34 protein-coding genes and 1 pseudogene (1 of these 35 cut by a window edge) are annotated in these 57,671 nt (G+C 63.1%); 28 read left to right on the top strand and 7 right to left on the bottom strand.

Translation table 11 applies throughout. The features are described 5' to 3' along the window. Positions 1–46 precede the first annotated feature (46 nt). Together AC1AXT_RS05450 and trxA are read right to left on the bottom strand one after the other, a co-directional pair. The gene (locus AC1AXT_RS05450; RefSeq protein ID WP_476541385.1) at positions 47–1,084 is read right to left on the bottom strand and encodes an aggregation-promoting factor C-terminal-like domain-containing protein; all 1,038 of its coding nucleotides are present in this window, start codon (positions 1,082–1,084) and stop codon (positions 47–49) included. 692 nt (positions 1,085–1,776) lie between these two features. Next, positions 1,777–2,145: a thioredoxin gene (gene trxA, locus AC1AXT_RS05445; RefSeq protein ID WP_476541384.1), complete on the bottom strand. Its 369-nt coding sequence runs from the start codon at positions 2,143–2,145 to the stop codon at positions 1,777–1,779. A 1,149-nt stretch (positions 2,146–3,294) separates the two neighbouring features. Between trxA and AC1AXT_RS05440 the strand changes: the two genes are divergently transcribed. The 5 genes from AC1AXT_RS05440 (at position 3,295) to AC1AXT_RS05420 (ending at position 8,540) form a co-directional block, all read left to right on the top strand. Then, on the top strand, positions 3,295–3,927 hold the full coding sequence (locus AC1AXT_RS05440) for an NUDIX hydrolase family protein (protein ID WP_476541382.1): 633 nt from the start codon (positions 3,295–3,297) through the stop codon (positions 3,925–3,927). Positions 3,928–4,104: 177 nt separating this feature from the next. Continuing rightward, entirely contained in the window at positions 4,105–4,956 is an 852-nt protein-coding gene (locus tag AC1AXT_RS05435; RefSeq protein WP_476541380.1) for an alpha/beta fold hydrolase, read from the top strand. Beyond that, the gene (nudC, locus tag AC1AXT_RS05430; RefSeq protein ID WP_476541379.1) at positions 4,953–6,032 is read left to right on the top strand and encodes an NAD(+) diphosphatase; all 1,080 of its coding nucleotides are present in this window, start codon (positions 4,953–4,955) and stop codon (positions 6,030–6,032) included. Before AC1AXT_RS05435 ends, nudC begins: the two co-directional genes overlap by 4 nt. 413 nt (positions 6,033–6,445) lie before the next feature. Beyond that, entirely contained in the window at positions 6,446–6,847 is a 402-nt protein-coding gene (gene gcvH / locus AC1AXT_RS05425) for a glycine cleavage system protein GcvH (protein WP_476541377.1), read from the top strand. A gap of 37 nt (positions 6,848–6,884) precedes the next feature. Beyond that, entirely contained in the window at positions 6,885–8,540 is a 1,656-nt protein-coding gene (locus tag AC1AXT_RS05420) for an App1 family protein (RefSeq protein ID WP_476541375.1), read from the top strand. 366 nt (positions 8,541–8,906) lie between these two features. Here AC1AXT_RS05420 and AC1AXT_RS05415 read toward each other — a convergent pair whose 3' ends face one another. After that, positions 8,907–11,660, bottom strand: coding sequence for a S9 family peptidase (locus AC1AXT_RS05415; RefSeq protein WP_476541426.1), 2,754 nt, complete (start codon positions 11,658–11,660; stop codon positions 8,907–8,909). A gap of 499 nt (positions 11,661–12,159) precedes the next feature. Here AC1AXT_RS05415 and AC1AXT_RS05410 point away from each other — a divergent pair, with 499 nt between their 5' ends. From AC1AXT_RS05410 to AC1AXT_RS05385, 6 genes are all read left to right on the top strand, one after another. Continuing rightward, complete coding sequence (locus AC1AXT_RS05410; protein ID WP_476541424.1) at positions 12,160–13,191, top strand: 3-isopropylmalate dehydrogenase; 1,032 nt, start codon at positions 12,160–12,162, stop codon at positions 13,189–13,191. Positions 13,192–13,413: 222 nt separating this feature from the next. Further along, the gene (locus tag AC1AXT_RS05405) at positions 13,414–13,566 is read left to right on the top strand and encodes a hypothetical protein (protein WP_476541373.1); all 153 of its coding nucleotides are present in this window, start codon (positions 13,414–13,416) and stop codon (positions 13,564–13,566) included. Between the two features lie 499 nt (positions 13,567–14,065). Then, positions 14,066–14,974 carry a TM2 domain-containing protein gene (locus AC1AXT_RS05400; RefSeq protein ID WP_476541423.1) on the top strand — a complete coding sequence of 303 codons (909 nt, stop codon included), beginning with the start codon at positions 14,066–14,068 and terminating at the stop codon, positions 14,972–14,974. A 2-nt stretch (positions 14,975–14,976) separates the two neighbouring features. Next, on the top strand, positions 14,977–16,203 hold the full coding sequence (locus AC1AXT_RS05395) for a lipoate--protein ligase family protein (protein WP_476541371.1): 1,227 nt from the start codon (positions 14,977–14,979) through the stop codon (positions 16,201–16,203). Positions 16,204–16,231: 28 nt separating this feature from the next. Next, a complete protein-coding gene (locus AC1AXT_RS05390; RefSeq protein ID WP_476562935.1) occupies positions 16,232–16,933 on the top strand; it encodes a Crp/Fnr family transcriptional regulator in 702 nt (233 codons plus the stop codon). A gap of 93 nt (positions 16,934–17,026) precedes the next feature. Further along, complete coding sequence (locus tag AC1AXT_RS05385) at positions 17,027–19,261, top strand: transglycosylase domain-containing protein (protein WP_476541368.1); 2,235 nt, start codon at positions 17,027–17,029, stop codon at positions 19,259–19,261. 62 nt (positions 19,262–19,323) lie between these two features. Here AC1AXT_RS05385 and AC1AXT_RS05380 read toward each other — a convergent pair whose 3' ends face one another. Then, positions 19,324–20,160 (bottom strand): DeoR/GlpR family DNA-binding transcription regulator, encoded by an 837-nt coding sequence (locus tag AC1AXT_RS05380; protein WP_476541366.1) that lies wholly within the window; start codon positions 20,158–20,160, stop codon positions 19,324–19,326. A gap of 613 nt (positions 20,161–20,773) precedes the next feature. Between AC1AXT_RS05380 and AC1AXT_RS05375 the strand changes: the two genes are divergently transcribed. Continuing rightward, a complete protein-coding gene (locus AC1AXT_RS05375) occupies positions 20,774–21,862 on the top strand; it encodes an iron-containing alcohol dehydrogenase family protein (RefSeq protein ID WP_476541364.1) in 1,089 nt (362 codons plus the stop codon). 128 nt (positions 21,863–21,990) lie between these two features. Here the strand turns inward: AC1AXT_RS05375 and AC1AXT_RS05370 are convergent, their stop codons facing one another. Further along, positions 21,991–23,139: a quinone-dependent dihydroorotate dehydrogenase gene (locus AC1AXT_RS05370; protein ID WP_476541362.1), complete on the bottom strand. Its 1,149-nt coding sequence runs from the start codon at positions 23,137–23,139 to the stop codon at positions 21,991–21,993. A 448-nt stretch (positions 23,140–23,587) separates the two neighbouring features. Here AC1AXT_RS05370 and AC1AXT_RS05365 point away from each other — a divergent pair, with 448 nt between their 5' ends. The 16 genes and pseudogenes from AC1AXT_RS05365 to AC1AXT_RS05290 all read left to right on the top strand — a co-directional run. Next, positions 23,588–24,487 carry a polyprenol monophosphomannose synthase gene (locus AC1AXT_RS05365; protein WP_476541360.1) on the top strand — a complete coding sequence of 300 codons (900 nt, stop codon included), beginning with the start codon at positions 23,588–23,590 and terminating at the stop codon, positions 24,485–24,487. A gap of 367 nt (positions 24,488–24,854) precedes the next feature. Continuing rightward, positions 24,855–26,123 carry a HipA family kinase gene (locus AC1AXT_RS05360; protein ID WP_476541358.1) on the top strand — a complete coding sequence of 423 codons (1,269 nt, stop codon included), beginning with the start codon at positions 24,855–24,857 and terminating at the stop codon, positions 26,121–26,123. 210 nt (positions 26,124–26,333) lie between these two features. Then, positions 26,334–27,605, top strand: a complete 1,272-nt coding sequence (gene galT, locus AC1AXT_RS05355; protein WP_476541356.1) for a galactose-1-phosphate uridylyltransferase — start codon at positions 26,334–26,336, stop codon at positions 27,603–27,605. 132 nt (positions 27,606–27,737) lie between these two features. Then, positions 27,738–28,997: a galactokinase gene (gene galK / locus AC1AXT_RS05350; RefSeq protein ID WP_476541354.1), complete on the top strand. Its 1,260-nt coding sequence runs from the start codon at positions 27,738–27,740 to the stop codon at positions 28,995–28,997. 1,251 nt (positions 28,998–30,248) lie between these two features. Next, the gene (locus tag AC1AXT_RS05345) at positions 30,249–35,051 is read left to right on the top strand and encodes a SpaA isopeptide-forming pilin-related protein (RefSeq protein ID WP_476541353.1); all 4,803 of its coding nucleotides are present in this window, start codon (positions 30,249–30,251) and stop codon (positions 35,049–35,051) included. A gap of 751 nt (positions 35,052–35,802) precedes the next feature. Continuing rightward, positions 35,803–37,128, top strand: a complete 1,326-nt coding sequence (locus AC1AXT_RS05340) for a class C sortase (RefSeq protein WP_476541351.1) — start codon at positions 35,803–35,805, stop codon at positions 37,126–37,128. 198 nt (positions 37,129–37,326) lie between these two features. Then, positions 37,327–37,599, top strand: a complete 273-nt coding sequence (locus AC1AXT_RS05335) for an ACT domain-containing protein (RefSeq protein WP_476541350.1) — start codon at positions 37,327–37,329, stop codon at positions 37,597–37,599. A 69-nt stretch (positions 37,600–37,668) separates the two neighbouring features. Next, entirely contained in the window at positions 37,669–39,033 is a 1,365-nt protein-coding gene (locus AC1AXT_RS05330) for a DUF711 family protein (RefSeq protein ID WP_476541348.1), read from the top strand. Positions 39,034–39,137: 104 nt separating this feature from the next. Beyond that, entirely contained in the window at positions 39,138–39,806 is a 669-nt protein-coding gene (locus AC1AXT_RS05325; RefSeq protein ID WP_476541422.1) for a tRNA (cytidine(34)-2'-O)-methyltransferase, read from the top strand. A gap of 648 nt (positions 39,807–40,454) precedes the next feature. Continuing rightward, complete coding sequence (locus AC1AXT_RS05320) at positions 40,455–43,640, top strand: glycosyl hydrolase (protein ID WP_476541346.1); 3,186 nt, start codon at positions 40,455–40,457, stop codon at positions 43,638–43,640. Positions 43,641–43,807: 167 nt separating this feature from the next. Further along, positions 43,808–44,104, top strand: coding sequence for a FitA-like ribbon-helix-helix domain-containing protein (locus AC1AXT_RS05315; RefSeq protein ID WP_476541344.1), 297 nt, complete (start codon positions 43,808–43,810; stop codon positions 44,102–44,104). 23 nt (positions 44,105–44,127) lie between these two features. Further along, positions 44,128–44,553 (top strand): PIN domain-containing protein, encoded by a 426-nt coding sequence (locus AC1AXT_RS05310; protein ID WP_476541342.1) that lies wholly within the window; start codon positions 44,128–44,130, stop codon positions 44,551–44,553. Positions 44,554–44,725: 172 nt separating this feature from the next. After that, positions 44,726–45,604, top strand: coding sequence for an HhH-GPD family protein (locus AC1AXT_RS05305; protein ID WP_476541420.1), 879 nt, complete (start codon positions 44,726–44,728; stop codon positions 45,602–45,604). Positions 45,605–45,613: 9 nt separating this feature from the next. Then, on the top strand, positions 45,614–46,327 hold the full coding sequence (locus tag AC1AXT_RS05300; protein ID WP_476541340.1) for a hypothetical protein: 714 nt from the start codon (positions 45,614–45,616) through the stop codon (positions 46,325–46,327). A gap of 501 nt (positions 46,328–46,828) precedes the next feature. Continuing rightward, positions 46,829–50,395, top strand: coding sequence for a DNA-directed RNA polymerase subunit beta (gene rpoB / locus AC1AXT_RS05295; protein WP_476541338.1), 3,567 nt, complete (start codon positions 46,829–46,831; stop codon positions 50,393–50,395). 126 nt (positions 50,396–50,521) lie between these two features. Then, a pseudogene (locus AC1AXT_RS05290) lies at positions 50,522–54,532 on the top strand (DNA-directed RNA polymerase subunit beta'); the annotation flags it as partial. Between the two features lie 1,218 nt (positions 54,533–55,750). On the opposite strand, the gene AC1AXT_RS05285 reads toward AC1AXT_RS05290, so the two are convergent. Further along, entirely contained in the window at positions 55,751–56,812 is a 1,062-nt protein-coding gene (locus tag AC1AXT_RS05285) for a hypothetical protein (RefSeq protein WP_476541337.1), read from the bottom strand. A gap of 710 nt (positions 56,813–57,522) precedes the next feature. After that, positions 57,523–57,671 carry the end of a transglutaminase TgpA family protein gene (locus tag AC1AXT_RS05280; protein WP_476541335.1) on the bottom strand. The gene runs 2,155 nt beyond the window's last position, so only the last 149 of its 2,304 coding nucleotides appear in the window; its start codon lies off the right edge, out of view; the stop codon is at positions 57,523–57,525.

Raw genomic sequence — 57,671 nt, 5'->3', positions numbered from 1 at the left:
TGAGGGACCGTTAGGCGACGGTCCCTCACTTTGCGCTCAATAATCTTTAGTAGCAGTGGTTGGCGAGCCAGTAGTTGTACGCGCCCTGGATGGAGCCGTAGCGGCTGGCGCAGTAGCTCCAGAACCACTTGAGCTGGGTCTGGTAGTTGGTCGCCCAGTCGGCGCCGGCGGAAACCATCTTGCTTCCCGGAAGCGCCTGCGGCAGGCCGTACGCGCCGGAACTCGGGTTCGTCGCCGTGACCGACCAGCCGGATTCGCGGCTGATGATGTAGACGGTGGCCGTGAAGTCCGCTTCGGTGTAGCCGTTGGCGAGCAGGTAGTCGTGCGCCCACTGCTGCATCTCGCCGACGGGCGTCGTCGTGCCGATCGTGCTGGCGGCGGAGTTCGCGCTGGAACCGGAGTTCGAGCTGGAACCCGATGAAGTGGACGGCGCCGTCGCGACCTTCGTGCCGACCAGGATGACCTTGTCGACCGGAGCCGTCTTGACGTACGAAGTCAGCGTGTTCGACGACAGCACGGTGCCGCCGGCGCGCGTAACCAGATTCGTCTTCTCCAGCGTGCCCGCCTTGCCTTCGGTCTCGACCTTCTCGGTGCCCTTGGCGAGGTTCGGATCCTCCTTGCGGATAACGTTGTATGCGATGTCTTCGTCCACGGTTTCGATGACGGCGCCGGCGCGGTTGATCGTGATCGTCGTTGATTCGTCAACGGCCGTCGACAGCGACGGGGTGACGGTGTCGTCAGGTTCGAGCGTGATGTCGGCCGCGTCCAGCACGGACTTCACGTTGGTGAAGTCGGTGCCGAGCACCGTCTGCGACGCGCCGTTGATCACGACCTTGACGGAGGCGGTGTCGCCGCCCAGCGCATCGCGCGCGTTGCCGCGGGAAGCGGCCTGCGGGTCGGTGGCGGAATAGGCGGTCTCGGTGGACGTCGGTTCGGCGGTCGTCGCCGTGGCATAGAAAGAACGCGTTACCACGCAGCCGGTCACCACGAGGGCGACGGCTGCAATCGCGGTGCAGATGCGGATCCACTGACGCTTGCTCAGCGAGCGCAGCGTAGGGGCGCCTACCTTGCGATGGTTAGCCATTCTGCTCCTAAAATCTCGACTACAGTTCCTCGGCTGGTTTGTCGCTGCCGCAACGGGGCCGCAAAACTTTCGCGGAACTTCCCGCGAACTTTCGCGGAGCTCCTTGTGGAACCTCCCGCGAACTGCCGCGGAACGGCGGTTCCGTTTCGTTTTTGCTGGCTACCGAATCCCTTCGGCTCTTCCGTCTGCGGTGCGACGCGCTGGACCCCGCAGGGCCCCTGCCGGAGCGCACTTGCACAAGATTATACTGCCTCGCGCAGTCTTCTTGCCGTATCCAACCGCCAAACGGCCCCTTTTCATTCGCCATTGCTGGTGATTGCGTGGGATTTTCACATTTCCCGCCACATTCTCCTGCATTCCCGCTGCCATCGCTGCGAAGAATTTTCCCCTGCGATTCCGGCGCCGACTTCGGCCGCGTTTCCGGCGCCTTCCCCGTTACGTTCCTGTTGCCTTTCTCGATACATTCCCCTTGATATCCCCGCTGTGTTCCGGGCAAAGAAAAAGCCTCCCGAGGGAGGCTTTGTGAAGGTTTTCCGCTTCGTGCGAAGCGCCGTCTATCTTGACTGGAAAATATCCGGCAACGAACGTATCGGCGCGGCGCTGGAAGTGCTGCCTTGTGGTAGGCCTATTGGGCGAGCCTGCAACGAACATGCCGGCGCGGCGCTCCGGCGCTGGAAGCGGGACGTTACCTGTTACTGCTGGTTCTGCTGGGCGGCGGCTTCGGCGAGCGCGGCGTCGACGTCCAGCTTCTTGGCCTGGTCGATGATGCTGTCGAGGTCGGAAGCGCGCAGCGCGCCAGCCTGCTGGTAGACGATGTGGCCCTTCTTGGCGATCATCAGCGTCGGCACCGCCTGGATGCCGGCCGAGTTCGCGAGGTCCTGGTTCTTGTCGATGTCGACCTTGCCGAAGTAGATGTCCGGGTTCTCGTCGGACGCCTTTTCGAAGATCGGGCCGAACGCGCGGCACGGGCCGCACCAGGTCGCCCAGAAGTCGATGAACACGAGCTCGTTGTCGGCGATGACCTTCTCGAAGTCGGCGGAAGTGATCTCATGAGCTGTCATAATGCGTTGCTCCTTCTTGTCGGAAAGCTTTCAAAGCCTTGCAGAGCCGCCTCGCGAAGTGTCCTCGCGAAGTCTCCTCGTGAAGTCTCCCCGCGAAACCCTGCAAAGTCTTGGCGGAAGCTGCCGGCGGCGGCTTCCCCGGGTTCCTCGCTCGTTGCGTCCTCCTCAAGCGGCGCGGCGCCCTTACGTAACGAACCTACCCGCTTTCGCCGCCGTTTCCTAATCTATATGCCGGCAGGGGAACGGCAGCGTTTTCCCAGCCCCCTTTGCGCAATAACAGGTGGGGGGGGGTAGCGGGTAGTCGCTCGAGTGAGTGACTGGCCGGGTGACCGGGTGACCGGCTGGCTGGGTGGCGGCCTGGCTGGCCATTCGGGTGGTGGCCACTCGGGTGGATGACTGGTTCGTGCTCCTCTCTCTACATTCCAGTCGCTGACGAACCCTGAACGACTGGAACGTGCTGCCCTATCTACGTTCCAGTCGCTGACGGCGCCCAAGCGACTGGAACGTAGATTTCTTGATACTTTCCAGTTGCTGGCGGGGCGTGAGCGACTGGGATGTGGAAATTTCGGAATACCTCGGTCGGTGGCGACGTCACTGACTGGGCTGTGAATCTTTTTCCATTTTCCAGTTGCTGACGGTCGCTAAGCGACTGGGGTGTGGAGGCCTTGATATTTTTCAGTCGCTGGGAGCGCAGGCGACTGAAAAATAAAAATCTCGATATTTTTCAGTCGCTGACGAACCCTGAACGACTGGAAAATATCGTTTGGTCCACATTCCAGTCGCTGGCACCCCGTGGGCGACTGGAAAATATCGTTTGGTCTACATTCCAGTCGATGGCGCTCCGTGGGTGACTGGAATGTATTATTTGGTCTATTTTTCAGTCACTGACGAGGCGTGAGTGACTGGAAAGTAGATTTTTCGGAATGTTCCAGTCGGTGAGGGCTTGTGGGTGACTGGAAAGTAGATTTTTCGGAATGTTCCAGTCGGTGAGGGCTTGTGAGTGACTGGAAAGTAGATTTTTGGGAATGTTCCAGCGGGACAGGGGGAAAGGGGCGGAAGGCAGGGAAAGGGGAAAGGGGCGGAAGGTAGGGGCAGGGGAAAGGGGAGGAAGAGGGTGGTGGGAATGGGTTGGCTGTTTATAATGGGGGGATGCAGGTTCTGAATGACGAAGTGCCGGATGAAGGGGATTTCGACGCGGGGCGGCGCCGCGGCGAGTTCGACAACATCACGCCGGAAGATTTCATTGCCGGCGGCTCGGGCCACGGCAATCCGCCCGGCTGGCTGGGGCCGGACGACATCGAGCGGGCGCGGCGGCAGGTGCCGATGGTCTATGTCGAGGTCGTGCCCGCGCGCATCGACGACATGGGGCGCGTCACGAACGTGGGCACGCTGCTGCGCGTCAGCGAGGAAGGCTCGATCGTGGAACGCACCGTCATCACCGGCCGCGTGCTGTACCACGAGTCGTTGAGGGAAGCGATCGCGCGCAACGTCGCCAAGGATCTGGGCGACCTGGCGCTGCCGATGCTGCCGCAATGCCTGCAGCCGTTCTCGGTCGCCGAGTTCTTCCCGACGCCGGGAGTCAGCGAATACTACGATCCGCGCCAGCATTCCATCGCGCTGTGCTACGTCGTGCCGATCGCCGGAGACTGCGAGCCGCAGGACGAAACGATGGACGTCGAATGGGTGGACCCGCACAGCGACGCCATCGCCGAGCTGGCCGGGCAGATGGTCAACGGCCACGGGCGCATTTTCCGCCAGGCGCTCGCATGGCTTGATCTGTAGCCGATTTGCAGCTGGCGTTCGGACGCCAGATTTCAAGGCTGGCCGGATCCGAACTTGAACGAAGCCTGAGTCCCGCCGGCGCAGCCAGTGCGGAAGGTGGCAACCGGGCGGCGCTTGGGCCGCTGAGGTGCCTATAATTCCAGCAGACGATTCCGGTAGGGCAGAAAGGCGGACTGAATGACGTTTCCGATTGCCAACCATACGTACCGCGACGGCGAGGGGATGCCGCTGATCTTGCTGCATGGCTTCCCGGTCGACCACCGCATGTGGCACCTGTGCGCGACGGCGCTGATGGAACGCACCGACGCGGACGGCTCGCCGGCCTTCCCGATCTGGGCTCCCGATATGCCGGGAGCGGGCGCCGGGGAGCCGGTGCCGGAAACGGAAGTGGGAACGATTGCAGCCGACGGCGCCTATGAAGACGCGATGGACCTGCTTGCCGATGCATACGTTTCCATGCTGCATGACGCCGGCTACGAGCGCGCCGTGTGGGCGGGGCTGTCGATGGGCGGCTACGTCGCGCTCGACATCGCGCGGCGGCACCCCGAAGCGGTGGCCGGCCTCGCGCTGCTCGACACGAAGGGCGACGCCGACAGCCCGGCCAGCCGCGCCAACCGGCTCGCCATCGCCGACGAATGCCTGGAAACGCAATCCACCGCGCCGGTCATGTTCTTCACCGACGTCAACGACGGCGACTCGAGCGTCAAGCGCTCGCAGCGCTACATCGACCAGTTCACGCAGTGGATTGCCGAGCAGAGCCCCGAAGGCATCGCATGGCGCGAGAAGATGGCGGCCGGCCGGCCCGACCTCAACGACGTGCTGCCGGCCGTGCAGGTTCCGGCCGCCGTCGTGTGCGGCCTGAACGACCCGTCCAGTCCGCCGGCCGTCATGGAGCCGATTGCCCGCGCGATGGAGCAAAGCCCGGATGTCGCCGTCACCGAAATCGAGGACTGCGGCCACTTCTCCGCCTGGGAACGCCCCGAGGAAGTCGCCGGCGCGCTGTTCGACCTGATGGAGCGTGCCCGATGAGCCCGTTCACGCTGTCGTTGACCCAGACCCTCCCGTTCCTGCCGCTCGCGCAGGGCGACATCGACTATGAAGTGGAGCGCCGCGCCGAAACCGGCCTGATCGAATCGGTGCTTGCCGAACCGGCCACGTCCGTCATCCTCGTGCGCGACGGTTTGCTCGCCGTGCCGCGCGGCCAGGCGAACATCGTGCGCCATAGCGCCGTCAAGATGCGCCTCGCCACGCTGCCCGGCGCCTACGTCGCGCGCGAGCTGCCGACGCACCCCGGCGCCGTCGCGATGTACCTCGGCTCGTACGGCGGCGCGCGCAACGAACGCGTCGTCGCCGTCGACATCACCGCCGTCGCGCCGGTCGCCGGCGTCGCTGCGGGCCCCGTCGACGCCGAATTCGACGAGACGATGGACGTGCGCGAATCTTCCGGAGCCGACAGCGCCTCGCTGCTCGAGTCCGCCATCGACCGCTTCGACTGGGTCGACCTGCGCGGCTTCGCGCCGCACGCCACGGCCCGCGAAGCCGGCCAGGCGACCACCGCCGTGTGCCTGGGCCGCTGGCACGAAACGCAGCGCCACTGCCCGGCCTGCGGCGCGCCCGTCGTCGCGTCGATGGCCGGCTGGGCCCAGCAGTGCACGAACGAAGCCGATGGCCTGCGCACGCTGTTCCCGCGCATCGAGCCGGCCGTCATCGCCACGATCGTCGACGCCAACGACCGGCTGCTGATCCAGCACAACCGCGAATGGAACGACCCGGCGCTGTATTCCGTTTCCGCCGGTTTCGTCGAGGCCGGGGAGAACCTCGAGCACGCCGTGCGCCGCGAAACGTTCGAGGAAACCGGCGTGCGCGTCGGCGAGGTCAAGTACCTCGGCTCCCAGCCGTGGCCGTACCGCGCGTCGCTGATGATGGCGTTCAAGGGGTGCGCCCGCTCGACCGACATCCGCGTCGACGGCACCGAAACGGTCGCCGCGCGCTGGGTGACGCGCGACGAATACACGGCGGCGCTCGCCGACGGCTCCATCCACGCCCCCGGGAAGGCGACGATTGCCCGCTACATGATCGAGGAATGGCTGGGCCGTCAGCTGTAACCGTTTGCTGCACTGCAACCGTTCGCAACCGGCATCGCCGTGCGAAACGGCTGCCAGCGTTTGCAGTGCGGTCTGGAATATTCCAGCCTGGAAAATATCACAGTCTGAAAGGCGGATTGCACTCTCGGGAGGAAGGATTGCAGTCTGGAAGATATTGCAGGCTGGGAGGATTTACGCCGGAATGTTCCAGACTGGACGGCTTAGCTGGAAGAAGAGTTTGCCCGGCGGACACGTCGCGCCGTTACGCTGGGAAGGGACGGCAAGCAAGAAGGAAATCTTGAATAGGGAACTCAAGAGGAAATCTTGGACAGGGAATCTGGGCAAAAGAACAGGGAACCTGAATAAACAGGGGACGTGAACAAAAGAATATGGGCCCTGAACAAACAGGGAATCTGAAATAAAAGGAGATTGCGATGGCCGATGGCAATGCGCTGGGACTCGACGTCCCGCGGCACCTGTGGTATTCCACCGATCATGTGTGGGTCAACGACGCGTCGGAACCGGCGACGCTCGGCATCACCGAATACGCGGCGGACCAGCTCGGGGAGATCGTGTTCGCCGACCTGCCGGCGGTGGGGACGCATGTCGATGCCGGCGAAGACCTGCTGCAGCTGGAGTCCGCGAAGTCGGTCGAGCCGGTCATTGCGCCGGTCAGCGGAACGGTACGGTACGTCAACCCGGCCGTCGAAGCCGATGCAAGCGTTGTCAACGACGATCCGTACGGCGAGGGCTGGCTGGTGAAGATCGAAATCGACGACGAAGAGCAGGGGCTGCTGGAAGCTGAACAGTACGAGGAGATGATCCGCAAAGGGTGACGTTTGCGGCCCGGCTGGGCGCTGGGAAGGGGGAGCGATGAACGACAGGCACTCCAGGCGGCAATTGCAGAACGCCAAGGAGATTCTCGAGCGCGCGCTGCGTGCGGAAAACAGGAAGGCGGCCGCAGGAGCAGGTGCCGAGAGCGCGGCGGTGACGGACGGTGCCATGGCGAGGACGAAAGGCATCCCGGCGGCGAGGGGCGGTGACGTGACCGGAAAGAACGGTGGCTCGAGGGGAACGAACCGCGGTTCGGCAATGGACCATGCTTCGATGACGGACCGTGCCTCGGTAACGGGAGATTCAACGCCGGGGGCTGGCTTCCCGAAGGTGACGACGGATGGCGACGGCACGATCCTGTCGCTTTCCGAAGAGCTGCTTCCGGACGCGCTGCCGCCGGTTTCGGGTCCGGCCGTCGCGTTGCAGACGACCAGCGCCGCCACCGCCGCCGACGACATGCCGACGGTGCCGCTGCAGCTTTCCCAGAAGGGTCTCGCGAAACGCGCCGGCGCGAGGATTTCGGTGGGTACCGGCGGCATGGCCCGGCTCACTGGAAACGTTGTCAGGAAGCGGTTCGGAAAGCAAACGTTCGCAGCGCCAATCAAGAAGATTATCCGCCGCGCAGTCGTCGAGATGTTCTCGGCATGGCTGAAGGCGTCGACGGCGCTATGCCGGCTGCTGGGATGGTACCCGAGCGTCAAGCCGTATGTCGGCTACGGAACCGAGGAATATTCGCGGCTCGTGTGCCGTACCGTGTTCGAGCCGCGCCGCAACGGGGCCGGGGAGCCGGTGCGCGGCATCAAGGCGATGCTGGAAGTGCCGGCCGCCGACCAGCGCGTGTGGATCGACATCGACGGCGTGCCGCTCAAGACGGTGCAGATCGGCACGATGGAAGTCTATGACCGCAACGATCCGGCAAAGGCGAAGACGTCGGATTTCGCCGTCTCCGATTCCTCCGGCTACCTCGATCTGCTCGCCGAGCACCGGCTGACGCCCGGCGTGCACACGTTTACATGCCGCGTGCCGAAACGCAAGCCGGTCGCGGCGGAACTGTTCACGATTCCCCGCGACGCGAAGGTCGGCGTCATTTCCGACATCGACGACACGATCATGGTCACGCAGGTGCCGACCGTGTGGAAGGCCGCGTACAACATGCTGCTGCTGTCGCCGCGCAAGCGCGCCTCGGTGCCCGGCATGGCGGTGATGTACAGCAAGATCCAGCAGATGTTCCCACATGCGCCGTTCTTCTACCTGTCGACGTCGCCGTGGAATATCGAGAGCTCGGTGCGCGGGTTCATCCACGACTACGGGTTCCCGGACGGCCCGATGCTGCTGCGCGACCTCGATCCGCGGCCCAAGACGTTCGTGCCGTCGGGCGTGAACCACAAGCTCGAGTACGCCGAGCAGCTGATGGAGGATTTCCCGGACATGAAGTTCATCTTCTTCGGCGACGACGGGCAGAAGGACCCGACGACCTACGCGACGATCGCGCGGCGCTACCCGGGGCGCGTGCTCGCCATCGGCATCCGGCAGCTGTCGCCGCGCGAGGCGTCCGGCGGCCTGAGCGTCGGTGGGCTGGCGATGACGCATCCGATTCCGGCGACCGACGTCCCCGTCTTCACCGGCACCACCGGCGCCAACATGATGAAGACGATGCTCCCGTATTTAGAGTCGATACGCGAGAATCTGTCCTAGAATTTTCCAGCGCCCCGGAATGTAGGACAAGCTAAACCGTTTTTCCTTGTCCTACATTCGGTTCAGCAGTGATTTTGTAGGACGTATTGGGCTTCTTCACTTGCCCCGCCGGCAGGGATCGGTGAGGTGACGGGCCTGCCGAACGGAAGATTCCCGTGTCCATCCCCGCTGGCGGAGATCGGTGAGCGGCGAAGCCGCGAACCGAGAGGTGGTTGCGCAACGTTACCACCCCTCGGATCGCCTTCGCCTGCGGCTCGGCTCTCCGGCCCCCGCCAGCGGGGGCGGCGCCGGGGTACGGCGCGTTACCATCCCTCGGATCAAGCTTCGCCCTCTCTCCGGTCCCCGCTGGTGGGGACGGAAGGTGCGCTATTGCGAGATGCCCATGGTGGAGAGGCACCAGGCGTTTTCGTAGCTGACTTGCTCCCACTGCTTGTAGCGACCCGAGATGCCGCCGTGGCCGGCCTCCACCTCGATGCGGATGACGGCGTCGACGCCGGCGGCTTGCAGCCTCGCCACCCATTTGAGCGGTTCGGCGACCATGACGCGCGTGTCGTTCATCGACGTCGTCACGAAAATCTTCGGGAAATAATGGGTAACATGCCCATCCGGCCAGCAATAGGAAGGTTCGCTGGGCGCTTCGGCAGGCGAGTCCGCTGATGCAGCGGGGTAGGCTGAAGCCGCGGAATCAGCAGAGGAACCGGAACCAGCAGAAGTATCGCAATCGGCAACGGCGTTGGGCTCGGTGGATGCTCCAGAATTGGCAGGGCTGCTAGAAGTCGCGGCTTCGGAGCTAGCAGAAGCACCGGAGCCTGCAGAGGAACCAGTAGAAGAGGTCCGGGAGAGAGACTCGCGGAGGGTGCGGGGGAGGAGATCTGCGGGGAGCGGGGCGTTTTCGTAGGGGGAATACGTTTGCATGTAGCGGTAGGTTTCCGCGTCGTGCAGCGGGTCGCCCCACTCGTCCCATTCGGTCACGGTCAGCGGCAGCGACGGGTCGAGGATCGTCGTCAGCGCGTCGACGAACGGCACGTCCGCTTCGATCCCCGCGTACAGTTCCGGCGCCATGTTCGCGACGGCGCCCATCAGCAGGCCGCCGGCGGAACCGCCGTTGGCGACGGTGCGCTTGCGGTCGGCGAAGCCGGCACGCTGCAGCGCGGCGGTCGCGTCGACGAAATCCTCGAACGTATGCTTCTTGTTGAACCGCCGCCCCTGTTCGTACCAGGCGCGGCCCATTTCGCCGCCGCCGCGGATGTGCGGCAGCGCATAGAGCACGCCGCGGTCGAGCAGGCTCAGCCGCGCCACCGAGAACCCCGGGTCGGAGCTGATTTCGTAGGCTCCATACCCAAGGATGAACAGCGGCATCTGCTTAAGATTTTCCCCTGCGCGCCATACCAGCGACACCGGAATCTGCTCGCCGTCGCGGGCGGTCACCCACAGGCGCGCCTCGCGGTAGTTGCGCGGGTCGAAATCGCCGAGCACCTTCGCGCGCTTGAGCAGCCGGTCGGCGCCGGTTGCCGGGTCGAGTTCGTGCAGCTCGCCCGGCCGCGTGAAGCTGCTGAACGAGTAGCGCATGCGCGGCGCCTCGTACGACGGGTTGCCGCCGGCGCCGATCGAGTACAGCCGCGCGGGCCCCTCCACCGGCATGCCGCACGCCGCCAGCGCCGCAGTATCTGCGTCAACAGTTGCGTCGCTGTCAACGTTTGCTTCGTCTCCTGCGTTTACGGCGCTGGTAACGGTCGCATCGCTGCAAACGTTGCGTTCTGGGCTGCCGGAAGCCGATGCTTCGCCCTCAGTCTGGTGATGGGCGCCGTCCCAATCTCCCTCTAGGGCTGGCGGTTCGACCGGCTGGAAGCGCCAGGGGCGACCGGAGAGGAAATCTTGGGCAGCAGCCTCCTTCGTCATGACGGCGAGGCGGGGCAGCGCGTCGGCGCGGTAGGAGAGCGCGACGAAATGGCGGTGCATTGCGATGCCTTCGATCGCCAGTCCCCGCGCGCCTTGCAGCGCTTCCGGATTGCCGTCGATGTGGCACGGCGTGCCGGCCGGCTTGCCGCTGGCGCCGCGGATGACGGCGTCGCCGAGTTCGCAGCCGTACGGCGAGCCCTGCGCAATGCGCACGCCGTCGCCAAGGCGGTACGGCGGCTTCGTTTCCAGCATGTTGATGATGTCGATCTCGAAGTTCGGGTTCGCCGCGTTGTGATAGACGATGGCGAGCGGGATGTCGGCGCCGTCGGGGCCGGCGCCTTCGAACGACGCGAAGCTGACGTCGTATTCGACGCCCTCCTTGCGCGGAATGAATACCGAAAACTCGCCGGTCGGGTCGTCGACCGGCAGCATGCGCACTTCCGTCGTCGTTTTCGACCCGGTGCCGATGACCACATGGCGTTCGTCGAACGACAAGCCGACGCCAACCCAGAACTTTTCGTCTTGTTCCTCGAAAACAGTGACATCGCTGGAAACCGGCGTGCCGACTTCATGGCGGCGCACGCGGAACGGACGCCACGCGTCATCGAGTTCGGTGGTGAAAACCCACTTGGCGTCGGGCGTGAGGCAAGCGGAGGCGAGACCGTCGAACCGGTCGGGGAGCTCCTGGCCGCAGGACAGGTCGCGGATGCGGAAGTCGTAGCGTTCATCGCCGCTCGTATCGATGCCGTAAAGCAGCCAGCGGCCGTCCTTGCTCAGGTCCATGCCGCCGACGCGGAAGAAATCGTGGCCCTCGGCTTCCTTGTTCATATCGAATACGATCTGCTCGCCCGGCATCGCGCCCGGCTCGTCGGCGGCGTCGATGGCCGGCGGGTCCCAGTCGTCGGGGCCGGCGATCGGCAGGCGGCACTGCACGGCGTACTGCTTGCCTTCCTGCGTGCGCGTGTAGTACCAGTAGCCGTCGATGCGCGTCGGCACCGACATGTCGGTTTCCTGCACGTGCGACTTGAACTCGTCGAACAGCGTGCGGCGCAGGCCGGCGAGCGGCGCCATGCGCGCCTCGCAGTAGCGGTTCTCCTCGGCGACGAAATGGTGCACTTCCGGCGAGTCTTTGTGGCTCATCCAGGCGAAGTGGTCGAGGAAGGCATCGCCGTGGAACCTGCGCACGCTGGCGATGCGCTCGGCGTGCGGCACCGGCGGCACGGCTGCGGCGGTTGCGGCGGCTGCGTTGGCCGTAGCTGGGGCAGTGGCTGCGGCTGATGCGGTAGCCGCAGCTGGTGCGGTAGCTGTGGCGGAAACGTTTGCAGCAGCGGAAGCGTTTGTGACTGCGGAATCATTGGCGGCAGCGGAAACGTTTGCGGCGGAAGAAGTGCGGGAATGTTCGTTCACGCGCTGATTATATCCCGTCCCAATCGCCCTCGGAAGCGGTGCGAGCGTCGCCAGCCGCCGGCGAACTAACCTGCATAAACAGTGCGCTCCCCAGAGGTTTTTTCTGTACGAGGTGGAAACGGGGTTGCCGGGGTGTGGCTGCCGTGTGTGGGTGGGCGGAAGCAACGTTGGCGACGGCAACCTACGGAGGGGAGCCGGCGGGCAATCTCAATATATGGACGAAAGATGGGCGGTATTTCATAAGGCGAAACCTGCGCGGCGGGGGCGGGTGCGGCGAAGTAATCTCGCCGCTATGGACAGTGACATCAGCGACATCAAGAAGCAGTATTCGATTGCCGTCATCCCCGGCGACGGCATCGGCAAGGAAGTGACGCCGTGGGCGCAGAAGGCGCTCGAAAAGGCGGCCGGCGACGTTGCCGATTTCTCCTACACCACGTTCGACCTGGGCGCCGAACGCTACCTGCGCGACGGCGAGATCCTGCCGGACGAAGATCTCGAAGCCATCAAGGAAACCGACGCGATCCTGCTGGGAGCGGTAGGCGACCCGCGCATCAAGGCCGGCATCCTCGAACGCGGGCTGCTGCTGCGGCTGCGCTTCGAACTTGACCAGTATGTGAACCTGCGTCCGAGCAAGCTGTACGAAGGCGTCACGTCGCCGCTCGCGAACCCCGGCGATATCGATTTCGTCGTCGTGCGCGAAGGAACCGAAGGCCTGTACTGCGGTTCGGGCGGCGCGGTGCGGCGCGATACGCCGGAAGAAGTGGCGACCGAAGTCTCGATCAACACCGCGTACGGCGCCGAGCGCGTCGTGCGGTACGCGTTCGACCTCGCGATGAAGCGCCGCAAGCACGTCACGCTCGTCCACAAGAAGAACGTGCTCGTCAACGCCGGCGACATGTGGCAGCGCATCGTCGACCGCGTGGCCGCCGAATACCCGGAGGTCACCCACGACTACTGCCATATCGACGCGGCGACGATCTACCTGGTGTCCGACCCGTCGCGCTTCGACGTCATCCTTACCGACAACCTGTTCGGCGACATCCTGACCGACGAAGCCGGCGCCGTCGTGGGCGGCGTGGGCTACTCCGCGTCCGGCTGCATCAACGCGTCGAACGAGTTCCCGTCGATGTTCGAGCCGATCCACGGCTCCGCGCCGGACATCGCCGGCCAGGGCAAGGCGAACCCGACCGCCGCGATCCTGTCCGCCGCGATGCTGCTGCGCCACCTCGGATTCGACGACGCGGCTGCGCGGATCGACGCGGCCGTGGAAGCGGACATCGCCGAGCTCGGTTCGACGGAACGTTCCACCGACCAGGTCGGCGCCGACATCCTCGCGCGGCTGTAAAGACGGCGCTGCAAACGCTTGCGCCGCTGCAAACGGTGGCGGCGCTGCAAACGTGCGCTGCCGGTTCGCTGGACGGCGCGGAAATTCCGGCTGCGGCTCCCCAAGACTTCAGCCCGCTGTCAAAGCGCCGTGCGGACGCGGCGTGGGTAGAGCGCTTTGGGTAGACTTGCAGCTGAACGAACGGGGTGGCTTCGGCCGCCCACCCGACGAAAGAGGTTTCTTATGTGCAACTGTGATTGCAACTGCAACGACGGCTACAACGCGAACTACTTCCACTGCTCCAACGGCGTGCAGGAATACGCGAAGCCGTCCGCTGGCCCGTACATCGCTTCCGAGCACATCCCGGGCGAGTACGGCCCGACCTACGTGGCCTGATTCGCACAGCGTTTCGCAAGATTTCAGCGGCTCCCGCAGCTTTCGCCTGCTGGGAGCCGCTTTTGTTATTGCTGGCTCCGATCGATGGTTTAGGGGCCGTTTCTGTGCACCATTAACGGAATTGGATGCCTTGGCAGGACAGGGTGCATAAAAAATGCAGGAAGAATGGGTTTGCGCAGGGAAAGGAGCTGAGGCGTGGGCGACGAGCGCATTGGTGGCGAAAAGTTGATAAGCTGTGGTCAACCCGAGCGGCGACAACGTTTGCACCGCTTGCGGAAGAGATCTAGAGGAGACCACTATGACTGACGCAAACAATCAGCCTGCATATCCGTCCGAACCCATGCCGCCGACCCCCGTGCCGCCCGCTGCGGAGAATGCGGCCGCCCAGCCGTCCTACGCGCCGGAGCCGCCCGCTCCGGCGGTGCCCGCTATGCCGGAAGCACCGTCCTATGCTTCCGAGCCGCCGGCACCGGTGCAGAGCGCGCCGGAACCGGCTTATATGGAAGAGACCGAAACGGTCGTTGAAGTAGCCGGCGCCGTTCCGGTTCCTCAACACGCCGAGGACGGAGGAACCGGAGCTGAAGCGGGGGCGTCAGCGGGGGTTCCGGTTCCTCCGCAGGCCGAGCCGGCCTATGCGCCGGAGACGCCGCAAAGCGTGCAGCCGGCTCCGCAGTATGCGCCGGAAACCTCGCAGTACGCGCAGCCGGAACCTCAGTACGCGCAGGAGACTGCGCAGTATGCCGAGCCGCAGTCTCAGCCCCAGTACGCCCCGGAAGCGTCCCAGTATGCGCAGCCGGAGCCTCAGTATGCTCAGGAGGCGCCGCAGTACGCGCCGGAAGCGGGGCAGTATGCGCAGCCCGAATCTCAGTACGCGCAGCAGCCGCAGTATGACCAGCAGTACGGGCAGGGAGCCTATGGCGCGGCGCCGGCCTATGGGGAGTCTGCTGCCTACGGGGCGGCTCCGGCTTATGGGGAATCTGCCGCCTACGGCGCAGCCCCGGCATACGGTACGGCTCCGGCCTATGGGGATTCCGCTGCGTACGGCGCAGCCCCGGCATACGGTGCGGCTCCGGCGTACGGCGCGCCCGGAGCCGGGTACGCGGCGCCGGCCGGCACGCCGGTGTACAGCGCCACCGGCCAGCCGGTGCCCGCGGGCTATTCCCAGCGCAGCAAGCTGGCGGCCGGCCTGCTGAGCATTTTCCTTGGCGGTCTCGGCGTCGGCAACTTCTACCTCGGCAACTACGGCAAGGCCGTCGCCCAGCTGCTGCTGACGGTGCTCGGCTGGATCGTCATTGTCGGACCGGTCGCGGCGGAAATCTGGGGCATTATCGAAGGCGTGCTCATCCTCACGTCCGATTACGGCTCCAAGTGGCACCGCGACGGCAAGGGCGTCGAACTGAAAGACTGACGGTGCGCGCATCCACTGAACGCAAGACCCCCGGCGGCAAGATGATCCGGCTCACGCTGGCTGACGGCGCCGGGGGTCGCGCCGTCGTGTCCGTCGACGGCGACTTTTTCGTCGACGACGCTGAATCTGTCGCCGCGCTCGAGCGGGCGCTGACGGGCGCCTTTCTGAAGGGAGATTGGGGGAGCGCCGCGCTCGCCGGCGTGGTGCGCCGCTGCTACGAGACTTCGGGGGAGCTCGTCGGCGCGGACCCGGAGTGCGTTGCGCAGGCGGCGGAGGAGGTGTTTGGGAGATTCGCTGCGGGGGCGGCAGCGGAACGAGATTACGGGGCTTCGCGGGGATTTTCTGAAGATTTCTGTAGTTCTGGGGCGACTTTAGATTCTGCGGATGCTGGCGAAAGTGCGGGGTCGGGAAACGTTACCACCCCCCGCTTCGCCTTCGGCTCAGCGACCCCCGAACAAGGCCGCAAACGCTCCTCGCGTTTGCATATTTCAGCGGCGGGCGCCAGCGGGGGTGGGAATACAGGTCTTTCGGAAGAAGTCGTGCGGAGTTGGTGGAGGGGAGTGTATCCGGGGCTGGAAGTGGTGGTGGACTCGCCGCGGTTGCCGCGGGAACAGATGGCTGTTGAGGACGAGTGGAGCCAGGAAGTGGCGCGGGGGGAGCGCGGGGCGACGCTGCGAATCTGGGATTGGGCGGCGCCGGCGGTGGTGATCGGGCGCTTCCAGTCTGAGCGCAACGAAGTGCACGCCGACGTCGCGGCGGCCGAAGGGTTCGCCGTCGTGCGGCGCTCGACCGGCGGCGGCGCGATGTTCGTCGAACCGCGCAACACCATTACCTACTCGCTGTACGTTCCCTCCGCGCCGCTCGCCGGCTTCAGCGTCGCCGACACGTTCCGGCTGCTCGACGGCTGGGCGGTCTGGTCGCTGCGGCGCCTCGGGATCGAAGCCGGCTTCGGCGGACTCAACGACATCGTGTCGCCGAACGGCAAGATCGGCGGCGCGGCTGAGCGGCGTGTCGGTTCCGCCGCGGTGCTGCACCACACGACGCTCGCCTACGATATCGACGCCGAGAAAATGGCGCGGGTGCTGAACGTGTCGCCGGCGAAGTTCGCCGACAAGGCGGTCAAGTCCGCCAAGCGGCGTGTCGACCCGCTGTGCCGCCAGACTTCGCTGAGCCGAAGCGAAATCGCGGCCGGTCTGGTGGAGGGGCTGCGCGAGTTCTGCCTGTGCTGACGGACTCGTTTTCGATAGAATGGACGGGATGTCTGGAGGTGCGATGGATCCCAACCCTTTGCTCAATACCGCCCTGTTCAAGCAGGTGTCGCCGCAGCAGGCGCAGGAGCTGCTGCCGCACATGCGTAGCGCGGCCATGCGCAAAGGCGACTATATTTTCCGCGAAGGCGACACCGACCACCGGCTCTACCTCATTGAAGAGGGGCGCGTGAAGCTCATCAGCGTGTCGCAGGACAAGCGCGTGCAGCTGCTGTCAATCCATGCGCGCGGCGAAGTGCTCGGCGAGATTCCGGTATTCGACCCCGAAGGCGGCCCGCGCACGGCCAGCGCGGTGGCGATGTGCGCGACGAAGGTGCTGTGGCTGGAACGCGACGCCCTGTTCGCGTGGCTTGACGAGTACCCGGGCGTCGCCGTCGACATGCTGCAGGTGCTCGCCCACCGCATGCGCGCCAACAACGACCGTTTCGCCGATCTTGTGTTCAAGGACGTGCCGGCGCGTCTTGCGAAAACGCTGATTGATCTGGCGACGCGGTTCGGGCGGCCGGTCGAGGCCGGTCTTGAAGTGCCGCACGACCTGACCCAGGAGGAGATGGCGCAGCTGGTCGGCGCCTCGCGCGAGACGGTGAACAAGGCGCTGACCGACTTCACGAACCGCGGATGGATCGCGCGCCGCGGCCGCACGATCATCATCTACCAGCCGGGCGCCCTGATCCGCCGTTCCCAGCGCTAGCGGCTGCGGAACCCCTCGTGGGGTGAGCGATTTTTGTTAGAACTCTATGGAGAAATGCAGGTGCCGTAGGGCGTGCGCTTTAGAATGGAGCGTATGCCCAAGAACACCAGTACTCCCAAGAAGAAAACTCTGTCTGCGCGCCGGGTGCTCGCGCTGATCCTCGCGTTCCTGACGCTGTGCATCGCCGGGGGCGCCGTAACGAGCCTGCTGTTCCTTCCGGGCGTGCTGGGCGCCAACGCCGCCGTCAAGGCGGTGTCGCCGTCGCTGGAAGTGGAGGGCATCGACTTCGACGTGACGAGCCTGCCGCAGAAATCGACGATGTACGCGTCGGACGGCACGACGGTCATCGCCGAATTCTATGCGCAGAACCGCGAGGTCGTGCCGCTGAAATCGATTTCCAAGGCGATGCAGCAAGCCGTCGTCGCGAGGGAGGACAAGCGTTTCTTCGAACACTCCGGCGTCGACGTGCAGGGCGTGATCCGAGCGTTCGTGCAGACGTACATCAAGTCCGGCGACCAGCAGGGCGGTTCGTCGCTGACGCAGCAGTACGTCAAGAACATCCTGGCGACGCAGGCGCGCGAAGACGACGACCCGATTGCCGAATACCATGCCACTGAGGACACGATCGCGCGCAAGATGCGCGAAATGCTGATCGCGACCCAGCTGGAACAGAAGTATTCGAAGGCGGAAATCCTGCAGGGCTACCTGAACATCGCGCAGTTCGGCTCCAACTCGCTGTACGGGGTGCAGGCGGCGGCCGAACGCTACTTCAACACGACCGCCGACAAGCTCACCGTCATCCAGGCGGCGACGATCGCGTCGATCACGAAGAACCCGTCGCAGTACGACCCGTCGATCGAGGCGAACCAGAAAGCGGCGCAGGAACAGCGCAACATCGTGCTCGACCTGATGTACCAGCAGGGCTACATCAGCCAGGAGGAGTGCACGAAGGACAAGGCGACGCCGATTGCCGACACGCTGGATATCCAGAATGTCAGCCACGGCTGCATGGCCGCGTCGTACGATGCCGGCTTCTTCTGCGACTATGTCGTGCACAAAATCGAGAATTCCGAGGAGTTCGGCGCGACGGCGCAGGAACGCGAGAAGCTGCTGCAAGAGGGCGGCCTGAAGATCGTGACGACGCTGGACATCGACGCGAACACCGAAATGATGGAGACTGCAAACGAAACCATCCCTGCAAACGATTCCAGCGGGATGGAAATCGTCATGGCGTCGATCAAGCCGGGAACCGGCGAAGTGCTCGGCTTCGGCATCAACCGGACCTACGACGCCACCGAAGCGGCGGCGACCGACCAAACGAAGACGTCGATGAACTACGCCGTAGACCAGATCGACGGTGGCGGCTCCGGATTCCAGATCGGTTCGAGCTGGAAGCCGATCAATCTCGTCGCCTGGATGCAGCAAGGCCACTCGATCAACGAACCGCTGATCAACCCGACCGATTTCAAGACGTCGCTGTTCACCTGCTCCGGCTACACCGGCGGCACCGACGTATGGCACGTTACGAACGCGTTGACGAACGGCACCGTCAGCCCGGAAAGCCCGTTCCTCGGCCTCGTCCACTCGCACAACACGACGATGGCGTCGCTCGGCGCCAAGATCGGCCTGTGCGCGGTGGCGGACGCGGCGAAGGCGATGGGCTACCATAACTCCGCCATCGGGCAGGAGGACGTGTACAGCTCGGTGTCGATGCACCCGGCGCTGCTGATCGGCGGCACCACCGCGGTCTCGCCGCTGACGATGGCGAACGTGTACGCGACGATTGCGTCGAACGGCGTCGAATGCACCCCGATCGCGCTCAAGTCGGTCACCGATTCGGACGGCAAGTCGCTGGACGTTCCGAGCGCGAACTGCCACCAGGCCATCGACAAGGACATCATCCAGACCGTTGCGTACGCGATGAACCAGGGCGTCGTGCGTTCCGACGGCGCCGCCACCGTCGCGCAGCTCGACAACAACCGCAAGACGTTCGCGAAGACCGGTACGAACGAGGACATGTACGTGACGACCGGCGGCTTCATACCGAACCAGATCGCGACGTTCGTGCTCGTCGGCGACGTGCAGGACCCGACCGGCCACCCGATTGCGAACATCTCGATCAACGGCCAGTACCACTCGTACTGGGATGGTTCCACGATTGCGGCGCCGGCGTGGAAGAAGTTCCTCAACAAGTACTCGAGCACGAAGAACCTGCCGATCGACAACGATTACGGCACGCCGGTCGATAAATACATGAAGACGACTACGTCGACGTCCGGGTCGACTTCGACGTCAAGTTCGTCGGCGACGTCGACAACGACGCAATAAATCTCGGATTGAGATTGCCGGCGGCGCTGCGGCTGTTGCGTTCGCAGCGGCGCCGGCCGGGTTTACTCTACGAGTTCCTCGTCTTCGGCGAGTTCGGGGAGTTCGCCGGCGTCGGGGTCGACTTGCTTGGCGAGGATGAGCTCCTTGACCAGGTCGCGGGTCTTCATCACCGAATCCGGGTCGAGGCCGTCGTCGGTGATGACGGTGTCGACCTGCTCGAAGCGGGCGAACAGCGACAGCGACGTGCTGCTCCACTTCGTGTGGTCGGTGAGGATGATCGTGCGGTCGGCGATGTCCATCATCGCCATGTCGGTGGCCGCCTCCAGCGAGTTCGGCATCAGGAAGCCGCGCGGAATCGAGACCGAATGCGTGCCGAGGAACACGGTGTTGACGCGCAGGCTCGCGATGACCTTGTCGGCGATCGGGCCGACCAGCGAGTTCGAACGGGTGATGACGCCGCCGGTGACGATGACCTCGACGTCCTTCGATTCGAGCGCCTGCACCAGTTCGGCCACCGGAATGGAGTTGGTGAGGATGGTGATGCCGCTGGACTGCTGCGACTCGAGCAGATGCTGGGCGAACACATAGGCGGTCGTGCCGCCGCCGATGGCGATGACGTCGCCGGGGGAGACGAGGTTGATCGCTTCCTGGGCGATGGCGTCCTTGAGCCCGATGTCCATTTGCGACTTGACGGAGAACAGCGGCTCGCTCAGCAGCGTGCTGGTGGATACCGCGCCGCCGTGTACGCGCTTGAGCAAGCCCTTGTCGGCGAGCTCGGCGATATCGCGGCGAATGGTCATCGCCGATACGCCGAGCTCTTTGGAGAGCGCAGTGATGCGCACCGCTCCGCGCGTACGCAGCCTGCTCACGATGAGGTGTTGACGTTGTGACGAAATCATACGCACATTATCGCACACATTCACCCACAAAGCGAACCCGCCTCGCCGCTGGAACGTAGTCCCCAATCTATTTTCCAGTCGGTGAGGGCCTCCAAGCGACTGGAACGTATCCAAAAATCTACTTTCCAGTCGCTGGCAACCCCTTACCGACTGGAAGGTATCCCAAAATCTACTTTCCAGTCGCTGGCGCCCCTCACCGACTGGAACGTATTCCCAAATATATTTTCCAGTCGGTGGGGATGCAGCCGACTGGAATGTGGCCGAAAATCTACGTTTCAGTCGGTGAGACGTCGTGAGCGACTGGAACGTATTTTTCTTGGCATGGTTCAGTCGCTGGGGACGTAGGTGACTGGAGTGTGGCAAGAAATCTATTTTCCAGTCGGTGACAGTTGGTCGGCGACTGAAATGTATTGCACGATCTATTTTCCGGTCGGGGGCGGGGCGTGAGCGACTGGAATGTGGAGGGGGGTAGGTGGAGGGGGGTGTAAGCGGGGGTGGGAGGAGCGTCTTGGGAAAATGTTCGGTATTTGAGACGTAACGTGGGGGTTTATGCGACAGTGCTTAATATCTCGTCCAACAGTTGCGACTTTCCCAAGAATCGAGATGATCCCCCATGGCGACGAATGTTCGCGATACCGACGTGCGGCCGGGCCCCAACAGGTACGTTTCCGAAGCCGGAGTAGCCAAGCATGTTCAAGATTACGTAAGCGACTACAGGAATCCGGTGATCCTGACCGGCGTCAAGTCGGCGCAGGCGTACCTTGACTATGGCGGCGAGTTCTTCGCGCCGGTGCTGCGCTACGACGGCACGTCCAGCGAACGCAACGCCCGCGAACTGGCCGAACAGGTCAAGGAAATGGGAGCCGACGCGGTCATCGCCATCGGCGCCGGCAAGCTCGGCGACACCGCGAAGAACGTCGCCGCGTTCCTGGACATCGACTTGGTCATCGTGCCGACGCTGTCGTGCGCCTGCGCGCCGTACTCGGCCTGCTCGGTGAACTATACCGACGACCATGCGTTCGTCGGCGCGCCGATGCACCCGCGCAACAGCACGCTGCTGCTCGTCGACCCGGCGCTGATCGCCCGCGCCCCGGTCGAGAAAATGGTCGGCGGCATCGGCGACACGCTCGCCAAGTATTACGAAAGCGCGCCGGTGTTCGCGCTCGCCGGGGAACTGACGGCGTTCGACCAGATGTCGATGCGCGGCGCGGAACTCGTTCGCGACAATCTGCTTGCCGAAAGCGAGCCGGCGCTGGCCGACCTCAAGGCCGGGCGCTACGACAGCAAACACGTCAAGATGCTGATCGACACGATCATCGGCCTCGCCGGAACCGTCGGCGGCTTCGGCGGCGTGCGGGCGCGCGAGTCCGGAGCCCACGCCGTGCACAACGCGCTGACGCATCTGAAGGGTTCGGACGCGACGATGCACGGCGAAAAGGTGGCGTACGGCGTGCTCGTGCAGCTCGTGTGCGAAGGCAAGCGCGACGAAGCCGAGCGGCTGCTGCCGTTCTTCGACGCGGTCGGGCTGCCGCATTCGTTCAAGCAGATGGGTCTGGAGTTCTCCGATGAGAACGTTCGCAAGGTTGCGGAACTCGTAGCCGACCCCTCCACGTTCTTCCATATGGCGGTTCCCGACGTCACCGTCGAGATGCTCGTCGACGCGATGCATGAAGTGGAGGCGTTCCCACAGCTTGCCGCGTAAGGCACGCTGATGACACCAACGCTTCCATAGGGTTTTCGAAAGCCGCCCCGGAAATCTCGTTTATATATACGTATATATAGCCAAGATTTCCGGGGCGGCTTTTGTCGTTTGCAAACGGAAGCGGAACGCTAGGCGTCGACGCCGACGGCTTGGGAAACGCTCGTGAAACCGTCGCGGCGCAGCAGTTCGGCGAGGCCGCGCTTGAGGACGGTAATCGTTTGCGGGCCGCGGTACATCAGGGCGGAAACGAACATGACCAGCGACGAACCGGCGCGGATCTTGGCGTAGGCCTGCTCGGGCGTGAAGACGCCGCCAATGCCGGCGATGGCGAACCGGTCGCCGTACTCCTGGTAGACGCGGCGGATGACGTCGGTGCTTGCGACGGTGCACGGGCCGCCGGACAGGCCGCCGAGCCAGTCCTTCGGAATCTCCATGCCGGTGCGGTCCTTCTGCAGGTTCGCAATGCTCAGGCCCTGCACGTTATGGTCGGCGAGCACGTCGATGAGCTCCTTAAACTCGCCCCAGCTCTTGTTCAGCGGCATCTTGACGAGCACCGGCTGCGGACGGTCGATCTTGTCCAGCTCGGTGAACAGCTTGTCGAGCGCTTCCGGGCTTTCGTTGAACGGCTCGCCGACCGTGGTGTTCGGGCAGGAAATGTTCACTTCGATCATCGCGGAACGGCCGGCGGCGCGGCGCATCGAGATGCAGTAGTCCTCGATGCCTTCGTCGAGGCCGCCGACGAGCGAATCGTTCGTGCGGGCGATCGAAACCGACATCTGCATGTACTTCGAGGCTTTCCAGGCGTCCTCGACGCGTTCGATGACGACGTCGGAACCGTCGTTGGCCAAGCCGACGTGCACCATCATCGAGTCGTATTCAGGCAGGCGGTGGAACCACGGGCGCGGGTTGCCGGCGCACGGGCGAGCCGTCGTCGAGCCGACCGTTTCGAAGCCGAAGCCGATATGGTCGAGCAGCACCGGCATGTCGCAGCTCTTGTCGAGGCCGGCGGACAGGCCGAACGGGTTCGTGAAGTTCAGACCCATGACGTTCGTTTCCAGAATGGGGTCGGAGTAGTCGAGGAACGCGCGCAACGCCCACATCAGCGGGGGGATGCGGCGCGTGACCTTGCAGAATTCGATCATCTGGTCGTGGGCGATGTCGGGCGTGTGGTTGAACACGAAATACGGCTTGACCACATGCTTGTAGGCGAACGTGAACAGGTCCGTGGACGCCTTGTTGATGGAATCGCGCAGGAAATTCTCGGAAACGTAGTTCATAGTAGCTATTCTGCCATGCTTTGGCCGTCGGCGCTCGTTTTCTTTCGGATTGTGCGGGAGGCTGGGCGCGCGGCGGCCGCATGCCGGACGAAGGCGGCCTGGCGCGGGAGTGCCTCCAGCTTGCCCTTTTCAGGGATGCCGGAGCCGACGGACGGGAGGACGGGATGGCGGACGGAGCGCCGGATTCGCCATTCCTCGGCCACGCTGGAGGAAAAAGAATGGCGGAAACGTGGCAAAAGAATATGGTACGTGAGAAAGTAAGTACAGAAAACGGGTGGCGGGAAGCCGGTCGGCAGGGAATCGGCCGGTTACGGTCTGCCGGTCCGGGCGGCTTCCTGCCGGTGGAACGGCAATGGCCTGGCTGCGGCTGGGCGGTGCGGCGCTTCCGGCGAACTGGCCAGCCAAACCGGTTCCCGGGGAACCCGAAGGCGACGGAAACGAGGGGCGAATGAAGACGCGGGTGTGCGTGGTGATGCCGACATACAACGAGCGCGAGAATCTCGAGCCGACGCTCGGCGACCTGTTCGCGCGCAATCCGGGCGTGGACGTGCTGATCGTCGACGACAACTCGCCGGACGGCACCGGCGAACTCGCGGACGTCATTTCGTCGGTGACGTGCGCGGCGCCGTCCGTCGGCGTCGTGGAGCCGCGGGCGGTGCCGGAGGGCGACGATAGCGTTGCCCGCAACGGCTGGAAGGTGGCGCGGCGTTCGGAGAAGACGTCCGACGCGTCGGTGCCCACCGCGGACCTGGCGATCGCCAACCGGCTCAACTCGTGCACGAACGGCTCGCAGCTGCATGTGCTGCACCGCGCCGGCAAGCTCGGCCTCGGCTCGGCGTACGTGGACGGCTTCAACTGGGCGCTCGAGCGCGGCTACGGGCTGATCTGCGAAATGGACATGGACGGCTCGCACCGGCCGGAGGACCTCGCGCGGCTGCTGGAATACATGGACGCGCACGACGACGTCGACCTCGTGCTCGGTTCGCGGCGCGTGGCCGGCGGCACCACCGAAGACTGGCCGTGGTACCGCGACTTCATTTCGCGCGCCGGCTCGGCGTACGCGCGCTTCATGCTCGGCCTCAAGGTGCGCGACATGACCAGCGGCTTCCGCGTCTACCGCGCGCCGATGCTGCAGCGCGTGGCGCTCGACACCATCGAGGACAACGGCTACGTGTTCCAGATCGACATGACCCGCCGCGTGGTCGTCGCCGGCGGCCGCGTCGCCGAAGTGCCGATCGTGTTCCCCGAGCGCGTGCGCGGCGCCTCCAAAATGGACAGCGGCATCGTGCGCGAGGCGATGACCCGCGTCACCCGCTGGGGCTTCGCCCGCATTTTCTCCCGCAAGTAGGGCTATCGTCTAAATAGAGCCGTCGTCCGCGGTGCCGGTTCGCGCTGTCCTGCCCGGAGCGTTTAAAAGAGATTCTTTTTTTGAAAAGAGCTTTCCCGATTAGTCGTGCTTACGACATGCTGGCCGATGCCATGTTTTAAGCCTCGACCGCCAGCCATCATCGATAGTCCGGCAGCGCAACAGTATGACGGTGTGACAGAATGACAGAACAGCAGAACAGCAGAACAGCAGAAAAGCAGAAAAGCAGAAAAGCGGAAAAGCGGAAAAGCAGAACGACAGTTCGACAGTTCGACAGTTCGACAGTTCGACAGAATGACAGCGCGGAACACAATGGAACGGCGCAAGAGAACAATGAAAGGGACGTGCGATGACTTCGTACACGATGCATCTGGCAGATGCGACGCTGCTTGAATTCGATGCCGCATACAGCGAGGGCATCGAAGCGTCCCTGAAGGTCTCCATTACGTGGGCCGATGACTCCCAGCTGACCCGTTTGCCGTTTCCCCTGGCGCCTGAACCGACGGATGCCGCTCTCGCTTCGTGGATTGAGCGGCGTACCATCCCAAAGAACAGGCAATTCGCCCAGCAGCTGCTCTACCAGGCCGGCCTGAACGAGAACGACATTCTCGGCATCATCAATCTGTGCAAGGCGCTGTCCGTCAATGACGCGTTCTGGGTGGAGCGGCAAGGCGAGGGCCTCTCGTTCGATGACATCAACCTGTTCGACAATCCGCTTGATGAAACGCTTGCCATCGTAGCCTATACGGGCTATACGTCCAGTGAGAAGCACAACATCGGCCTGTCCAGCGAATGGACGACGGATGGACAGTTTCCCAAGGCCTGGCGGCACACGGACCGCGGGCTGGAATTATGGAAAGGCGGCACCGACGGGGCCGTCAACCTTGGCAAGGAGCCCTACAGCGAATTCATGGCATCGCAGCTTGCCCGGAAAATCGGCGTCAACGCCGTCGATTACCGGCTTGAGCGGTGGAAGGGGAAGCTCGCGTCCGTCTGCCCGCTGATGAACAGCAAGAACGTCTCCTTCGTTCCCTTCTATGCGGCGACCGGCAAGGCATCGTTTCCCGTCATGCTCGCCGCGGCGCGCGCCATCAGTGACGAGGAATGCCAGTTCATGCGCACCATGTTCGTGTTCGACGCGCTGATCGCCAACCGCGACCGGCATGCCAACAACCACGGATTCCTGAGGGACAACGCTACCGGCCGCCTGCTTGGCCCGGCGCCATTGTTCGACCACAATATGAGCCTGTTTGCCCGCGACATGAAGGAGGACTGGGAATCCGGCAAGTGGAATCCGGATATTCTGGACGGCCTGTCGCCCGCGAACTACAGGGGGTCCTATACCCGCCAGCTTTCCTACGTCATGGGCCCGCAGCAGCACGACATGCTCCGCAAGGCCCTGGACGTGCATATCGACGAGGACTCCGCGTATCCGATGGAGCCGGGGCGCAACGACGCCATCAACCGGTACATCCATGACGCGGCCCGCAAACTCCTGTCGATTCCCGTCGTCGACGAGGACGAGCTGAACAAGACCCTCGACACCGTCGCCGAGGAAGCGCTCGCCGACAATCCCGCCGTCGCCAACGAAGCGAAGCTCCGCCAGCAGGAAGCATAACGGTTTCTGTTGCCAGGCCTCCGGCTGGCAGTGCGAAAAGACACGCCGAGGTTGCGTCGTCGCGTTCGAAACTTAACATAATAGGTAACAGAAAATAACATTCGTCCACAAAAACGAACGAATGGATGAAGCCTTTTGTTTAAGATTGCCCGCGGTTCCAGCGGAACCGCTTACGGCGGGCGCACCGAAGCGCCGGAAAGGGAGAGCAAGATGACCAGCCAGGATACGCAGCCGCAGCTTGGTTCCTACGAACCGGGGGAGTATGCGCGCGAGAACATCCGCATCACGCCGACGACGCTGGACGACGGCCGCGACTTCTTCTACCTCGACGACACCGCCGAGTACGTTTCCGGCGCCAAGACCCGCGAACTGCACGATCCGCGCAATCTTGGATACCGCTTCGCGCCGCATCTGGACGCCGACGGCCTGGAAGTGAAGTACGCGGCCCCGCAGATGCGCCGCGACCCCCTGACCGGCGACTGGATCCCGATGGCGACGGCCCGCATGAACCGCCCGATCACCGCCGGCCCCGGCGCGACGGCGAAGGGCAACCCGCTCGCCGCGCGCAAGCCCGGCGACCCCTACCAGGACGGCGAGGTGCCGGACAGCGACTACGACGTCGTCGTGTTCGAAAACCGCTTCCCGTCGATGGTGCAGGTTCCCGGCGAACCGATCGACGAAACCACCTACGTCGACGGCAACCCGCTGTGGCTGCAGCGGCCCGCTGCCGGCCGCTGCGAGGTGATCTGCTTCGATCCGAACGAAGACGGCCTGCCGGCGGACCTTCCGGTGCGCCGCCTGCGTACGGTGGTCGAGGCGTGGGCGTTCCGCACCGCCGAAATCTCGGCCATTCCCGGCATCGAGCAGGTGTTCCCGTTCGAGAACCACGGCGCGGAAATCGGCGTGTCGCTGGCGCATCCGCACGGCCAGATCTATGCGTATCCGTTCATCGCGCCGAAGCTGGAAACGGAACTCAAGCACACCGAAGCGTACCACGAACGCACCGGCGGCAATCTGCTGCGCGACATCCTCGCCGGCGAAATCGAGGCGCGCGAACGCGTCGTGATGCGCAACCATAGCTGGGTTGCGTACGTGCCGGCGGCGGCCCGCTGGCCGCTGGAAGTGCACGTGCAGCCGGTGCGCGACGGCATCCTGACGCTCGACCAGCTCGACGACCAGGAACGCTGGGACCTTGCGGAAATGTACTCGGCGCTGCTCAAGCGCGGCAACGCGTTCTTCGACAAGGGCGACGGCAAGGGCATGGACCTTCCGTACATCGCCGCATGGCACCAGGCGCCGGTGCACGATCCGCGCCGCGAGAACTACCGGCTGAACCTCCAGTTCTTCTCGTTCCGCCGCGCCGCGAACAAGATCAAGTACCTCGCCGGTTCGGAAAGTGGCATGGCTGCGTGGGTTTCCGACACGACGCCGGAACTGATCGCCGCCCGCTTCCACGAGCTTGGGCCGGTCGACATCGCGTAGCGGCGGCCCGCGCGGCGCTCGCGGCGTAGAGTGAGTGACAGCAAGCAACGGCAAACGCGACGAAGCGAAAAGCGACGAAGCAACGCAAGAACAACGCAAAAGCAACCTGCAAGAAGCTGCAAGGAGATGACGATGTCTCAGGTGGAATTCATTGAACCGATGACCGATGCGCAGGGCGCCGAAAAGGCGACGGCGCTGTTCGCCGCGACGTTCGGCGAGGAGCCGATGGGGGTGTGGGCGGCGCCGGGCCGCGTGAATCTCATCGGCGAGCATACCGACTACAACGCGGGGCTGTGCCTGCCGATCGCGCTGCCGCACCGCACGTACATCGCGCTGCGGCCGCGTTCCGACACGAAGGTGCGGCTCGTCAGCGACGTCAAGCCGCAGGACGTCGAGGAACTCGACCTGGCGGGGCTCGCCGCCGGCGACGTCGACGGCTGGGCGGCGTATCCGGCCGGCGTCGCGTGGGCGATGCGCGAGATGGGCTTCGACGAGGTGCGCGGATTCGACGCCGCGTTCTCGTCCTGCGTGCCGCTGGGCTCCGGCCTGAGCTCGTCGGCGGCGATGACCTGTTCGACGGCGCTCGCGCTCGACGAAGCGTTCGGTCTGGGCTACGGCGGGTCCGACGAGGGGCGCGTCACGCTGATTTCGGCGGCGATCCGCTCGGAAAACGACATGGCCGGCGCTTCCACCGGCGGCATGGACCAGAGCGCTTCGATGCGCTGCGCCTCCGGCTGCGCAATCCGCCTCGACTGCCGCCCGGGGCTGACGGCGATGGAAAGCGTCGAGCAGGAGCCGGTCGATTTCGGCAAGTTCGGCCTGGAGCTGCTCGTGCTCGACACCTGCGCGCCGCACCAGCTCAACGACGGCAAATACGCGCAGCGCCGCGCGATGTGCGAGGATGCGGCGAAGCTGCTCGGCGTGGCGAATCTGCGGGAGATTGCGGACGAGGTCAACGCCTGCGAGAGCGCCGAGGAACGCAGCGAGAAGCTTGCGGCGGTGCTGGAGCAGCTGCCGGACGAGACGATGAAGAAGCGCGTGCGGCACGTCATCGGCGAAATCGGCCGCGTCGACGATTTCGTTGCGGCGTTCGCGGCCGGCGACATCCAGCGCGCCGGCAAGCTGATCAACGCGTCGGGAGATTCGCTGCGCGTCGACTACGAGGTCACCGTTCCGGAACTCGACGTCGCCGTCGCCACCGCACGTTCGATGGGTGCGTACGGCGCCCGCATGACCGGCGGCGGTTTCGGCGGCTCGATCATCGCGATCGTCGACAAGGGCCGCGCCCGCGAGGTCGCGCAGGCCATCGCCGACGAGTTCGAGGCGCAGGGCTTCCGCGCCCCGCGCGCGCTGCCGGCGTACCCGGCGGCCGCGGCGGAACGCGTGCAGTGAAAATTCAAGATTTTTCCCCGGCCAGCATGTGGAAAAGCGTTGCTGGACCGGGGAAAATCTGGTTTAATTAAGACCGTTGGCGCGACGTTGCGACGAAGCAGCGGCGGCCGGCGAAACAGTACGGAATAAAAGAAAAACGGCGTTTGTTAATCCAGTAACTTTGGACGGTAGGAGCGACAAGAGAGGCACTCGCCCGCCACCGGACGAACGGCAAACAGTTGTTCACGATGATGTGAGGAGCGTGGTAACGATGAACGAAATGACGAAGGTCATCGGCGGAGTGGTTGGCGCGGCGGCTGCCGCAGGAGCGGTAACGCTTTCCGGCGTGCTGATCCGCATTCTCGCGATGGCGATGTAGTTTTTTTATTCAAGATTTTTCGATTGCTCCCGGCTTTTCCTGGCCGGGAGCTTTTGTTTTATGCCGTCCGAGCATGCCACCCCCGCTGGCGGGGGTCGCTGAGCCGAGCCGAAGGCGATGGCGAAGCGGGGGGTGGTCGCAAACCGGCGAAGCCGAGTTTGCGCGAATGCGAGGTGGAGGGCGTTAAGCCCTCCGGCGAGCATTCGCATTGTCTGCGAAGCGGCTTGGGCTGACCACCCCCCGCTTCGAGCTGCGCCTTCGGCTTGCTCTCAGCGACCCCCGAACAAGGCCGCAAACGCTTTCGCGTTTGCATATTTCAGCGGCGGGCGCCAGCGGGGGTGGCGTCCTCGTGGGATGGTGTCCTTGGGCAGAATGTCTAAATATGGCGAGTTTCGAGATTTGAATTTGCGTGTTTTTCGTGAAGATGCAAAGATGGTGAATCAATAAAACAAAACCTTGCTGTGGATGGTTAGCTCAAGGGAAGGGGCTTCCGCGGTACGCCCGGAGCGAAGGCGCTTTTGGCTGTGAGAGGTGTGGCAGTCTTGGCGTTGTTTAGAGAATAAGCTCGGGGTCTGGAGGACGCGTGAAGGGCGCGGTACCGTGAAAGTCCGGCTTGCCATCCCGTACACGGGGGAGGTTGGCTCATGGGCGAGCACAACGCGCGGCATTCCGCCGCAAACCGCCGCAATGGCGGAGACCATAAGGCTGCTCCGGCAGGCCGGTCGGCATACGATTCCGTACGCAAGCATGCCTATTCGCACAGGCGTTCCCATGGTGCCAGCCGTGGGAGTGGAGCCGGTGCATTCCTCCGATTCGTGACGGGGGGGGGTAGGCATTCCCGCCGAGTTATCCACCTCACGCCGCACCGCGGGCCGCGCCACGGCGCGACCGACGTGCCGGTGCGGGCCGTGTGGAGCAAAGTCGTTGCGCTTGTCACTACTGCCGTGCTCGTCGTCGGCGTTACCGCTACGCCGCGAGCCTTTGCCGACGAGATTGAGCGCACAAGCAACCTGGCGAATACGCTGACGTCGATTACTGTCAACGGCCAGGACCTGTCCAATGGCGGTTCGTTTACGTTCGTGCCCGGCGAAGCGGTCACAATGGACTTCGCGTTCGCCGAAAGCGCCGACTACCAGTTCGAGAACGGCTCGACGATGGTGTTTGCGTTGCCTGCGGGCTTTATCCCTGTCAATGACGGGACACTTCATGACCTGAAGCTCACCGTTTCCGGCAATACTCTTAATGGAAGCACTTGGCGATTCGTGAGGCAGCCGGACGATTCATACGTCATTGAAGTCAATATCAATGCCAACGACCCGTACTATGATGACTGGGATTTGTCCAACGAAGCCCAGTTCCACATTAGGTGGTCATTCGACCTGTCCGACGATAAGGCGTCGATTGTCATGCCCGGCGGCAAAACCGTTGAATTCGTGCCGGTCGACCACGACCTGAACGGTTCGAAGAACGCCAGTTTCAACGCCGAGACCGGCCGCATCACCTACACCGTCACCGTCACCAGTTCGAATGCGAACGAGAACATCAAAATCCACGACGTCATGAACTTCGACAGCAGCCTGCTCACCTTTGACCAGAGCTCGCTGCAGGTGAGCACGCCGAGCAACTCGAGGGCGAACTGCTCGACAACGTCGTCGACAATCGACTGCACCGTCGACAAGCTCGCGAACAACGAGTCGGTCACGCTCACCTATGACGCCGTCATCGATCCGGAGAAGTTCATGGAGGCTGTCAGAAAAGCCGGCGACGACTATAACGCCGTGCAGGCCGTACTGAACGCCAATACCAACACGCTCAGTTACGAGGGCAAGGATATCGACCGTGAAGAACTGATTCCGACGCCGCTGCCGAACGTCAACATCGATTCGACCGTCTCGAAGACCGGTTCCGTGACGAGTACGAACGGCACCGTGCAGACAATCACCTGGTCGATGACGGCGAACAGCCAGAAGCAGGTTTCGCTGAAAGGCTCGACCATCACCGACACGCTGACCGACGGCAATTTCTCCGGTACCGGTGTCACCGTCACCGTCGCCGACGGCAACGGGAACGTCGTGCGTACCGACAACCTGACATGGGCGCAAGTCGGCGTCAACGACACGGCGAACGACAAGACGTTCACCTACACCGTCCCGTCCGGCGACGGCAACTACCAGTACGACTTCTCGTACACGACCACGCTGGATACTAACGGCATCATCGGCTCGACGACGGCGACGAACACGGTGACGACGAAATGGGACTATCATGAATCGACGATCACCGTCGACAGTACCGTCGCCTTCCCGGAACCGACGAAGACCGGCACGCTCAGCGACGACAAGTCGACGGTCGACTGGGTCATCACTGCCGATATCCCAGAAGATTATGTAGATGCCGTTACGATCACTGAGAATTTGCCGAATATCTGGCTGAGCAGTACGCAATATTTTGATAGCCTGAGGGGCACCCCTATCGTAAAAATCGGAGATAGGACGCTCAATTACGGTTCCGATTACCTCTATGCGACGGTCGGTTCGAATGGTACGGTTACCGGGTTCGTCATTACGCTGACCGACGGCGGCATTGAAAAAGCCGCTGGGAAGACCGTCACGATTGAAGTGACAACGGACATGAATGAAGACTGGGTCACCCTTGCTTCATCGGAATATGAGCAGAAGCATAAGAACAACGTTTCAGTCGCAGTCACACCGGAGGATGGCGACACCGTTACGAAGACTGCAGATGCTACGGTGACCGTCGATGAGGATACGCCCACGCTGGACGGCGTGCAGAAGACGCTGTCGGACGCGTCCGGCAATACAGTGACGTCGGCATTGCCTGCTGGAACCGCTAGCGACGGCATGCCGATGTGGTACTTCAAGGTGATGGCATCGAATGAAATGCTCGCCGACGGCGATGTGACGCTGACTGACATCATCACCGGCCCCGACGGCACGTCGATTTCATGGAACGACTTTGATCTGGTATTCGAATCTAACGCCGCGTCGAACATCTACATGTTCGATGACGATGGCAGCGTGAGCAAGGGGGTCTACACGTCATGGGATGGCTCCTATAACTCCGGCAAGATCGTCGAGTGCGGCAACGCCGTGTGCGTGACGATTCCCGGAGCCGACGACACAATCTGGTCCAATAGCACATGGGACTACAACAACACGGCATACAAAGGCTTCATCGTCGCTATCAAGGTGAAGAACGAGGATGCTTTGGAAAGGCTCGTGCAGGCCGCTGCCAACTCAGACGACTATACGTTGACGATGACGAACAGCATTGACGGACACCCGCAGGCTACCACTGATTTCGGCTATGAAGTGACGCCGCTAATCAAGACGCTGGCGACGTCCAGCGGGGCGCCCGCATCCGGGACGGAGCCGGCCGATGGGGCGTCGATTACCGACAAGAACGGCAAGACGTATGACACAGTCTGGTACTTCCGCGTGATGGTCAACAAGCACCTCATCCCGGCGGGTGGTAGCACCGTCACCGATTCATTCGACTCGACGTTGTTTAAGGTGCTGACAGTGGATGACTTCAATGATGAATGGAATATGCCGAACAATCTCAAGCAGGCATATTCATTCAGCGGCAGCGGCGACTCGCTGTCCGTGACAGGGCAGAACACATTGACGACATCGCAAATGGCGGACGCAGTGGTTGCCAGCAACGGCGACGTGCGTCTGAACTTCCCGGAATATACCGGAACAAGTGACCGCTACTGGCCGACGGGTGGCGGCGAGTACGTTGGGTATGTGTACGCGTTGGTGCCGATTGATGATGACGCGCTCGCGAGCATCCGCGATCTGGCTTCCGACAACCAGAATTTCGTTGGATCGTTCGGTAACTCGGCCTCGATGTCGACGACGGGCGGCACCGTGACGACGAGCGTGGACTTCACGTTCCAGGAAGTGCCTCTGACGAAAGAGTCCGATATTAGGAACGCAATGCGGCGTGAAATCTGGTATACCCTCGATATCAACCCGAATAAGGTGACGGTTGGGCGTACCGGAAGAATCGATATCTATGATGAAATGACCTCGAATCTGCGGTTCGATCCAACGTCAGTGACGATTGTGGACTATGATACCGGCGACTCGTTGATCGCCCAGTCATCGATTGGCGTTGACGGGACGAATATCCGTTTTACCGTGCCGGACTCCACGCACGTCACGATTCGCTACCTTGCGCGACTGATTGGCGAAAACGAATACGATCCAACCCATATGTCGTTCTCCAACACCGCTTCGATTACCGGCTACGAATCGAGTGATAGCCGACAGGGCGTGGCGGTGACGTCGTCCGAGGAAGGTTCGGCCGAACTCAAGTGGATCAAGCTGCTCAAGTACGAAGCGGGCAACGTGCTCAAGGGATTGTCGAACGCGACATTCGAACTGTACTTGGCTAGCGCGGATGGGAGCCCGACGGGTTCCCCACTTGGCAGCGCTACGACGGGCGATGACGGCGTGCTGGTCATCGGCAACCCGCCGAGCCCTGGCTGCACTGACGAAAACGGTGACGGAACGTTGACGTACGAGGGGCATAACTGTTTGGTGCCCGACTCGCCGCACCTCTTCCGCGACACTGACTATGTCCTTATTGAGACGTCGGCACCAACCGGGTATGTGCTGGATTCGACGCCAATCTTGTTCAATATTCCGTCCGATTTCGGTGATACCGGCGCCAATAAATGGCTGATTGGCGCCACGATGCGGTTCGCCAATGCGAAAGGTTCGTTGGCGGTGCGCAAGGTCGAAACCGGCGCTGGTACGCAGGAAGGGGGTCTTGAAGGCGCGACGATCTGCCTGCGCAAAGCCGATATCAGCGCTACGGACATTGCGAACGCAACGTGCCTGACAACTGCGCCGGACGGTACCGTCGACTTTGAATCGGTGGAAGCCGGCAATTACGTGCTGTGGGAATTCGAAGCTCCCGATGGCTACGTACGCGATACCAACGAATATCCGGTCACCATTGCCGCGCAATATGATGCAGAACGCAACCTGACCGGCTATCAGGGGACGGTGACTGGACTCAAAGCCGATCCGCTGGAGGAGGGTTCGTATCTGTTGGAGAACGACAAGGTGACGCATGGGTTCTCGGTGAAGAAAGTCGATGCTGACAGCGTGACCACGGTGCTGGAAGGCGCGGAATTCTGCCTCAAGTCGACGCCGGACGGCGCGACGGAACAGTGCCTGACGACCGGGTCGGACGGTCTGGCGACGTTCAACAATCTCGAGACGGGAACGTACACGCTCACTGAGAAGACGCCGCCCAGCGGATACAAACTGGGCGACACCACCAGCTGGACGGTTGTTATCAACGGTGCGTTCACGATTGACGGCACCGAGATTACCAAGGAAAACGGCGTCTATACGTTCCCTGTGCACGATCCGAAGGACGATGCCGCGGTGACGCTGCCATCGGCGGGCGGGTTCGACATACCGCTGTGGGTGAAGCTGATGGGGCTTGCTGCCATCGCGTACTCGATTGGGCTGCTCTACAAGGTGAGCGAGAACGTCGCGCCGCCGGCGAGGGCGGTGGCTGCTGGTGGATGCGGTTCGTCCGGTGGCTCGGGTGGCGGCGCTTCCGGCGGCGTTCCGCGGCATAAGGCGCAGCGGATGCGGCATAAGAAGGAGGCTCGGCATAAGGTCGGTTCTCGCGTGATTGCGATGGGGTGACGGATTCCAGCGTGGGTTGCGCTGGGGTGATCAGTTCGGTACCAGCGTTAGGTTGCGCTGGGTGACCACCCCCCGCTTCGCCTCTCGCTTCGCTCGGGCTCAGCGACCCCCGAACAAGGCCGCAAACGCTTTCGCGTTTGCATATTTCAGCGGCGGGCGCTAGCGGGGGTGGCGTCCATGAGGACGCTAGCGGGGGTGAGGAAAGGAAAACTTAACAGGAGCGCCTCGGGTTGGGGCGGATGGGACTCTTGTCTCCTCGCAAGGGGGCCATCCGAATCTTCACCATTTCCCCAACGTTGCAAAGAGGCGGCAAAGGAACGGCTGCGGGACTGGCGGAAAACCTCTGCCGCTGGTTCAATGGCAGTGTTCCTCCAAGAGGCCAGGGCGGCGCCGGCAACGGTAACTCCTCTGCCGCCCGGTCTCTTACCTAGTCTTACCTTGGGTAATGAAGAAGGGACCGGAAACGCCCGTTCCACTGGCCGCCGCGCTAGCGTGCGGCGGCATATGGGGCCGAGTACGGAACGGGGGCGTAGCGCGTTCTCTCCAACCGACGTGCGGCGCCCCTTCCCGCACACAAGGCCGGCGCTGCGAACCCCCAAACTCCGCGCGCCGGCCTCTTTCTTTTCCGTACGAGAAGATTGTGCACGTTGCGGGACTTCGGTTGCGGGGGCGCATAGGGGGGTGTTAGAGTCGGCGGGGAAAATCGTGTTTTGCCAAGCGGGGTGTCCAAACGAAAGCGAGGGGGAGCGCAATGCGCCATGACGACGACAACAAGCCGGCGGATCTGTCGGACTTTGCCGAGATTCCGGCGCAGTCTTCGGACGACGATTCCTACGCCGACCGTCTTGGCGACGGCGGCTACGGCGCCGATTCGTACGGCGCGTCCTACGGCGGCTACGGAGATGATTCGCACAGTGCCTTTTCCGGCAGCTATGGCGACCAGCCGTACGGAACGTCGCAGCCGTCCGACGCTGCGGCACATGGCGGCAGCGGAACGGAACATATCGGACGCAGCGTGTCCAGCGGGAATCTTGATTCGGAAAACGTTCGCAAGAATTCGGGGCCGCGGCACGGCGCCCACGGCAAAAACGCTGCAAACGATGGCAAGCTGCCCCCGCTGCCGGGCGACAATCCCGATGGCTACGATGTTGCCGTAACCGATGCCGCCAGCGAACAGGAAATCGCGAAGAAGCGCAAGAAGCGCGCCGACCGGCGGTTCCTCATCGCCATCATCGCGATGGTGCTGCTGCTGATCGTCGGCGTCGGCCTCATTCTCTATCCGTCGATCGCCGACGCGTGGAACCGCCACGTTTCCTCGAAAGCCGTCGCCACCTACGTCGAGAAGGTGGAGGACATGAGCACCGAGGAACGCGACTCGCAGATCAACGCGGCGAACGAATACAACGCGGCGCTCGTCGGGCGCGGCACGAGCCGGTTCATTCCGACCGAAGCCGAGCACGAACAGTACGAATCGATTCTTGACGTCACCGGAACCGGAATCATGGGCTACGTGACGATTCCGCGCATTTCGGTGCGCGTGCCGATCTACCACGGCACGTCGGATACGGTGCTGCAGATCGCGGCCGGCCATTTGGAAGGGTCGTCGTTCCCCGTCGGCGGCGAGTCGACGCACGCGGCGATCTCGGGGCATACCGGCCTGCCGTCGGCGCTGCTGTTCACCGGGCTTGACCAGCTTGAAAAAGGCGACACGTTCTCGATAACGGTGTTCGACGAAGTGCTCACCTACGAAGTCAGCGAAATCAACGTCGTCGAACCGACCGACGTATCCGACCTCGACATCGTCGAAGGGGAGGACCTCGTGTCGCTGATCACCTGCACGCCGTACGGCGTCAACTCGCACCGCCTCATCGTCACCGGCCACCGCATTCCGACGCCGACGTCCGAGGAAGCGGGCACGATGACCGACCAGGCGCTCGTCAAGGACATCGCGTTCGTCGTCGCGGCGGTCGTGTGCGTCATCATCGCCGTCGTCGCCGTCATCCTGCGGCGGCGCTACCTGGCGCGGCAGGCGCGCGGCGTGCCGTCGAAGAAGGGCGTGCACCACTCTTCGCGGTGAGCCCGGAGCGGGCGGCGGCTTCCGGCGCGGCGTAACGGCTGCGCTGGAAGGTGGGTTCGCAGCAAGCGGGCTGGAAGGCGCGTTCGCAGCGACCATGCTGGAAGGCGGGTTTGAGATTTGGCGCTCCCTCGGGGCGCCTTCTTCCTATACTGGGGAGAACCTGCCGTTGTACTCTTTTTCCAAACATCAGGGAGTCTCATGAACAAGGCCATCATCACCGTTGTCGGTCAGGACACCGTCGGCATCATCGCCCGCGTCTGCACCTACCTTTCGGATCACCGCACCAACGTCCTCGACATCTCCCAGACGATCATCCAGGGATACTTCAACATGATGATGATCGTCGACTATTCCGACGCCGACGTGGCGTTCGAAACCATCGTCGACGAGCTGGAGGCGCTCGGTGAGGAGATCGGCGTGCGCATCCGCTGCCAGCGCGAGGAAATCTTCACGAAGATGCACCGCGTCTGACACCAGCCATGTCCCCGCTGGCGGGGTCACGTCTGGCGGGGTCGCGTAAGGATTTAAGGAAAGAATACGATGCTGAATATCATGGAGGTCCACGAGACCAACCAGATGATCGAGCAGGAAAAGCTCGACGTGCGCACCATCACGATGGGCATTTCGCTCGTCGACTGCGCCGATCAGGACCTGCAGCGCACCTGCCAGAACATCTACGACAAGATCACCCGCTACGCCCGCGACCTCGTGTCCACCGGCGAGGCGATCGAGCGCGACTTCGGCATTCCGATCGTCAACAAGCGCATTACCGTCACGCCGATTTCGCTCGTCGGCGCCAGCTGCTGCAAGACGTCGGAAGATTTCGTGCAGATCGCGCACGCGCTCGACCGCGCGGCGAAGGAAGTCGGCGTCGACCTGATCGGCGGCTACTCCGCTTTGGTGTCCAAGTCGATGACGCCGGCCGAGGAACTGCTCATCCGTTCGCTGCCGCAGGCGCTTTCGGAAACCGACATCGTCTGTTCGTCGGTCAACGTCGGTTCGACGAAGACCGGCATCGACATGAACGCCGTCAATCTGCTCGGCCATATTATTAAGGACATCGCGGCCGCGACCGCCGATATCGACTCGTACGGCTGCGTCAAGTTCGTTGCGTTCTGCAACGCGCCCGACGACAATCCGTTCATGGCCGGCGGCTTCCACGGCGTCACCGAAGGCGACGCGGTCATCAACGTCGGCGTTTCCGGCCCCGGCGTGGTGTCGTCCGCTCTGGACGCGGCCCGCGGCAAGGATTTCGAGTTCCTGTGCGAAACGATCAAGCGTACGGCGTTCAAGATTACGCGCGTTGGCCAGCTGGTTGCGCAGGAAGCGTCCGCTCGCCTCGGCGTACCGTTCGGCATCATCGATCTGTCGCTCGCGCCGACGCCGGCGGTGGGCGATTCGGTTGGTGAAGTGCTGGAGAAGATCGGCTTGGAGCAGGTCGGCTGCCCCGGCACGACCGCCGCGCTGGCGATGCTCAACGACCAGGTGAAGAAGGGCGGCATCATGGCGTCCTCGTACGTCGGCGGCCTGTCCGGCGCGTTCATTCCGGTCTCCGAGGACAAGAACATGATCGAAGCGGCTGCCGATGGCTGCCTGACGATCGCCAAGCTCGAGGCGATGACCTGCGTGTGCTCGGTGGGCCTCGACATGATCGCGATTCCGGGCGACACCACCGCGGCGACGATTTCCGGCCTGATTGCGGATGAAGCCGCCATCGGCATGGTCAACCAGAAGACCACCGCCGTGCGCATCATTCCGGTCGTCGGCAAGGGCGTTGGCGACATGGCGAACTTCGGCGGCCTGATGGGCTACGCGCCGATCATGCCGGTCAACACGTACTCCTGCGAGGAGTTCGTATCCCGCAAGGGCCGCATCCCCGCCCCGATCCACAGCTTCAAGAACTAACCGGTTCCCTGCTGGCCTCCGCTTTCGGGCGGAGGCCAGCCGGCGTTTAATCTGGGTTTTGCAATGGCGACGAAACCGGCGACTCGTTCGGGTCGGTCGGTATGATGTTCGCGAACGTGATGGAAGGCGGGAATGTGAGCGCAGAACAGAATCCGGAAAACCAGGTCGAGCGGATGTTCGAGTACGGGTACCGCAAGTCGAATTACGGGCCCGATGAGCTCGTCACCGACGCGCACGGCAACCCGATTTCCGTCGTCGACGCGATGATGAAGCCGGAAGACGCCGCCAAAATGGAAACGTCGACGCCGCACCTGTGCTACTACTCGCCGCGCATTCCCGGCAACACCGGTTCCGCCATCCGCCTGTGTGCGGTGACCGGAACGATCCTGCACCTCGTCGAGCCGCTCGGGTTCAATCTCAAGGATACGAAGCTGCGCCGCGCCGGACTGGACTACCATGACATGGCGCACGTCGTGCTGCACCCGAATTTCGAAAGCCTCGTCGAGTCGATGCCGAATTCGCGCATCATTGCGTTTACGGCGCATGCGACCAAGCTGTATACCGAAGTCGAATACAAGCCGACCGACATCCTGCTGTTCGGCCCGGAGCCGGGCAACATTCCCGATCCGGTCGACATCATGTTCGGACCGCACGTTGCCGAACAGGTCCGCCTGCCGATGCGGCCCAGCCTGCGCTCGCTGAACCTGACGAACACCGCTTCGATTGCGATTTACGAAGCGTGGCGCCAGCTTGGTTTCGCTGGCGGGGAGTGAGTCCCCTTTGATGTTTTCCCGGTAATCGCTTTGCCTCCGGGCCGATTGATTATCTCCGAATCGAGCTCCCAATGAAACGGACGCTGACCGCCGTTTGCCTTTGGCTGATTGATTACCTCCGAATCTGGCTTTAATGCCCCGGATTCGTGCATTCCGGGATGGTTGCTTGCGGAAGCGTCCAAGATTTTTTTGAGGGTCGGGAATGTAGGACACGGAAATGGCTTGATTCCGCCATTTCCGTGTCCTACATTTCGATTGGGGGAAATTTTGTAGGGCGGTCCGGATAATTGTCCGTGGTATGTTGCCTTGAGTTGTACTTAAGCGATTAAGGTGATAGCTTCGAAAATACGCGAAGGATTGTGATGCGCCTACCATCTGCATCGGTCCGGAAGGACCGGTAGCGCACTGTGGAAAAACGCCAATGTCGGCGGTTTTCCACTCCTTCGCGAACCCATCGAGGGTAAGAGAGTTGCCAGCCTGAACTCAAGGAGGATGAAGGGCACGATGACATCAATACTGAAGCGGTTCACTTCTCCGGAGCCGCCAAACCCCACGGAAAGCTCCCCAAATCTAGCGGTTAATTCGGCAGCCAGGGGGCTCGGCAAGCGCCTGGCGATTGGCGCGGTTGCTGCGGCTACGATAGTCGGCATGACGATGCCAGCAGCTTTCGCGGCGCAGACCGCCTCGGCCACTGAGGCTTCCGTTTCGGCACCCAGCGCCGCCGATCCAGCCGCCACCGCCGAAACCCAGGCGCTCTTCGCCAAGCTCCAGCAAACGCAGGCCGGCGAGCTGCGCTTCGGCCAGCAGCACGCCATCGACGAAGCGATTAGCGACACCGCCACGCAAGGCGACGTTTATGAAATGACCGGGCAATACCCGGCCGTGTTCGGCTGGGATGTCGGCCTGGCGCTGACGGGCGATGAGAAGCCGGGCGTCTCCGGCAATACGGCAGCTGAAAATGCGAAGCTGCTGGCCGACCAGATCGTCGAAGCGGACAAGGACGGCGCCATCGTCACCCTGTCTGCGCACTGGAACAACCCGGCTACCGGCGGCAACTACAGCGACACCACCACGGTCGTCGCCGATCTGCTGCCCGGCGGCGCCTACTCGGGCACGTTCAACGCCATGCTGGACGGCATTGCCGCGGTAGCCGACCAGTCGGTACGTGAAGACGGCACGCAGATCCCGATCATCTTCCGCCCGCTGCACGAGAACAACGGCAGCTGGTTCTGGTGGGGCGCCACGCATGCCAGCGATGCGGAATACATCGAGCTGTACCGGTACATCGTCGACTATCTGCGCGACGTCAAGGGCGTGCACAACCTGATGTATGCGTATTCTCCCGGCGGCACGTTCAACGGCGCTCCGGCCGACTACCTCGCCACCTATCCTGGCGACGATTTCGTGGACGTCCTCGGCTACGACGAATACGACACCGACAATTCGGCGGATAATTCGGATGGCTGGATCAACACCGTCGTCACCGACCTGTCGATGATTTCGGACCTGGCCGACGAGCATGGCAAGGCGGTCGCGCTGACCGAGTTCGGACGCAGCGGCGAACGCGCGTTCAACGAATCCGGCACCGGCGACCTCGACACCGCGTTCTTTAGCGAACTGGCCGACGCCATTGCCGAACGCGTGCCGTCCGTCGCCTACATGATGACGTGGGCGAACTTCGGCGGCACCGGCGCGAACTTCCAGGCCTACACGCCCTGGAAGGGCAGCGATGCCGAAGCGGACTTCGTGAAGTTCGCGAACAGCAACGCGAACCTGATGGCCTCGGCGGACAACGTCGACTACTCCACGGGGGCGGCTACTGATGCCGCCGCGCGTACGGCTTCAGTCCGCCTCGTTACGCCGACCAACGGCGGCCGCCTGAGCGACGACAATGCGCGCGACATCGCCGTCGATCCTGAAACCGGCCACCGCATCCTGACGGTCCGGGCGAAGACCGAAAACCTCGCGCCGGAAAATCTCAGCCTCGATGCACCGTCCGTCGCCGTGTCCTATGAACCGGCCGACGGTTCCGACGGGGTGAGCGCCACCATCCCGCTCACCTATGCCTGCAACGGCTACCTGGTTGGCTCGCTGGACCTCGACAAGGCCGGCATTCCGCTGGCTGACGGTGGCAAGCTGGCGCTCGATACCGCCGTCTTCACAACGGCAGGGGAGCGGCTGGGCGACCTCAATGGCACCGTTACCGTCAAGCTCGGCAGCGTGGCGGCCAGCAGCGTCGCCAACGTCGAGGACTTCGACTCGTACGATTCCGACGCGGAACTGCAGGCCGTCTACTCGCCGAACCACAGCACGAAGGCGAACTTCACGCTCGTCTCGTCGCCGTATGACGGGACGCAGGCAGGCAATCTCCATTACGATTTCGACAGCTATCCGGACTACAACGGCTTCCAGCGTTCCTACGCCGCAAAGCAGGATTGGTCGGGCTACTCGGCGCTGCAGATGTACCTGGAGCCGGACGGTTCCGACCACCTGTTCGTCGTGCAGATCAATGCCGGCGGCGTGACGTTCGAAGCGTATCCGGACATTTCCGGCACTGAAGGCGGCCTGGTGACGCTGAGCTTCGGCGATGCCGACGGCAACGGGTCCGATTTCTCCGTTGCGTCGTGGGATACCGGCAACGCCGGCAAGTCCACGTCGCAGAAGCTGCTCAGCCAGGTCGGTTCGTTCGCGCTGTATGTCAACGACAACGGCGGCGACCGGCCTCGTACCGGCAATCTGGTCATCGACGCGGTCTCGCTGACCGGCGAACGCGACGGGTACGTGTCCGATGCCGCTGCCGTTACGCCTGCGGACGCGCCGGTCGTCGTCGACGACTTCAGCGAATACGATTCCACCGCCGACCTTGCGACGGCGTGGGGCAACCGCGGGCATACGTCCGTGCTGTCGCTGGCCGACGGCCCGGCGGCTGACGGCGCCGTGTTCGCCGATGGAAACGCCGATACGCCGGATGCGTCGTTCACGAAGGCGATGGAGTTTTCGTACGATTTCGCCGAGGGCGGCTGGCTTGACATCGCACAGTACCTCGGCGGCGCCGACTGGAGCGGCCAGCAGGCACTGACGATGTGGGTGCGCGGCGACGGTTCCGACAACGCGATGGCGATCCAGATCGGCACGACGACCGGGCGGTACTTCCTGTACCAGCTCAAGCTCGATTTCACCGGCTGGAAGTACGTCGAGGTGCCGCTCGTCGACAATGCCGAGCTGACGCAGTCGTATCCGAATGACGCGAACGAAGGCTCGACGATGACGAACGACGACCTGGAGTCCATCAAGGAGCTCGTATTCGCGAGCAGCCAGTGGAACGAGAACAGCGACGGCATTGATTTCGCGGTGGCCGGCCTTGTGGTCAAGCCGGCGGACGCCGATGCCGGCGATGTTGACGGTTCCGATGCCGATGGTTCCGACGATGCGTCGGATGCTGATGGCGATGACGCGGCTGACGATGCCGCCGGCGACGTTTCGGAAGGCTCCGCGGACGCGAAGCCGTCGACGTACGCCGACATCACGGCCGCTGATCCGGCAAGCTGCCCGATCAACGCTGCAGGCACGCCCGGCTCCGCGGGCACCGTGACCGGCGGTTCGTCGTCTAGCAATCCCAATTCGACTGCTGGCGCTGCTGGCGGGAATGTGACGGATAACGAAACCGATGAGGATGACAATGCCGATGCGACCGGTGCGGCGCAACCGACGAATGTCGGAACGCTGGCCGCTACCGGTTCCGCCGTGGGCCTGCTGGCCGCAGTGGCCCTGGCGTGCGCGGCAATGGGCGTTGGCTTCCTGCTGTGCAGCCGCAAGGAGCGTGGCCGCCAGTAACGCGAGGCATGCCATAGCGGCCAGGTAAACCGCAAAGTATAAGTAGGTCATGTTGGCTTCCGTTCCCCGATGGGGCGGAAGCCGACATGCTTCTTGCGCGCCTCATCGCGTGTGCTATCATTATGATATCACTTCGCGAAATGAGAAACGGCGGAAAGGGATGGACGATGAAATCGATGGTGGTCAGGCAGATCCCGGACGAAACGATGGCGCGCATCAAGGAACGGGCACAGCGCAATAACCGGAGCGCCGAGGCGGAAGTGCGCTCCATTCTTGAAGAGGTGACTGCCGAAGTAGTCAGCGAATCCATCGAGAAGAAAGAGCGGCAGGAGTCGTTACAGAACCCCGACCCGAACAACTGGGTATACCAGATGTGGCGTGCGTTGGATGGCGAGCATGTGGATGATGCCAGTGAACTGGCTCCCGAGCGTACGGACTGTGGACGCCCGGTTGACTTGGGCTGAGGAACGGGACTGAGGCGGGAAGCATGTACATTCTCGATACGAATGTCATCAGCGAGCTGATGCGGGCGCAGGATGCGGATGAACGGGTGGCCCGATGGTGTGTCAGTCAGGACGCGGACGAGCTGTATACGACGTCCATTACCGTTGCGGAGCTTTCCTACGGGGTGGCGCGCATGCCTGCGGGTGCGATGCGTACGGCGATAACGCGCGCCCTCACCGTTTTCCTCGAATGCTTCCAGAACCGCGTGCTCGGGTTTACGGCCCGGGAGGCGCCGACCTGCGGCATGCTGAGAGCCGCCCGGGAGGCGAAGGGTCGCCCGTTGCCCTTGGCGGACGGCATGATTGCCAGCATCGCCGCAACGCATAACGCGACCGTAGTCACTCGCAACATCAAGGACTTCCAGGACCTCGACGTTTCAGTTCTTGATCCATGGGTTTCGGAGGGATGAAGAATGCCGAGCCGGAACAGGATGCCGCATGGTTGCAACCGGAAATGCTGTAGAATGCCGGCTTATGGGTACGCGGAAGGGAACGGCCGAAAAGGAACTGACGGGGACGGCAAAGGAACTAACAAGAACGGTAAAGGAACTGTCCGGGACGGCGCGGGGCGACGTTGAGCGGATGGCGCCGGGAGCGGCGCGACGGCTGGCGGCGTGGTGGGAAGCGAATGCACGCGACTTGCCGTGGCGGTTCGGGCGTGCGACGCCGTGGGGCGTGCTCGTTTCGGAGGTGATGAGCCAGCAGACGCAGATGAGCCGCGTGGTCCCGTACTGGGAGCAATGGATGGCGCGATGGCCGGATGCGGCCGCGCTCGCCGCCGCGCCGAAGGCCGACGTCATCGCCGCCTGGGGGCGACTTGGCTATCCGCGGCGTGCGCTGCGGCTACAGGAATGCGCGGCCAAGGTCGCTTCGGAATTTCAGGACCGGTTGCCGCAAACTTATAAGGAGCTCACCGAGCTGCCCGGTATCGGCGACTACACGGCCAGCGCCGTCATGAGCTTCGCGTTCGGGGAACGCATCGCCGTCGTAGACACGAATATCCGCCGCGTGCTGTCGCGCTACTTCCTTGGCAACGAATCACTCGGAGGCGCGGCGACTCCCCTCGAGCGGGCGCTCGCCGAGGTCGCGCTGCCGGAGGAAACGCACGACTCGGTGCTGTGGAACCAGTCGGTCATGGAGCTTGGCGCCACGGTGTGCACCGCCAAGCAGCCCGACTGCGACGGCTGCCCGCTGCGCGAATCATGCCGGTTCCTCGCCGCCGGACGCCCAGGGCTGGGCGAGAAGCGCACGCGGCCGCGGCAGCGGTTTGCCGGAACCGACCGGCAGGTCCGCGGCATCGTGCTCAACGCGTTGCGCGAGGCCGACGGGGCTGCGGTGGAGTACGAAACGCTGAAGAATCTCTGGCAGGACGCGGCGCAGCTGGACCGCTGCATAGCGTCGCTGGACGACGACGGGCTCATCGAAATCACTTTCGGCCACGGCGTGCGGCTCCCGCGGTAGACTTGGGGCATGGCAAAACAGGGTCCTGCGAAATCTCAGGGAAAAACCGGCGGGAAGGCCGGCAGGAAGAACGCTGGGAAAAGCCGCGGGAAGGCGCCGGGGAAAGTCAAGGCGCGCAAGCTAACGCCGCAGCAGAAGGCGATGTACCGGCGCCGGCGCATCGTCGCGTTGGTGGGCATCCTCGCGGTGTTCGCAGTCGGCCTGTTCTGCGTGTATTCGCTGATCCGCGGAGCCGTGTTCATGCGCGCTTCGTACGTATACCGCGACGCGACGACGCTCGCGCGGTCCGCCGAGCCGAGCCCGAAAGCCACGAGTCTGGTGCCGGATTGCGGTGCCGGAGACCTTTCGATGGAACTGTCCGCCGATCCAACGACCGTCGCCGTCGGCGGCAGCGTAACGTTTACGGCGACGATGGCGTACACCGGCACCAGCAAGGAAGGTTGCTTCGTCAACGGCGCCAACGACAGCCGCGTCCTCGTCATCACCTCTGGCAGCCAGACGATCTACCGCTCCGACGCGTGCGAGGATACATACCGGCCGCTGCTACTGTTCTCCGGCGCCACCGACAAGCAGACGCTGACGTGGAACACGAACGCCACGTCGGATTCCTGCGTTGCCGATGCGGATCTGCCGCATGTTGAAGCGGGCACGTATGTGGCGACGCTGGAGCTGGCGGGGGACAGCGGGGCGAAGAGCTCGCCGGTTACCATTACGGTGCAGTAGGGTGTAACGGTTGAGTTGCTGACGTCGCGTTGTTTTTCTTGCGTTCCAGCGTAGTGACCACCCCCCGGTTCGCCTTCGCCTTCGGCTCGGCTTACCGACCCCCGCCAGCGGGGGTGAGAGGAGTTTCTCTTGGCGTTGCAAACCGACGATAGGAGGTTTGCGCGGGTGCGAGGTGGAGGGCCTTGGCCCTCCGGCGAGCATCCGCATTGTGGGCGAGCGCAGGTTGTAGCTCAACCTTGCGTTGGGTTGACCACCCCCCCGCTTCGAGCTGCGCCTTCGGCTTGCTCTCAGCGACCCCCGCCAGCGGGGGTGGGAGAGGTGGCGACACGCTGTTGACGGGGTTGGGGGTGGGGTGGTAAATTGTTGTATTTGCGTATACACATGTCATATAGCGGGCATGCGGTACTGATGCGAAGCGCCCGCAATTGCTGGCATATGGCGGCCAGTTCCCGCGCTTCCATGCGACAAGACTAGCAACTCGAGAGCGATAAGGAACGTCCATTGGCTGAAACTCAAGCTACGACGAACACCACAGACATCATCGCACGCGCAGACCAGCATGACATCGATGTGCACAAGGCATCCGACCGAGTGAACTTCGGCTCCATCAAGGAACCGATCGACGTGCCGTACCTGCTCGGCGTGCAGACCGACAGCTTCGACTGGCTGATCGGCAACGAACGCTGGAAGAAGCGCGTGGAGGAGGACGAGGCGAACGGCACGAACACCGTCCCGCACATCTCGGGCCTCGACGAAGTGTTCCAGGAAATCTCCCCGATCGAGAACTTCGCGCAGACGATGAGCCTGACCTTCTCCGATCCGTACTTCGAGGAGCCGCGCCATACGGTCCAGGAGTGCAAGGAAAAGGACTACACCTATTCCGCGCCGCTGTACGTCAACGCCGAATTCGAAAACGGCGAGACCGGCGAAATCAAGTCGCAGACCGTGTTCATGGGCGACTTCCCGCTGCAGACCCCGCACGGCACCTTCATCATCGGCGGCACCGAGCGCGTCATCGTCTCGCAGCTCGTGCGTTCCCCGGGCGTCTACTTCGACCGCACGCCGGACCGCTCCTCCGACAAGGAAGTGTTCGGCGCGAAGATCATTCCGAGCCGCGGCGCCTGGCTTGAGTTCGAAATCGACAAGCGCGACTTCCTCGGCGTGCGCGTGGACCGCAAGCGCAAGCAGTCCGCGATCGTGTTCCTCATGGCCATCGGCATGACCAAGGCCGAAATCCGCGAGGCCTTCGAAGGCTACCCGCTGGTGCTCGACGCGCTCGAGAAGGAAACGATCGACTCGCAGGACGCGGCCCTGACCGACCTGTACCGCAAGATCCGCCCGGCCGACACCGCCACTCCGGAAGCCGGCCGCAACCTGCTCGACTCCTTCTACTTCAACACGAAGCGCTACGACCTCGCCCGCGTCGGCCGCTACAAGATCAACCGCAAGCTCGGCCTCGAGCGCGACTACAACGACCGTTCGCTCTCGCGCGAGGACATCGTCGCGACGATCAAGTACCTCGTGTCGCTGCATGCCGGCACGGCCACGTTCCCGGGCAAGCGCGACGGCGAAGACGTCGAGCTGCGCGTGGACGTCGACGACATCGACCACTTCGGCAACCGCCGCATCCGCCAGGTCGGCGAGCTGATCCAGAACCAGCTGCGCACCGGCCTGAGCCGCATGGAGCGCGTCGTGCGCGAACGCATGACGACGCAGGACGCCGAGTCGATCACGCCGCAGAGCCTGATCAACATCCGCCCGGTGAACGCCACCATCAAGGAGTTCTTCGGCACCTCGCAGCTTTCGCAGTTCATGGACCAGAACAACCCGCTGGCCGGCGTGACCAACAAGCGCCGCCTGTCGGCCCTGGGCCCCGGCGGCCTGTCGCGCGACCGCGCCTCGATGGAAGTGCGAGACGTGCACCCGTCCCACTTCGGCCGCATGTGCCCGATCGAGTCCCCTGAAGGCCCGAACATCGGCCTGATCGGCTCGCTGGCGACGTTCGGCCGCATCAACCCGTTCGGCTTCATCGAAACGCCGTACCGCAAGGTCGAAAACGGCCACGTCACCGACGAAGTGGTGTACATGACCGCCGACCGCGAAGTCGAGCACGTCATCGCCCAGGCCAACCAGGAGCTGGACGAGAACGGCAACTTCGTGGCGAAGGAAGCCCTTGTGCGTGACGCCGCCGGCGAGGCGGAGGACGTCCCGGTCGAAATGGTCGACTACATGGACGTCTCCCCGCGCCAGATGGTGTCGGTCGGCGCCTCGCTGATCCCGTTCCTCGAGCACGATGAAGGCCACCGAGCGCTGATGGGCACCAACATGCAGCGCCAGGCCGTCCCGCTGATCAAGAGCGAGCGTCCGCTCGTCGGCACCGGCGCCGAATGGCGCGCCGCCGTCGACTCCGGCGACGTCATCCTCGCCGAGAAGCCGGGCGTCGTGACCTACGTGTCCGCCGACATCATCCGCGTGATGAACGACGACGGCACGACGAGCTCCTACAAGCTCGCCAAGTTCCAGCGCTCGAACCAGACGACCTGCTACAACCAGGTCCCGCTGATCCACGACGGCGAACGCGTCGAGGCCGGCACCGTGCTGGCCGACGGCCCGGCGACCGAAAAGGGCGAAATGGCCCTCGGCAAGAACCTCCTGGTCGCCTTCATGCCGTGGAACGGCTACAACTACGAAGACGCCGTCATCATCAGCCAGCGCCTCGTACAGGACGACACGCTCTCCTCGATCCACATCGAAGAGTACGAAATCGACGCGCGCGAAACGAAGCTGGGCGCCGAGGAGATCACCCGCGACCTGCCGAACGTCGGCGAGGACGCGGTGGCCAACCTCGACGAGCGCGGCATCATCCGCATCGGCGCCGAAGTCGAAGCCGGCGACATCCTCGTCGGCAAGGTCACGCCGAAGGGCGAGACCGAGCTGACTCCGGAAGAGCGCCTGTTGCGCGCCATCTTCGGCGAGAAGAGCCGCGAAGTGCGCGACACGTCGCTGCGCGTGCCCCACGGCGAGACCGGCACCGTCATCGGCGTCAAGGAAATCACCCGCGAGGATGCCGAGGAGGACGGCGACGAGCTGCCCAACGGCGTCAACCAGATGATCCGCGTCTACATCGCCCAGCACCGCAAGATCACCCAGGGCGACAAGCTCTCGGGCCGCCACGGCAACAAGGGCGTCATCTCGCGCATCCTGCCGGAAGAGGACATGCCGTTCCTGGCGGACGGCACCCCGGTCGACATCATGCTCAACCCGCTGGGCGTGCCGAGCCGAATGAACCTCGGCCAGGTGCTCGAGCTGCACCTGGGCTGGGTGGCGCACTCCGGCTGGGACATCTCCCTGGATCCGGACCTCGAGGCCGCCTGGAAGAAGTACGTGCCGAAGGGCGCCGAAAAGGGCGAGCCGGGCACCCCGGTCGCCACGCCGGTGTTCGACGGCGTGCGCCAGGACGTGCTCAAGGGCCTGCTGTCCACGACGCTCGCGGACCGCGACGGCAACACGCTCGTCGGCCCCGACGGCAAGGCGACGCTGTTCGACGGCCGCACCGGCGAACCGTACCCGAAGCCGATTTCGGTGGGCTACATGTACATGCTGAAGCTGCACCACCTCGTCGACGACAAGATCCACGCCCGCTCCACCGGCCCGTACTCGATGATCACCCAGCAGCCGCTGGGCGGCAAGGCGCAGTTCGGTGGCCAGCGCTTCGGCGAAATGGAAGTGTGGGCCCTCGAGGCCTACGGCGCGGCCTACACGCTGCACGAAATGATGACTACCAAGTCCGATGACGTCGACGGCCGCGTGCGCGTCTACGGCGCCATCGTGAAGGGCGAGAACCTGCCGCCGGCAGGCATCCCGGAATCCTTCAAGGTGCTCCTCAAGGAAATGCAGTCCCTGTCGCTGAACGTCGAGGTGCTCAACGCCGAAGGCGTGGCCATCGACATGAAGGACGAGGACGACGACCCCGTCAACAACTCAAACGATCTCGGCTTCAACATCGGCGCCCGCCCGGACGCCGCCGCCAAGGCCGACCAGATCGTTGACGAACCGGAATACAAGTAACGAAACGTTGCGTTGGCCGCGAAATCTTGGGAAAAATCTCAGGAAAAATCTTGAATAGACAAGATTTCGCGGCGCCAACGAAACGTGACCTGACAACGTAACGCTTTTCTACAGAAGGAAACAAGATTGCTGGACGTCAACGCATTTGACAAACTGAGGATCGGCCTGGCCACCGCCGACGATATCCGCAGCTGGAGCTACGGCGAAGTCAAGAAGCCGGAAACCATCAACTACCGTACGCTGAAGCCGGAAAAGGACGGCCTGTTCGGCGAGCAGATCTTCGGACCTACCCGCGACTGGGAATGCGCCTGCGGCAAGTACAAGCGCGTGCGCTTCAAGGGCATCGTGTGCGAACGCTGCGGCGTCGAGGTGACGCGCAGCCGCGTGCGCCGCGAACGCATGGGGCACATCGAACTGGCCGCGCCGGTAACGCACATCTGGTTCTTCAAGGGCGTGCCGAGCCGCCTCGGCTACCTGCTCGGCATTCCGCCGAAGGACCTCGAAAAGGTCATCTACTTCGCCTCCTACATGGTGACGAGCGTGGATGAAGAAGGCCGCCACAACGACCTTCCGGACCTGCAGGACGAGTTCGACACCGAAATCAAGAACCTCGAACGCCGCCGCGACAACGAAATCGAAGAGCGCGCCAAGAAGCTGGAAGAGGACCTCGCGGCCCTCGAGGCCGAAGGCGAAGTGAAGGGCTCCGCGAAGACGAAGCTGCGCAACGGCGCCGAACGCGACATGGCCGCGATCCGCCAGCGCTTCACCGACCAGATCGACCGCCTCGACCTCGTGTTCACGAAGTTCAAGAACCTCAAGCCCGGCGACATGGAGAACGATGTCGACCTGTGGCGCGAAATGGAAGACCGCTACGGCGACTACTTCGAAGGCTGCATGGGCGCCGAAGCGATCAAGAAGCGCCTGCAGGACTTCGACCTCGAAGCCGCCGCGAAGGAACTGCGCGAGGAAATCGAAACCGGTACCGGCCAGCGCAAGGCCCGCGCCCTGAAGCGACTCAAGGTCGTCAACGCGTTCCTGACCACCGGCAACAAGCCGGAGGCCATGGTGCTCGACGTCATTCCGGTCATCCCGCCGGACCTGCGTCCGATGGTGCAGCTCGACGGCGGCCGCTTCGCGACCTCCGACCTGAACGACCTGTACCGCCGCGTCATCAACCGCAACAACCGACTCAAGCGACTCATCGAGCTCGGCGCTCCGGAGATCATGCTCAACAACGAGAAGCGCATGCTCCAGGAAGCCGTCGACTCGCTGTTCGACAACGGCCGCCGCGGCCGCCCGGTCACCGGCGCCTCGAACCGCCCGCTCAAGTCGCTCTCCGACATGCTCAAGGGCAAGCAGGGCCGTTTCCGCCAGAACCTGCTCGGCAAGCGCGTCGACTACTCGGGCCGTTCGGTCATCGTCGTCGGTCCGTCGCTGCGCATGCATCAGTGCGGCCTGCCGAAGCCGATGGCGCTCGAGCTGTTCAAGCCGTTCGTCATCAAGCGGCTCGTGGATTTGAACTACGCGCAGAACATGAAGAGCGCCAAGCGCCTCGTAGACCGCGGCGACTCCGAGGTGTGGGGCGTGCTCGAAGAGGTCATCGCCGAGCACCCGGTGCTGCTCAACCGTGCGCCTACGCTGCACCGTCTGGGCATCCAGGCGTTCGAGCCGATCCTCGTGGAAGGCAAGGCCATCCACCTGCCGCCGCTTGCCTGCGCCGCATTCAACGCCGACTTCGACGGCGACCAGATGGCAGTGCACCTGCCGCTGTCCGCCGAAGCCCAGGCCGAAGCCCGCTCGCTGATGATGGCGTCCGACAACATCCTGAAGCCCGCTGACGGCCACACGGTGACCATGCCTTCGCAGGACATGATCCTGGGCCTGTACTACCTGTCCACCGTGGTGGACGGCGCCAAGGGCCAGGGCCGCGTGTTCTCGTCGCTTGAAGAGGCGCAGATGGCGCTCGACAAGCACGAGATCGACATGCAGGCCAAGGTGCTCATCCGCCTGCCGGAGAACTTCGTGCTGCCGCGCGACTGGGAGCCGGGCGAAGTCACCGTCGTCGATCCGGAGCCGGGCAGCCCCGACGTCGTGCGCGAAGAGCGCTTCCACGACGGTTCGGTGCTGTTCGCCACGTCGCTGGGCCGCATCCTGTTCAACGAAACGCTGCCGGTCGACTACCCGTTCGTCAACGAGCAGGCGCCGAAGGGCAAGCTTTCGAAGATCGTCGACGACATCGCCACCCGCTACTCGACGCAGCAGGTCGCCGCGGTGCTCGACGCCCTGAAGGACCTCGGCTTCACGCGCGCCCCGTGGTCGGGCGTGACGATGGCGTACTCCGACATCGTCGCCCCGCCGGAACGCGAGGAGATCGTGCACGGCTACGAAGAGCAGGCCGCGAAGGTCAACACGCAGTACGACCTCGGCCTGCTGACCGAAGAGGAACGCCGCCAGGAGCTCATCAACCTGTGGACCGAATGCACCGACAAGGTCGCGGACGCCATGCGCGAGAACTTCCATGACGACAACAACGTGAACATCATGGTGCAGTCGGGCGCTCGAGGCAACTGGATGCAGATCCGCCAGATCGCCGGCATGCGAGGCCTCGTGGCCAACCCGAAGGGCGAGATCATCCCGCGTCCTGTCAAGTCGAACTACCGCGACGGCCTGTCCGTGCTGGAATACTTCATCTCGCAGCACGGCGCCCGCAAGGGCCTGGCCGATACGGCACTGCGTACCGCTGAATCTGGCTACCTGACCCGCCGACTCGTCGACGTTTCCCAGGAAGTCATCGTGCGCGAGGAAGACTGCGGCACCAAGCGCGGCCTGCCGATGAAGGTCGCCGAACGCGACGAGAACGGGAATCTTGTTCTCGTCAAGGCAGCCGACGGCGGTCCGTACTCGCGACTGCTCGCCGCTGACGTCATCGACCCCGCCGACGGCGAAACGGTGCTGTACCACGCTGGTGACGCGCTGTCGATGGACGTTCTCAACGATCTCGTCGCGCACGGCGTTGAGGAAGTCAAGGGACGTTCGGTGCTCACCTGCGAATCCAAGCGCGGCGTGTGCGCGAAGTGCTACGGCTGGTCGCTGGCCACGAACAAGCTCGTCGACGTCGGCGAGGCGGTCGGCATCGTCGCTGCGCAGTCCATCGGCGAACCGGGTACGCAGCTGACGCTGCGTTCGTTCCACTCCGGCGGCGTCGCTTCGGCTTCCGATATCACGCAGGGTCTGCCGCGTGTTACCGAGCTTTTCGAAGCCCGTACGCCGAAGGGTGAGGCTCCGATTGCCGAATTCGCCGGCACCGTGAAGGTGGAGGATTCCGAGCGCGGCCGCCAGGTGACGCTGACGCCGGACGACGAAACCGTCGAGCCGATTACGTACCCGGTGACGCGTCGCGCGCCGATGCTGGTGAAGGACGGCGAGCACGTCGCCGCCGGCACCCAGCTGATCGAAGGCTCCGTCGACCCGAAGAAGATTCTTCGCATCCTCGGGCCGCGCGCCGCGCAGATGAACATCGTGGAGGAAGTGCACAACGTGTACCGCTCGCAGGGCGTCGACATCCACGACAAGCACATCGAGGTCATCGTGCACCAGATGCTGCGCCGCATCACCGTCATCGACTCCGGCGACACGAACCTGCTGCCGGGCGAGCTGGTCGACCAGGCGCGCTTCAAGGAAGCCAGCCGCGAAGCCGTGAAGAACGGCGGCCGGCCGGCGGCGGGACGTCCGGAACTGATGGGCATCACCAAGGCGTCGCTGGCCACCGACTCGTGGCTGTCGGCCGCTTCGTTCCAGGAGACGACCCGCGTGCTCACCGAGGCCGCGCTTTCCGAGAAGGAAGACGACCTCAAGGGCCTCAAGGAGAACGTCATCATCGGCAAGCTGATTCCGGCCGGCACCGGCCTGGCGCGCTACCGCAACGCGCAGGTCGAGCCGGACAAGGCGATCCGCGACACGATCTACCCGAACTTCGGCCTGACCGAAGAAGGCGACCTGGACACCGACTTCTCGGATGCCGACCTGTCCGACGTCGACTTCTCGAACCTCGACTTCGGCGACCTGAAGCTCGGCGACGACTTCAACCCGGACGACTTCCTCGACGACAACGGCGGCAACGTCGACCTCGGGGACGACTTCGGCGCCGATTTCGCAGCCGACCTCGGCGGGGCTGACCTTAGCGGGGCGGACCTGAGCGCGGCGTTCGGCGGGGGTACCGACGGTGCCGGCGTGGCTGGTGCCGATGGTGCTGGTGTGGCCGATGCGGCTGGAAGCGTCGCGCTGAACGCGGCCGACCTGTCTGCTGATGGGGCTGCTGGCGCTGGTGCTGGTGCTGCTGGTGCGGGTGCCGACGGCACGGACGGTGCTGGTTCCGACGGCGCCGATGGCGCCGAAGACGACGGCACGATCGACCTGGGCGACTTCACTATCTGACGCCAAGCGGGATGTGGATGGTGCCCAGCGCAAGGCGCTTCGAGCGCCAAGCGCATGGCTAGCGGCATGTGCTTAGCACGCATCTAGCGGCATGCGTCTAGCGCACGTCTAGCGGCATGTGTCTAGCGCACGTCTAGCGGCATGTGTCTAGCGCATGTCTAGTGCAAGAGGGGATGGCTTTACGGCCATCCCCTTTCTTCGTCTATCCGTGCGCCTGCTTATTGTTATCGGTGCGCTGGCTTATTCGTCCGTCCCTACATTCCAGTCACTGACAGCGCCTCAACGACTGGAATGTGCCAGACGGACTACGTTTCAGTCGCTGATAGCTCCTCACCGACTGAAATGCGGAACCGACGATACGTTTCAGTCGCTGATGGCGTCTCAGCGACTGAAACGTAAAAAATCTCATACATTCCAGTCAGTGGTCGTGTGTCAATGACTGGAATATGGCCGCCACGATACATTCCAGTCGGTGACTGCCTATAGGCGACTGGAATGTAGACAAGGTGGCATGAATCAGTCGCTGGCGCCGTGAGCGACTGATTCGTGGAAAAATCCTCTACTTTTCAGTCGCTGAGGCGCTGTCAGCGACTGAAAAATATGGTTTTTGGAATGTTCCAGTCGAATGCGTGACAGGCGTGTGCTTTATTCGGTCTCTGCTATTTTCCAGTCGGTGACGGCGTCCCAGTGACTGGAATGTGGAAAATCTTATATACTCCAGTCGCTACCGCTCGTTTACTGACTGGGCTGTGGACGGCTGTCTATTTTCCAGTCGCTGACGTTGCATCAGCGACTGGAAAATAGCCGCGCGAGAATCTTTCAGATGCGTAAGGGTGGCACGCGACTGGAAAATGGACGCATGGGAATTTTTCAGTCGCGCAAGTCCAGTAAGCGACTGGAATGTAGCAATCGCGATATTTTTCAGTCGTGAGAAGGCGCCGAGCCTTTCTGTCGTTCGATGGCGTCGAGAACCTCTTGGGACTCTTTGGTGATTTTGACTCCGGAAAGCGGCTCCCGGGCCAGCGGAACGCCGGCGGAAAGGAGGTCCTCATAAAGCGCCACACGATTAAATAAATCTGTATATTTTATTCGCAAGACTTTTCCTACGCCGGCCCTATAGAGTGCTCTCGTACGCTCCTCTTGATTTTTGACAATCTCTTCCATCGTGCGTTGCTTCGTTTTTTCTTCGTCAAAATATTTACCCATTCCATCGAATTCAACTATAATTAGCTCTTTATTTTCGGAACGCCAAGAGAAATCAGTGAAGTATTCTTTCCCTGTCTGCGGGTCGGTGAAAGGATGTTGCAGCACGGGTGCCTTGAAACCGAGCTCCAGCAGTACGCCACGGCAGAAGGATTCGCCGCCGTTATCGCTTTTCGAGTTGATGTATTTATTGAAGACTTCGAAACCTATTTTCGACACTCCGGCTTGCTGAGCTGCGTCAACAATCTCGAATTGTTCAAAGGAATTTTCTTTAAAAATGAAATCCAATATTGGCAATGATTCCGCAAAGGGGTAGAGCGCGGCGCAATCCATTGCCATGCGCAGTACCGGCGCAACCGTGAGGTCGTCGATATCGCAAGTCGGCATGTGGATGTCGTTGATGGTCAATTGATGCCGATGAACGTGCCGGTCCGTGATATTCGAGGGGAAGCGGACTTTCGGGCACAGAACGTACAGTGGATTTTTCAACGTGTCTTTTTGAACTGGGCAACCGTAGGCGAGCGCCGCGACATAGCCGCTGAAAATCCAGGTGGGATGCTTCGCGCTCAGAGTTCTCGCTAGCCAAAGTGCACGATCGCTTTTGGTGAGTTCTCCATTTTTCGACGCGCGGATATAGCAGCCGCGATACGGGCGCAGCACTTCGTCTGCGCCGAGACGGCGGTCGAGCGCGCGCCGCTCTTTTTCAGACGTCGGGAATGCGTAGCGTTGCTTTTGTTCCGCGGCATCGAGCAGATCATTGATGGCGAAATTGTTCTTCATGATGCCATCGTCGAGCAGAGAGGAAGGCGGCGTCTATCGGGGGAAATGAATGTGGATGGACAGGTGTGTCGCGGGGCGGAATGTGGATAAGCGGGGAGGGGGCTCATTGGCGACCGAAAAATAGATTTTTAAATACGTTTCAGTCGCTGACGTACGGTGGGCGACTGGAATGTAGAAGAGCGCATATGTTCCAGTCGTTAGGGTGACATGAACGACTGGAATGTGGAGAAGATGGTATGTTTCAGTCGGTGAGGCATGGGCAACGACTGGAACGTAGGTTTATCGGAACGTTTCAGTCGCTGAGGTGTGGTGCGCGACTGGAATGTATGCGATTGGATATATTCCAGTCGTTGGGGATGGGAGCGACTGGAATATGAAAAGTCGGCTATTTTTCAGTCGTTGGGGAGGCGTGAGCGACTGGAAAGTAGCGGGGATGGAACAAGCCAGTCGCTGGCGCGCTATCCGTGTGCTTTGTGCGTCTTTTTCCACGTTCCAGTCGGTGAGGCGTCCCTAGCGACTGGAACGTGGATTCGTCAGCACGTTTCAGTCGCTGAATGCGTGCCAGCGACTGAAACGTAGATTTGGCGATACTTTTCAGTCGGCGGGGTGAGCCTAGCGACTGAAAGGTAGATTTGGCGATACGTTCCAGTCGGTGACGGGCAGTGAGCGACTGGAACGTATCGGAATGGGTTAGGAGTGGTGGCGACGGGTTAGGAGCGGTGGCGGCGCAGGGAGAGCTTGGTGCGCCAACGCTGGAAGAAGGGCTGCGCCGCGAGCATGCGGGAACGCACGTCGTCGACATTGCGCCAGTATTCCTGCGCCATTGCCTCGTCACACGCCGTTCCTGAGAACGCCGCAC

It is taken from the genome of Bifidobacterium sp. LH_450 (genome assembly GCF_056356715.1).
Note: the sequence above shows the minus strand (reverse complement) of the source record. Positions and strands in the feature narration are given on the sequence as shown.

Coding starts and splice junctions, on each gene's coding strand:
- AC1AXT_RS05450 (WP_476541385.1), bottom strand. CDS start 1,084: ATGGCTAACCATCGCAAGGTAGGCGCCCCTACGCTGCGCTCGCTGAGC.
- trxA (WP_476541384.1), bottom strand. CDS start 2,145: ATGACAGCTCATGAGATCACTTCCGCCGACTTCGAGAAGGTCATCGCC.
- AC1AXT_RS05440 (WP_476541382.1), top strand. CDS start 3,295: ATGCAGGTTCTGAATGACGAAGTGCCGGATGAAGGGGATTTCGACGCG.
- AC1AXT_RS05435 (WP_476541380.1), top strand. CDS start 4,105: ATGACGTTTCCGATTGCCAACCATACGTACCGCGACGGCGAGGGGATG.
- nudC (WP_476541379.1), top strand. CDS start 4,953: ATGAGCCCGTTCACGCTGTCGTTGACCCAGACCCTCCCGTTCCTGCCG.
- gcvH (WP_476541377.1), top strand. CDS start 6,446: ATGGCCGATGGCAATGCGCTGGGACTCGACGTCCCGCGGCACCTGTGG.
- AC1AXT_RS05420 (WP_476541375.1), top strand. CDS start 6,885: ATGAACGACAGGCACTCCAGGCGGCAATTGCAGAACGCCAAGGAGATT.
- AC1AXT_RS05405 (WP_476541373.1), top strand. CDS start 13,414: ATGTGCAACTGTGATTGCAACTGCAACGACGGCTACAACGCGAACTAC.
- AC1AXT_RS05400 (WP_476541423.1), top strand. CDS start 14,066: ATGGAAGAGACCGAAACGGTCGTTGAAGTAGCCGGCGCCGTTCCGGTT.
- AC1AXT_RS05390 (WP_476562935.1), top strand. CDS start 16,232: ATGTCTGGAGGTGCGATGGATCCCAACCCTTTGCTCAATACCGCCCTG.
- AC1AXT_RS05385 (WP_476541368.1), top strand. CDS start 17,027: ATGCCCAAGAACACCAGTACTCCCAAGAAGAAAACTCTGTCTGCGCGC.
- AC1AXT_RS05380 (WP_476541366.1), bottom strand. CDS start 20,160: ATGATTTCGTCACAACGTCAACACCTCATCGTGAGCAGGCTGCGTACG.
- AC1AXT_RS05375 (WP_476541364.1), top strand. CDS start 20,774: ATGGCGACGAATGTTCGCGATACCGACGTGCGGCCGGGCCCCAACAGG.
- AC1AXT_RS05370 (WP_476541362.1), bottom strand. CDS start 23,139: ATGAACTACGTTTCCGAGAATTTCCTGCGCGATTCCATCAACAAGGCG.
- AC1AXT_RS05365 (WP_476541360.1), top strand. CDS start 23,588: ATGAAGACGCGGGTGTGCGTGGTGATGCCGACATACAACGAGCGCGAG.
- AC1AXT_RS05360 (WP_476541358.1), top strand. CDS start 24,855: ATGACTTCGTACACGATGCATCTGGCAGATGCGACGCTGCTTGAATTC.
- galT (WP_476541356.1), top strand. CDS start 26,334: ATGACCAGCCAGGATACGCAGCCGCAGCTTGGTTCCTACGAACCGGGG.
- galK (WP_476541354.1), top strand. CDS start 27,738: ATGTCTCAGGTGGAATTCATTGAACCGATGACCGATGCGCAGGGCGCC.
- AC1AXT_RS05340 (WP_476541351.1), top strand. CDS start 35,803: ATGCGCCATGACGACGACAACAAGCCGGCGGATCTGTCGGACTTTGCC.
- AC1AXT_RS05335 (WP_476541350.1), top strand. CDS start 37,327: ATGAACAAGGCCATCATCACCGTTGTCGGTCAGGACACCGTCGGCATC.
- AC1AXT_RS05330 (WP_476541348.1), top strand. CDS start 37,669: ATGCTGAATATCATGGAGGTCCACGAGACCAACCAGATGATCGAGCAG.
- AC1AXT_RS05325 (WP_476541422.1), top strand. CDS start 39,138: ATGTTCGCGAACGTGATGGAAGGCGGGAATGTGAGCGCAGAACAGAAT.
- AC1AXT_RS05320 (WP_476541346.1), top strand. CDS start 40,455: ATGACGATGCCAGCAGCTTTCGCGGCGCAGACCGCCTCGGCCACTGAG.
- AC1AXT_RS05315 (WP_476541344.1), top strand. CDS start 43,808: ATGAAATCGATGGTGGTCAGGCAGATCCCGGACGAAACGATGGCGCGC.
- AC1AXT_RS05310 (WP_476541342.1), top strand. CDS start 44,128: ATGTACATTCTCGATACGAATGTCATCAGCGAGCTGATGCGGGCGCAG.
- AC1AXT_RS05305 (WP_476541420.1), top strand. CDS start 44,726: ATGGCGCCGGGAGCGGCGCGACGGCTGGCGGCGTGGTGGGAAGCGAAT.
- AC1AXT_RS05300 (WP_476541340.1), top strand. CDS start 45,614: ATGGCAAAACAGGGTCCTGCGAAATCTCAGGGAAAAACCGGCGGGAAG.
- AC1AXT_RS05285 (WP_476541337.1), bottom strand. CDS start 56,812: ATGAAGAACAATTTCGCCATCAATGATCTGCTCGATGCCGCGGAACAA.